The 57,671-nt window shown below is 40.0% G+C and carries 48 protein-coding genes and 1 tRNA gene (1 of these 49 running past the window's edge); 24 read left to right on the forward strand and 25 right to left on the reverse strand.

Annotated features, from left to right (window positions below; genetic code table 11):
* The 3 genes from JWR87_RS10900 to JWR87_RS10910 form a co-directional block, all read right to left on the reverse strand.
* A partial coding sequence (locus JWR87_RS10900) for a Gfo/Idh/MocA family oxidoreductase (RefSeq protein WP_297819627.1) occupies positions 1 to 536 on the reverse strand: 536 nt, incomplete at its 3' end.
* 372 nt (positions 537 to 908) lie between these two features.
* On the reverse strand, positions 909 to 1,742 hold the full coding sequence (locus tag JWR87_RS10905) for a sugar phosphate isomerase/epimerase family protein (RefSeq protein ID WP_297819630.1): 834 nt from the start codon (positions 1,740 to 1,742) through the stop codon (positions 909 to 911).
* On the reverse strand, positions 1,742 to 3,106 hold the full coding sequence (locus JWR87_RS10910) for a glycoside hydrolase family 88 protein (RefSeq protein WP_297819633.1): 1,365 nt from the start codon (positions 3,104 to 3,106) through the stop codon (positions 1,742 to 1,744). The genes JWR87_RS10905 and JWR87_RS10910 overlap by 1 nt, the downstream gene beginning before the upstream one ends.
* Positions 3,107 to 3,377: 271 nt before the next feature.
* Here JWR87_RS10910 and JWR87_RS10915 point away from each other — a divergent pair, with 271 nt between their 5' ends.
* Complete coding sequence (locus JWR87_RS10915) at positions 3,378 to 4,838, forward strand: M48 family metalloprotease (protein ID WP_297819637.1); 1,461 nt, start codon at positions 3,378 to 3,380, stop codon at positions 4,836 to 4,838.
* A gap of 102 nt (positions 4,839 to 4,940) precedes the next feature.
* Here JWR87_RS10915 and JWR87_RS10920 read toward each other — a convergent pair whose 3' ends face one another.
* A complete protein-coding gene (locus JWR87_RS10920; protein WP_297819640.1) occupies positions 4,941 to 5,633 on the reverse strand; it encodes a DUF1080 domain-containing protein in 693 nt (230 codons plus the stop codon).
* A 178-nt stretch (positions 5,634 to 5,811) separates the two neighbouring features.
* Here JWR87_RS10920 and uvsE point away from each other — a divergent pair, with 178 nt between their 5' ends.
* Together uvsE and polA are read left to right on the forward strand one after the other, a co-directional pair.
* The gene (gene uvsE / locus JWR87_RS10925) at positions 5,812 to 6,726 is read left to right on the forward strand and encodes a UV DNA damage repair endonuclease UvsE (RefSeq protein ID WP_297819643.1); all 915 of its coding nucleotides are present in this window, start codon (positions 5,812 to 5,814) and stop codon (positions 6,724 to 6,726) included.
* Positions 6,716 to 9,334, forward strand: coding sequence for a DNA polymerase I (gene polA / locus JWR87_RS10930; protein ID WP_297819646.1), 2,619 nt, complete (start codon positions 6,716 to 6,718; stop codon positions 9,332 to 9,334). The genes uvsE and polA overlap by 11 nt, the downstream gene beginning before the upstream one ends.
* Before the next feature lie 9 nt (positions 9,335 to 9,343).
* Here polA and JWR87_RS10935 read toward each other — a convergent pair whose 3' ends face one another.
* Complete coding sequence (locus JWR87_RS10935; RefSeq protein ID WP_297819649.1) at positions 9,344 to 10,090, reverse strand: endonuclease; 747 nt, start codon at positions 10,088 to 10,090, stop codon at positions 9,344 to 9,346.
* A gap of 133 nt (positions 10,091 to 10,223) precedes the next feature.
* On the reverse strand, positions 10,224 to 10,919 hold the full coding sequence (locus JWR87_RS10940) for a YMGG-like glycine zipper-containing protein (RefSeq protein WP_297819652.1): 696 nt from the start codon (positions 10,917 to 10,919) through the stop codon (positions 10,224 to 10,226).
* Between the two features lie 275 nt (positions 10,920 to 11,194).
* On the opposite strand from JWR87_RS10940, the gene JWR87_RS10945 reads away from it, so the two are divergent.
* A complete protein-coding gene (locus JWR87_RS10945; RefSeq protein ID WP_297819655.1) occupies positions 11,195 to 12,265 on the forward strand; it encodes a glycosyl hydrolase 53 family protein in 1,071 nt (356 codons plus the stop codon).
* Positions 12,266 to 12,326: 61 nt separating this feature from the next.
* Positions 12,327 to 12,968: a DUF1080 domain-containing protein gene (locus JWR87_RS10950; RefSeq protein WP_297819658.1), complete on the forward strand. Its 642-nt coding sequence runs from the start codon at positions 12,327 to 12,329 to the stop codon at positions 12,966 to 12,968.
* 122 nt (positions 12,969 to 13,090) lie between these two features.
* On the opposite strand, the gene JWR87_RS10955 is transcribed toward JWR87_RS10950, so the two are convergent.
* Positions 13,091 to 13,633: a ferritin-like domain-containing protein gene (locus tag JWR87_RS10955; RefSeq protein WP_297819661.1), complete on the reverse strand. Its 543-nt coding sequence runs from the start codon at positions 13,631 to 13,633 to the stop codon at positions 13,091 to 13,093.
* Positions 13,634 to 14,410: 777 nt separating this feature from the next.
* On the opposite strand from JWR87_RS10955, the gene JWR87_RS10960 reads away from it, so the two are divergent.
* The 3 genes from JWR87_RS10960 to JWR87_RS10970 all read left to right on the forward strand — a co-directional run bounded on the left by JWR87_RS10960 (position 14,411) and on the right by JWR87_RS10970 (position 18,065).
* The gene (locus tag JWR87_RS10960) at positions 14,411 to 15,343 is read left to right on the forward strand and encodes an RraA family protein (protein ID WP_297819663.1); all 933 of its coding nucleotides are present in this window, start codon (positions 14,411 to 14,413) and stop codon (positions 15,341 to 15,343) included.
* Between the two features lie 421 nt (positions 15,344 to 15,764).
* Complete coding sequence (locus tag JWR87_RS10965) at positions 15,765 to 16,694, forward strand: RraA family protein (RefSeq protein WP_297819666.1); 930 nt, start codon at positions 15,765 to 15,767, stop codon at positions 16,692 to 16,694.
* Positions 16,695 to 16,754: 60 nt separating this feature from the next.
* Positions 16,755 to 18,065: an MFS transporter gene (locus JWR87_RS10970; RefSeq protein ID WP_297819669.1), complete on the forward strand. Its 1,311-nt coding sequence runs from the start codon at positions 16,755 to 16,757 to the stop codon at positions 18,063 to 18,065.
* A 120-nt stretch (positions 18,066 to 18,185) separates the two neighbouring features.
* On the opposite strand, the gene JWR87_RS10975 is transcribed toward JWR87_RS10970, so the two are convergent.
* From JWR87_RS10975 to JWR87_RS11005, 7 genes are all read right to left on the reverse strand, one after another.
* Positions 18,186 to 18,419 (reverse strand): DUF3368 domain-containing protein, encoded by a 234-nt coding sequence (locus JWR87_RS10975; RefSeq protein WP_297819672.1) that lies wholly within the window; start codon positions 18,417 to 18,419, stop codon positions 18,186 to 18,188.
* A gap of 405 nt (positions 18,420 to 18,824) precedes the next feature.
* Positions 18,825 to 20,990 (reverse strand): galactose-1-epimerase, encoded by a 2,166-nt coding sequence (locus tag JWR87_RS10980; protein WP_297819675.1) that lies wholly within the window; start codon positions 20,988 to 20,990, stop codon positions 18,825 to 18,827.
* Positions 20,991 to 21,184: 194 nt separating this feature from the next.
* Complete coding sequence (locus JWR87_RS10985) at positions 21,185 to 21,607, reverse strand: response regulator (protein WP_297819678.1); 423 nt, start codon at positions 21,605 to 21,607, stop codon at positions 21,185 to 21,187.
* A 301-nt stretch (positions 21,608 to 21,908) separates the two neighbouring features.
* Positions 21,909 to 24,596, reverse strand: a complete 2,688-nt coding sequence (locus tag JWR87_RS10990; RefSeq protein ID WP_297819681.1) for a glucosidase — start codon at positions 24,594 to 24,596, stop codon at positions 21,909 to 21,911.
* Between the two features lie 12 nt (positions 24,597 to 24,608).
* Complete coding sequence (locus JWR87_RS10995; RefSeq protein ID WP_297819684.1) at positions 24,609 to 25,016, reverse strand: VOC family protein; 408 nt, start codon at positions 25,014 to 25,016, stop codon at positions 24,609 to 24,611.
* A gap of 271 nt (positions 25,017 to 25,287) precedes the next feature.
* Positions 25,288 to 25,524, reverse strand: a complete 237-nt coding sequence (locus JWR87_RS11000; RefSeq protein WP_297819687.1) for a hypothetical protein — start codon at positions 25,522 to 25,524, stop codon at positions 25,288 to 25,290.
* Positions 25,525 to 25,537: 13 nt separating this feature from the next.
* Positions 25,538 to 25,984 carry a DoxX family protein gene (locus JWR87_RS11005; RefSeq protein ID WP_297819690.1) on the reverse strand — a complete coding sequence of 149 codons (447 nt, stop codon included), beginning with the start codon at positions 25,982 to 25,984 and terminating at the stop codon, positions 25,538 to 25,540.
* A gap of 461 nt (positions 25,985 to 26,445) precedes the next feature.
* Here JWR87_RS11005 and JWR87_RS11010 point away from each other — a divergent pair, with 461 nt between their 5' ends.
* Positions 26,446 to 27,426 carry a helix-turn-helix domain-containing protein gene (locus tag JWR87_RS11010; protein ID WP_297819693.1) on the forward strand — a complete coding sequence of 327 codons (981 nt, stop codon included), beginning with the start codon at positions 26,446 to 26,448 and terminating at the stop codon, positions 27,424 to 27,426.
* An 83-nt stretch (positions 27,427 to 27,509) separates the two neighbouring features.
* Here JWR87_RS11010 and JWR87_RS11015 read toward each other — a convergent pair whose 3' ends face one another.
* Complete coding sequence (locus tag JWR87_RS11015; RefSeq protein ID WP_297819696.1) at positions 27,510 to 28,556, reverse strand: PmoA family protein; 1,047 nt, start codon at positions 28,554 to 28,556, stop codon at positions 27,510 to 27,512.
* A 224-nt stretch (positions 28,557 to 28,780) separates the two neighbouring features.
* Between JWR87_RS11015 and JWR87_RS11020 the strand changes: the two genes are divergently transcribed.
* The gene (locus JWR87_RS11020) at positions 28,781 to 29,776 is read left to right on the forward strand and encodes a 2-hydroxyacid dehydrogenase (protein ID WP_297819699.1); all 996 of its coding nucleotides are present in this window, start codon (positions 28,781 to 28,783) and stop codon (positions 29,774 to 29,776) included.
* 209 nt (positions 29,777 to 29,985) lie between these two features.
* On the forward strand, positions 29,986 to 31,179 hold the full coding sequence (locus JWR87_RS11025) for a hypothetical protein (RefSeq protein WP_297819702.1): 1,194 nt from the start codon (positions 29,986 to 29,988) through the stop codon (positions 31,177 to 31,179).
* A 479-nt stretch (positions 31,180 to 31,658) separates the two neighbouring features.
* Here the strand turns inward: JWR87_RS11025 and JWR87_RS11030 are convergent, their stop codons facing one another.
* The 6 genes from JWR87_RS11030 to JWR87_RS11055 form a co-directional block, all read right to left on the reverse strand.
* Complete coding sequence (locus tag JWR87_RS11030; protein WP_297819704.1) at positions 31,659 to 32,339, reverse strand: lipoprotein signal peptidase; 681 nt, start codon at positions 32,337 to 32,339, stop codon at positions 31,659 to 31,661.
* A 434-nt stretch (positions 32,340 to 32,773) separates the two neighbouring features.
* On the reverse strand, positions 32,774 to 33,037 hold the full coding sequence (locus tag JWR87_RS11035) for a hypothetical protein (RefSeq protein WP_297819707.1): 264 nt from the start codon (positions 33,035 to 33,037) through the stop codon (positions 32,774 to 32,776).
* A gap of 109 nt (positions 33,038 to 33,146) precedes the next feature.
* The gene (locus JWR87_RS11040) at positions 33,147 to 34,103 is read right to left on the reverse strand and encodes a Gfo/Idh/MocA family oxidoreductase (RefSeq protein WP_297819710.1); all 957 of its coding nucleotides are present in this window, start codon (positions 34,101 to 34,103) and stop codon (positions 33,147 to 33,149) included.
* Between the two features lie 236 nt (positions 34,104 to 34,339).
* Positions 34,340 to 36,196, reverse strand: a complete 1,857-nt coding sequence (locus JWR87_RS11045; RefSeq protein WP_297819713.1) for an ABC transporter ATP-binding protein — start codon at positions 36,194 to 36,196, stop codon at positions 34,340 to 34,342.
* Between the two features lie 273 nt (positions 36,197 to 36,469).
* Positions 36,470 to 36,691 (reverse strand): DUF433 domain-containing protein, encoded by a 222-nt coding sequence (locus JWR87_RS11050; RefSeq protein WP_297819716.1) that lies wholly within the window; start codon positions 36,689 to 36,691, stop codon positions 36,470 to 36,472.
* A 132-nt stretch (positions 36,692 to 36,823) separates the two neighbouring features.
* Positions 36,824 to 37,624 carry an NIPSNAP family protein gene (locus JWR87_RS11055; protein WP_297819719.1) on the reverse strand — a complete coding sequence of 267 codons (801 nt, stop codon included), beginning with the start codon at positions 37,622 to 37,624 and terminating at the stop codon, positions 36,824 to 36,826.
* 306 nt (positions 37,625 to 37,930) lie between these two features.
* Between JWR87_RS11055 and lepB the strand changes: the two genes are divergently transcribed.
* Together lepB and JWR87_RS11065 are read left to right on the forward strand one after the other, a co-directional pair.
* Positions 37,931 to 39,472 (forward strand): signal peptidase I, encoded by a 1,542-nt coding sequence (lepB, locus tag JWR87_RS11060; protein ID WP_297819722.1) that lies wholly within the window; start codon positions 37,931 to 37,933, stop codon positions 39,470 to 39,472.
* A gap of 247 nt (positions 39,473 to 39,719) precedes the next feature.
* On the forward strand, positions 39,720 to 40,478 hold the full coding sequence (locus JWR87_RS11065) for an MBL fold metallo-hydrolase (RefSeq protein WP_297819725.1): 759 nt from the start codon (positions 39,720 to 39,722) through the stop codon (positions 40,476 to 40,478).
* A gap of 293 nt (positions 40,479 to 40,771) precedes the next feature.
* Here JWR87_RS11065 and JWR87_RS11070 read toward each other — a convergent pair whose 3' ends face one another.
* Complete coding sequence (locus tag JWR87_RS11070) at positions 40,772 to 42,091, reverse strand: erythromycin esterase family protein (protein WP_297819728.1); 1,320 nt, start codon at positions 42,089 to 42,091, stop codon at positions 40,772 to 40,774.
* A gap of 266 nt (positions 42,092 to 42,357) precedes the next feature.
* On the opposite strand from JWR87_RS11070, the gene JWR87_RS11075 reads away from it, so the two are divergent.
* Entirely contained in the window at positions 42,358 to 43,212 is an 855-nt protein-coding gene (locus tag JWR87_RS11075; protein WP_297819731.1) for a polysaccharide deacetylase family protein, read from the forward strand.
* A 118-nt stretch (positions 43,213 to 43,330) separates the two neighbouring features.
* Here JWR87_RS11075 and tsaD read toward each other — a convergent pair whose 3' ends face one another.
* Together tsaD and JWR87_RS11085 are read right to left on the reverse strand one after the other, a co-directional pair.
* A complete protein-coding gene (gene tsaD, locus JWR87_RS11080; protein WP_297819734.1) occupies positions 43,331 to 44,365 on the reverse strand; it encodes a tRNA (adenosine(37)-N6)-threonylcarbamoyltransferase complex transferase subunit TsaD in 1,035 nt (344 codons plus the stop codon).
* Positions 44,366 to 44,409: 44 nt separating this feature from the next.
* Positions 44,410 to 45,660 carry an ABC transporter permease gene (locus JWR87_RS11085; protein ID WP_297819737.1) on the reverse strand — a complete coding sequence of 417 codons (1,251 nt, stop codon included), beginning with the start codon at positions 45,658 to 45,660 and terminating at the stop codon, positions 44,410 to 44,412.
* Between the two features lie 375 nt (positions 45,661 to 46,035).
* Between JWR87_RS11085 and JWR87_RS11090 the strand changes: the two genes are divergently transcribed.
* The 10 genes from JWR87_RS11090 (at position 46,036) to JWR87_RS11135 (ending at position 56,231) form a co-directional block, all read left to right on the forward strand.
* The gene (locus JWR87_RS11090) at positions 46,036 to 46,746 is read left to right on the forward strand and encodes a succinate dehydrogenase cytochrome b subunit (RefSeq protein ID WP_297819740.1); all 711 of its coding nucleotides are present in this window, start codon (positions 46,036 to 46,038) and stop codon (positions 46,744 to 46,746) included.
* Positions 46,747 to 46,802: 56 nt separating this feature from the next.
* On the forward strand, positions 46,803 to 48,776 hold the full coding sequence (locus tag JWR87_RS11095) for a fumarate reductase/succinate dehydrogenase flavoprotein subunit (protein ID WP_297819743.1): 1,974 nt from the start codon (positions 46,803 to 46,805) through the stop codon (positions 48,774 to 48,776).
* Between the two features lie 120 nt (positions 48,777 to 48,896).
* Positions 48,897 to 49,652 carry a succinate dehydrogenase/fumarate reductase iron-sulfur subunit gene (locus JWR87_RS11100; protein ID WP_297819746.1) on the forward strand — a complete coding sequence of 252 codons (756 nt, stop codon included), beginning with the start codon at positions 48,897 to 48,899 and terminating at the stop codon, positions 49,650 to 49,652.
* Between the two features lie 67 nt (positions 49,653 to 49,719).
* Positions 49,720 to 50,205: a VOC family protein gene (locus tag JWR87_RS11105; RefSeq protein WP_297819749.1), complete on the forward strand. Its 486-nt coding sequence runs from the start codon at positions 49,720 to 49,722 to the stop codon at positions 50,203 to 50,205.
* 227 nt (positions 50,206 to 50,432) lie between these two features.
* Complete coding sequence (locus JWR87_RS11110; protein ID WP_297819753.1) at positions 50,433 to 51,152, forward strand: methyltransferase; 720 nt, start codon at positions 50,433 to 50,435, stop codon at positions 51,150 to 51,152.
* A gap of 85 nt (positions 51,153 to 51,237) precedes the next feature.
* Positions 51,238 to 51,750 (forward strand): iron-sulfur cluster co-chaperone HscB C-terminal domain-containing protein, encoded by a 513-nt coding sequence (locus JWR87_RS11115; RefSeq protein ID WP_297819756.1) that lies wholly within the window; start codon positions 51,238 to 51,240, stop codon positions 51,748 to 51,750.
* Between the two features lie 26 nt (positions 51,751 to 51,776).
* Positions 51,777 to 51,860: transfer RNA gene (locus tag JWR87_RS11120), tRNA-Leu, on the forward strand.
* Between the two features lie 651 nt (positions 51,861 to 52,511).
* Positions 52,512 to 53,999: a glycoside hydrolase family 127 protein gene (locus tag JWR87_RS11125; protein WP_366090516.1), complete on the forward strand. Its 1,488-nt coding sequence runs from the start codon at positions 52,512 to 52,514 to the stop codon at positions 53,997 to 53,999.
* A gap of 57 nt (positions 54,000 to 54,056) precedes the next feature.
* Positions 54,057 to 54,869 (forward strand): DUF6805 domain-containing protein, encoded by an 813-nt coding sequence (locus JWR87_RS11130; protein ID WP_366090518.1) that lies wholly within the window; start codon positions 54,057 to 54,059, stop codon positions 54,867 to 54,869.
* A 795-nt stretch (positions 54,870 to 55,664) separates the two neighbouring features.
* On the forward strand, positions 55,665 to 56,231 hold the full coding sequence (locus tag JWR87_RS11135) for a hypothetical protein (RefSeq protein WP_297819759.1): 567 nt from the start codon (positions 55,665 to 55,667) through the stop codon (positions 56,229 to 56,231).
* 606 nt (positions 56,232 to 56,837) lie between these two features.
* On the opposite strand, the gene JWR87_RS11140 is transcribed toward JWR87_RS11135, so the two are convergent.
* Positions 56,838 to 57,671 carry the 3' portion of a DUF6625 family protein gene (locus JWR87_RS11140; RefSeq protein ID WP_297819762.1) on the reverse strand. It continues 102 nt past the right edge of the window, so the window shows 834 of its 936 coding nt (coding positions 103-936); its start codon lies beyond the right edge, outside the window; its stop codon occupies positions 56,838 to 56,840.

Consider the following 57,671-nt stretch of genomic DNA (forward strand, 5'->3'; position numbering starts at 1 on the left):
GAATCTCCTTCAAAAACCCAATATCCAAATTCCCCCCGTACAGAAAGTATTTTGCCAAAAAATCCCTGCTGAATAAGTCTCTTTAATTTTAAAATTCCCGGAAGCCAAAGTTTATCCTGCACCACACCGTTCTTTACTCCTGCGTCTTTACAAAGCTTGTATAATTCCAGTGCTTCTTTCGTATCGACCGCAATCGGTTTTTCGCAGTAAATATGCTTGCCCGCTTTTACTGCCTTTCTAACTCCTTCAGCACGCCTTCCGGTTGTTTGTGCATCGAAGTAAATGATGTTATAGGGATCAGCGAGCACGTCGTCAAGATTGGTGCTCATCTTATCGATCCCGGTAATCGAACAAAGCCTTTGTAATTTATTTTCATCACGTCCAACAAGTACCGGATCAGGCATGATCGTTTCACCGGCATTAATCTTTACACCGCCCTGTTTTATTATTTCTGCAATAGACCTCAATAAATGTTGGTTCGTGCCCATACGACCAGTAACCCCATTCATGATGATCCCAATCCTGTGTTCTTTCATTTGTATAAGTTTATTTTATGGCATTTCTTTTTTGTGAGCCGGGCGATAGAACTTTTGTGATGCTTTTGTTGCGTCGCACTCTTGTACTTGTAGCAATTTTATTGAGCGTTAAGTTGTCGGTAGTCGCGAGTTTAGATCGTTAATCGCAAGTATGGATCGTTAATCGCAAGTATGGATCGTTAATCGCAAGTTTAGATCGTTAATCGCAAGTTTAGATCGTTAATCGCAAGTATGGATCGTTAGTCGCAAGCTTAGTCCCCCATCTTTAAAGCTGTTGATTTTATCAACGGTCAACTATCACATTCCAGCACTGCCACTCTGTTCAAAACTCAAAACTCAAAACTCAAAACTCAAAACTCAAAACTCAAAACCTCACGAATACTCCTTGTATGCTCTAACAATCTTCCCCAAAAACTCCTTCTGATCTTCTTTCCAGTATTTGTTTGAAAAGATCTCCACTTCATTAAAACCGGTAAAGCCTGTAGCTTCCACCCATGACCTGATCTTTTTTACGGGAATACATCCTTCACCCATTAAACCCCGGTCATTTAAAAAATCTGTTGTTGGCACTTTCCAGTCGCAAATATGAAATGCTGCAAGATTGCCGTTTGCACCGCAGCGTTTTATCTCTTTCTCAAGTGATGGATCCCACCAGAGATGATAAACATCGACAGCAACACCGACAAATGGTGAATTGATTTCTTCAGCCATATCATTTGCCTGTGCAAGCGTGTTAATTGCTGATCGAGTATCTGCATACATCGGATGCAACGGCTCGATCGCCAGTTTTACTCCTGCAGCGGCTGCTTCCGGAAGTACCGCCTGGATTCCATCCCTTATTTGTTTTCTTGACTCTTCCAATGGTTGCAATGGATCTGCACCACAAACCAATACAATCATTGAAGTTCCTAATTCGTGTGCTTCTTCGATTGCCTTCCTGTTATCGTCAATTGCAGCCTCCCTTTTATTGCTATCTATTGAAGGGAAGAATCCGCCTCGACAAAGCGATACAACCGACAAATCATGATCCCTTAACATCTGGCCGGTTTGCCTGATACTTCTTCCTTTCAGGGTATCGCGCCAAACTGTAATGCCTTTAACGCCGGCAGCAGAAAAGTGCTTTGCAGCCTCTTCTATATTCCATGGTTTGGTTGTGATCGTATGAACACACAACCTGGAAGTATCGGTAAGATTGACTGGATTCATTAAATATTAAAGAAGGTGTAGTAAGTCTCGTTATTAATAACTCGTTGCAGGTAAAGAGCCACCTCGCGTGCGTGATAATCACCCCACATGCTCGATTCTCCATTTGGCACTTTGCTGCCTTCTGGTATATGGTCCCACCCATTAGGATGATGATAAACAGAATGCAGTAACAAGCCCTGGTGGTTTGGATCGGTACTTAGATAAGGTTCATCAAAAATGGTATTTAGTACAGTAAGTCCTGCCTGCCAGTAACGGTCTCCGTTTTCACTGTCACCATGTTGTTGTAAATACCTGCCCAGTCTTAATAGTCCCTGTGCGCCAATTGCTGCGGCCGAACTGTCAACAGGTTCAAAGTCATTATAAGGATTGGCAGGCTGATCTAAGTAATTACCAAGCTTATATAAATTAGGTGCACCAGTATCCCAATAAGGAACGCCATCAATAGGAGTGTGGTTGATATAAAAGTCGCACGTTGCTTTTGCCGCCTTGATCATCACAGGTATCAGCGTTTCTTTTCCTGCATAATCGTTGCCTTTTGAGTCAAACCATTCCAGTTCTTCTGCAAAGCCGCACATCGCCCATGCAAGTCCACGCGTCCATGTACTGAAACCGGTATATCCTTGCTGTGAATTAGGGCTACGATAATTCCCGTCTTTTACATTAAAAATGCATTCATGCGCGGTACGTCCCCATGTATCATACACGTCACGTCCTTCACCATAAAAGACAGAGTATTTAGCGGTGGCCTGCATGTGTTGAACAGCACGTTCCAGCAAACTGATCCGCTGGTCTCCTTCGGCCTGGAAGACATGCCCTAACTGGTGACTAACCATGAGCGCCCGGCATGAACGAATGGTATCAACAAAAAGTGAGTGCGGACCATTAAACGAATGAATGAACCCACCATCTTTTATTGTTGTCCACCTGCTTGCTTGGACAGCACCTGAAATTTTTAGCGCTAGTTGATAGAAGTTTTTCTCCCATTCATTAAAAGGTGTCTTCCCTTCATTCATCAGGCGAAGCAAATTGCCATACGTACTTACGTTATTGAAGCCATGATCATGTACACCGATGTGGCTGATATGAGGCGCCATCACTTCGACAACTTTTTGTCGCGTAGAGTCTAATAAGGAGTTGTCTCCCGTAATGTCATATTGTAAGATGCCTGAGCCATATTGAAAGCCTTGTGTCCATTCTGTCCATCCGCGTGTAGTATATTGGCCCTTTATTGTAAAGACCGGCGAACCTTTTGAACCATCATAATGCTTTTCGATCAAGTGGATTTTTTCACCGGATAGTTTCCAGAATCTTTGGAGTTTATTAGTAAGATCAGATGGTTGTAAGTCTGTATTAATCTTAATCATTAGTATTCATGTTGGCAGCTAATTCATAATGTCAGCTTATTGCTTAATTATTTGAACCTCATAAATATATCAACAAATGTTTGAACAAATAATCAATGGAATCAAACTTCAGTAATTTATTTAAAACTAAAAGATTTCTCATTGTAATCGTTAATACTCATGCAACTAACGGCAATCGTCCCTGCACGTTCAATAGCGGTACTATGTTTGCAAAGTCGTGTAATGTTTATGAGCTATCAAGCTTATTTCTTGTGTAAATAAAATTCTTATTATGAAAAATATCACGATTGCCGCAAGCTTTACAGTCTTAATGATAATATCTGGCTGTGCACGAAATCCCGTTACAGGAAAAAGGCAGGTAGTACTAATGTCTGAAGCACAGGAAATAGCTACGGGAAAAGAAGCGGATCCACAAATTGTACAACAGTTTGGCTTGTATCCCGACAGCGCTTTGCAACGATTTATTAATGAAAAAGGAAAGCAAATGGCTGCTATCTCTCACCGGCCTAACCTTGAGTATGAATTTAAAATCGTAGACTCCGATATCTTAAACGCGTTTGCAATACCTGGCGGCTATGTCTATTTTACCCGTGGCATTATGGGTCATTTCAACAATGAAGCAGAGTTTGCAGGTGTGCTGGGACACGAACTTGGGCACGTAACTGCACGACATTCGGTTAGTCAACAAAGCAAGGGTATGTTAGCGCAGCTTGGAGTTCTGGCGGGAGTTATCATAAACCCTGAGTTAGGAAGGTTTGCAGAAACGGCATCTCAAGGTCTTGGTTTATTGATGTTGAAGTTTGGAAGAGATGCCGAACGCGAAGCAGATAGACTTGGTGTGGAATATTCTTCAAAGATTGGTTATGATGCAAAACAAATGGCTCATTTTTTTACAACATTACAGCGTAAGCAAAGTGAGTCGGGCGCTAATGAAATTCCTCCTTTCCTATCTACACACCCTTCACCGGTTGATAGGGAAGCGACAGTTGGCCAATTAGCCCTTGAATGGCAACAGAAACTAAACTTAACAAATGCACAAGTAGAACGAAATAGTTACCTGAAAAGGATTGATGGTTTAATATATGGCGAAGACCCAAAGCAGGGATTTGTAGAAGGGGGTATTTTTTACCATCCTGTTTTAAAATTTCAGTTTCCTGTACCCACTGGCTGGTCATTTCAAAATAGTCCAACCCAGGTGCAAATGGCTTCTAAAGATGGAAGGGCTATACTAATTTTTACATCTGCGCAAGGAGCTTCGCTGCAAGAGGCTAGCAACAACGTTGTAAAACAATACAACCTGCAGCGGGCAGAAACAGAAAGTATTTCAGTAAATGGTATTCCGGCTATGAGAATAATTGCAGATCAACAACAACAGCAACAACAGCAACAACAACAGAGTGCCGCGGTGCTAAGAACGGTTTCTTACCTTATTCAATTTGGTGGAACGATCTATCACATGGTTGGTGTTTCAATGGCTACTGATTTCAATAACTATTACCAGACTTTTTTAAATGGTATGCAGAATTTTAGAGAGCTTAAAGACCAGGCTAAAATCAACAAAAAGCCGGAAAGGATTAGGATAAAAACTGCCCGTACAAATACTACATTGCAACAGGCTTTAAAACAACACAACACGCCGGATAAAAAGATGGAAGAGTTAGCAGTTTTAAACGGGATGAAGCTAACAGATAATGTGGCGGCAGGAACTTTTATAAAAGTGCTGGATCAGTAAGATTTCATAGGAACGTCCAGGGTCTAAAGTTCTTTGGAAAGGTTTAGACCCCGGACTATATTTCAAATGTGTAATGAAATAGAAAGTTCGTCAAATCGTTGTTTACAATCTTCTTACTTTGATGTTTTTTAACCAAACCTTCTGTCCATGATGCTGAAGCATAATTAGACCATCAGGCGATTTACCGTAGGCTGCATTTTTGCTAAACTTACTTTTTGCTAACAAGGTTGTCATGGCAGGAGAGTTCATTTCATACTGCACTACTTTTTTTCCGTTAAGCCAGTGTTCAACACGGTTGCCTTTTACAATCAGTCTTGCTGAGTTGTACTCACCCACAGGTTTTAATGTTTTATTCGTAGGAATGATTAAATCATATAAAGAGCCGGCAGACCGAATGGCTGCAGTATCGTTAAAATTGATATCATCCAATAATTGAAATTCAAAATTGTCTAACCAATTTGGGCTATTGCCATTGCCGGACTGGTGAGCAAGTGTTTCTTTCATATGAAAAAATACGCCACTGTTGCCTGCCTTCGATACTTTCCAATCAAAGACTAGTTCGAAGTTTTTATAAGCTTCTTTTGTAACGAGGTCAATATTCGGAACACCTGTTTGCGTAGCTAAAGCTCCGTCCTCCACTTTCCATGCATCATTTGGGAATGTCTGCATGTTATATCCCCTAAACTTATCGGTGGCGCTGCCATCAAACAAAATAGTCCATTTCCCCTTTTGGCCGTTAACTGAGCCAATAATTAAAACGAAGGATACGAATAAACAAAGAGATATTGTTTTCATATAAGCAATTGAAGATTTCGAAATAGTGATTAAAAAACAGTTAAAAAGCGCACCGCTAAGATCATCAATATTTTTAATAGTTGCTCTATTGTTTATAGTCTTTCTTACCCCCTCATTAACCCATTTTTTACAACAAAAAATATATTTACACGGGTACGATTTTTACCAGACCTACAATATGAAGTACGGATATGCTGCAATTAATTTAACCTTAGGCGCCGAAAAAATTCAGGTTAACCGCTCTATGGTTAAAAGAACTTTTGTGGAGAAAGGGATGGCTTATGCATCTACGCTTGCTTTGGCAAATGTTATTGATTTGGAGAAAGTGATCGACTGGAACATACAAAACAATTTGCTCTTTTATAGAATGAGTTCCGATATGTTTCCATGGATGAGCGAATATGAAATTGTGGACATGCCCGACTATGAAACTATTTCAGCTATTCTTGCCCGTTGTGGACAAAAAGCAAATGAGAGTGGACTGCGGCTTACATTTCATCCGGGGCCGTTTAATGTTTTAGCAACTAATACAGGAACGGTTTTGACTAACACGATCAAGGAGTTAAAACAACATGCAGAGATCATTGATCTTTTGCAACTTCCTCAGACTTGTTTCGCAAAAATTAATATTCATGTTGGCGGGGCTTTCGGAGATAAGGTTTCCGCCCTTTCAAGGTTTGCAGAAAGCTATATGAATTTGCCTGATAATACAAGAAAGAGACTAACTGTTGAGAACGATGACAAGGCAAATATGTTTAATGTAAAAGATCTTTTATGGCTTCATGAACAAACCAATATTCCCGTTGTTTTCGATTACTTCCATCACCAGTTTTGTACAGGTAATTTAAGCGAGCAGGAAGCATTTATGGCAGCAATAAGTACCTGGCCAGAAGACGTAATACCTGTGGTGCATTTTTCAAGTTCTAAAAAAAAGTATGAAGATCCTTCCTCACCACCTACAGCTCATGCTGATTACATCTACGATGAAGTGAAAACATACGGTCAAGTGGTAGATGTTATGCTCGAAGCAAAAGCCAAGGAAGCTGCAGTAATGGAATATCAGCAAATTTTAAAATACGTCTATGAAAAATAAAAAGCTTTTCCTGTTCGATGTAATGCCTCTATTGTACCGGGCACATTTTGCAACAATGGGGAAGCAATTCGGAACTACTACCGGCATTGACACCAGAACCACTTTGGTTTTTTACAATTATATCTTCCAGGTACTAACTGAGGCAAAACCTGGTGCTGTTGCCGCTGCACTAGACTCAAAGCCTAAAGGTAGAGTAGCAGTGTCCTCCACCTACAAAGCAAACCGCGAGAAAATGCCTTCCGAAATCTACCATGCATTTCCTTATGCAATGCGGTTATTGGACTCGTTGAAAATACCTGTTTTAAAAGAAGAAGGTTATGAAGCTGACGACGTGATTGCGTCACTTGCTAAGAAAGGTGAAGCAATGGGTTATGATGTTTTTATTGTAAGTCCGGATAAAGATTTTGCCCAACTTGTTTCAGATAATATTTTTCTTTTCAGGCCTGCTTACAAAGGTGCAGTGATGGAAACGCTTGACATTGAAGGCGTGAAAAATAAGTATGGAGTTGCACCAACTCAAATTGCTGATTACCTCGCTCTACGCGGTGATAGTGTCGACAACATTATTGGCGTTAAAGGAATAGGAGACAAAACGGCCGCCCAACTTTTAGCAGAATTTCAAAGCGTTGAAAAGCTGATTGAAGACGTTGAATTAATTAAGCAGCCGAAAGTGAGAGAGTCAATTATAGCATCAAAGGTTCAGTTAATAGAGAATAAGCAGTTGGCCGTTTTAACAGGTGATCTTGATGTAACATTTGAATGGGATAGTGTTCAAATACAAAAGCCTGATGAAAATCAACTGCTCCCGTTGCTGGATGAATTACAATTTGTAAAAATCAGGGAGCGATTAGAAAAGCAAGGATTTATTAAGATTGAAGATTCTGCTAACAGTAACATTGAAACAGCTCACGTTCGGGTTATTGAAGTGACTGTAGAGGAAGCCATAACAAAATTTAGTGAAGTCAAGATAGTTGCTGTTGGATTCTTAGAAAAATCGGCTGACCATCTCTTTATCATGGGAACTGGCACTACCGAAATTTTTAAAGTGCTTCTTACTGATAATACCAATTGGAATGGGTTGATTAGTTTTCTTGATAATGCGGAGATAACAAAAGTGGGCTGGCAGTTAAAGCCGTTATTAAAAAGGATAACCGCCGAAAATATCTATCTCCAAAGTAATTGGATTGATTTATCTCTTGCAGCCTATTTACTTGAACCTGACTCGAAAATTGAGTTGCCCTATATAAAAGATAAATACCAGTTGGCGGAGTATAAGCTGGCAGAGTTTGAGGGTGAGTTGAACTATTTGCCATCCATGATTTTAGCCCATAAAAACATTCTTGCTAAGATGGAAGAAATGGGATTGTCTAAGCTGTTTTTCGAAATCGAGCTGCCCCTGCAATCGGCTATAGCGGCAATGGAATTACACGGACTAAAAATAGATCAGCCAACCTTAAGCGAGATTGATAAAGTATTAACCCAACAACTAAACGTTCTTGAAATAAAATTGTACGGGGCCGCAGGTTCAAAGTTTAATATAAACTCTCCTTCTAAGACAGCAGAAATTCTTCAACAGGTTTGCGAAACATCTGAACTTAAAAAAACAAAGACAGGACAGATTTCAACTGCCGAACCTCATCTTGCAGATCTTGCTGACAAGTATCCTTTCATCGCTGACTTGCTTCTATATAGAAAGCTTAATAAGATCATTACTACTTATGTGTATTCGTTGCCTAAATATGTCAACCCATCAACCCACAAAATCCATCCAACGTTTTCGCAAATTGTTGCGGGTACAGGCAGGCTGAGTTGTACTGAACCTAATCTTCAAAATCTTCCCATAAGAAGTGAGGCAGGACGCGAAGTGCGAAAAGCCATCGTTCCATCGGGATCGAATTTTAGTATACTGAGTATAGATTATAACCAGGTTGAACTTCGGCTGCTTGCTGCTTTAAGCGGGGATAAGGTGATGATAGAAACTTTTAAGTCAGGAAAAGATATTCATACCACTACCGCAAGCCGGGTATTTAAGGTGGATGAAAAGGAGGTGACTAAAGACATGCGGGGCAAAGCAAAAGGGATAAATTTTGGTATTGCTTACGGTATCACCCCGTGGGGTTTGGCAACGCGGCTAAAAATATCGCAAAAAGATGCAAAGCAAATTATTGATGCATACTTCCAGGAGTTTTGTTCAGTAAAAGAATATCTCGAAAGATCCGTTACAGAGAGTCGTGAAAGGGGTTATACAAAAACCAGGTATGGCCGGATAAGGTATATTGAAGGGATTAACTCTGGTAATGGTACCACACGTAAGATAGCTGAACGCATGGCAGTAAATGCTCCGATACAAGGGTTGGCGGCTGACATCATTAAGGAAGCGATGGTGTCGATTCACAAGTTCATACTTCATCATAAATTACGAACCCGTCTGATTTTGCAGGTACACGATGAACTGGTTTTTGATGCAGCAGATGACGAGTTGCAAATGCTGGTTCCGGAAGTTGTACAAATAATGGAGACGAAGGCTGACTTTCTGGTTCCATTACAAGTAAATGTAACAGTAGGTAAGAACTGGCTCGACCAGGAGGAATATGTAGTACGTAAATAGTGTGAGTTGCTAAAAGTTATCAGGAATATATAGCTTCTGGCACTTATCACAGAAATAACAACTTCTGGCAGACTTTCCTATCTTCTCTTTCAGCAATGGCACACGGTCCCGCGGGCATTCTTTCTTTTTATACACCTCCCAATGGTCGTTGTCAGTGCCCTCGCGTTTCCAATCGAGGTACTCGAAGCTTAGTTTCACGCACTCTTCAATCAACGTTTGTAATTTCTCTACAGGTATTTCACCAACCAAACTTTCAGGATGTATTTGTCTTCTAAATAAAACCTCGTTCTTAATTTTATTTCCTACTCCTGCTAATATGTTTTGATCAAGTAGTGCTTCACAAATTAGTTGCCTAGGTTTCAACACCATCTTTTCAAGTGCCTTTTGGGGGTTAAAAGACTTATCTATCACGTCTATGGTCCAATCATACATCTTATCAAGCGGCTCTTTTATAAACCTACACTTGCAGGCGTAGAAGTTTACTTCTCCATTCTCAAATACAAGTCCTAACTGAAGAGCACGGTTTAAAGTAGAATCAATGGCATACTTACCAAACAACACGAGATGGATACGAATAGTAAAGTCAGGAAAGCAGAATAAAAGTTCTTTACCAAAAGTCTTCATATCAACTAACGCCTGTCCCTCTACCAGGTCATAAGGAATTCCTTTTTCGCGACCCTTTGCTTCTACAACTGTCTCCCCTACAAAATGAGATAATTGTTCCTTTAGGAAAACCATTTGCGGTCCTTCTGGCATACTAAGAGGTTTAGAGGTGTTTGTTGTTATAAATGATTTAGAGGAAAAAGCCTTTCGAAAGATCAGATCTGTTTAAAAACAAAAAAGGAGCACAAACCTAGTTATGCTCCTTTTCATTATAGACGATCAGCAATTATTGCTGTTCAACTTTTTTGTCTTGTTTCTTTCCAAAGATATAACCGCCCGCTGCTCCAACAATGCCGCCTATAACGGCTCCTTTCGTTTTATTCTTGCTGATTACCGCTCCAATTACAGCACCGGAGGCACCCCCTATTGCGCCACCTTTCGCTGCTTTGCTCCAGCCACCTTCTTTTTTAGCGGGTACTTCAGCCGGAGTAGAAGAGGTGCCGGCAATATCACCATTGCCTTCGTCTGACGAACTAGTTCCACTACCCGCTGTTCCCTCGGTACCGGTTGTTCCTGTTCCTCTGCCGTAAGGCTCTCGTTTTGTACCTGAATTTACAGGATTTGGTGTTTTAGCCACTCCTGCACTTTCTGATTCTGCCGGAGCTTTATAAACAGGGCGCTTTGCTGGTCTTGCAGCACGAGCTTGTTTTGCCGGCGCATCTCTGTAAATAATTATGGTTTTCGGTTTTTCTACTTCGGGTGCTGGTGCTGGCTCTGCTTCAGCCGGCATCTCTTCTACACCCGGACTTGTAAATGTTTGCTGAGATGCTACTTCCTGTTTTTCTTTCCATTCCTTGTAATCGCTTAAACCAATTGTATCGGTTGAAGAAACAGTTTTAGTAGTAGTTGTTTCTTGCGACGCTTTGTCGCTACATGAAGCAAATATTGCTGCTATAGCAATTGATAGTATAGTTTTTTTCATTGTAATAGTCTTTGAAAGATTGTTATTTATTGATGCACTAAATACAAACTAAGCGCCAATTTTAAGTAGTTAGGAAAGGTTTAACAAGTTGATTGTTAATACTAGTGTGTTGTAGAAAACGGGACGATTTAGGGGCGATACTAAGCCTAAAGTAGCAATCAGAAAGAACCAGGGAAGAGGCATTGGCTTTTTCAGGCTTTGCAAGTGACGGCGAAGCAGTCACCAGTTTACTTCGTGTAATGTTGTAAGTTTGAAGCCAAAAAAATATTTTTTATATGATCGGAAATTTTGCTACAGCCAGTAATAAAAAAGCTGCAATTCTTGCTTTTTTATTACTATCTATTACCCTGTTTTCTGCCTGCTCCTCAACAAAACCCGCGCAGCGAAAACAAAGCAAAGAATTTGCAAAAGGGGGTGACGTTAGTTGGCTACCGCAAATGGAAGCATCAGGTTTTAAGTTTTATAATGACCAGGGAGTAGAAGAGGATTGCTTAAAAATTTTGAAAGATCATGGCATAAATACAATCAGGTTAAGAACGTTTGTCAATCCTTCGAATGATAAAAGAAGCGGGCACTGCAGTAAGGAAGAAACAGTAGCCATGGCTGTACGTGCACAGAAAATGGGGATGAGAATTATGATTGATTTTCATTACAGCGATAGCTGGGCAGACCCAGGCAAGCAAAAGAAGCCGGCGGCTTGGCAGGGGCACACTTTTCCGCAATTACTGGATGACGTATACAACTATACCGCCGGTGTAATGACTGCCTTGAAAACAAGTGGGGTTTATCCGGAGTGGGTACAGGTTGGAAATGAAACGCCGGGGGGAATGATTTATCCCGAAGGCAAAACCTCTAACTGGAAGCAATTAGCGCAGTTAATCAATAAAGGTTACGATGCTATTAAAGCTACCAGTCCCCGCTCGAAAGTGATTCTGCACGTTGACCAGGGAAATAATAGCCCACGCTTTAAAAGCTGGTTTGATAGTGCAACAGTACACAAAGCAAAGTATGATGTAATAGGCTTATCGTATTATCCTTACTGGTTGAAAGGAAATCCTGATTATACCCTTTCGATTAATGATCTTGGAGATAATTTAAACGACATGGCGAGCCGTTATGGTAAGGAAGTAATGGTGGTAGAAGTGGGAGGCGAAGACACCAAACCTGATAATACATACGACATGTTAGTTGCAGTTCAACAAAAGGTAAGGGCGGTACCAAACGGAAAAGGTTTAGGTGTTATTTATTGGGAACCACAGGGGGCGAAGAGCTGGAGCGGTTATGGGCTAAGTGCATGGGGAAGTGACGGGAAACCGACTAAGGCACTAGACGCGTTTTTAAAATAGGAGTAAGTACAAGAGTTCTTGCGTAAAGTTTAGTTGGAATGTGCAGATAAAAACAACCCATATGAGAAGTATAACAACTGTTGCTGGCCTGGTTATCGTTTTTGCCATTACCGGTTTTATTGGTTTAAATCGTCAGAAGCACGTTGCCTTATTCGACGGCAAGACTTTTAAGGGATGGGAAGGTGATACCGTTAATACCTGGCGCATCGAAAATGGATCTATTGCCGCTGGTTCGCTCGATAAAGTCGCCCCGCACAATGACTTTATCGTTACCAAAAAAGAATATTCGAATTTTGTCTTACGCCTGAAATTTAAACTGGTTGGAAAGGAAGGTTTTGTAAACGCAGGAGTTCAATTCAATAGTCAGCGATTGAAAAACCCTCCCTATGAAATGACCGGGTACAAGGCTGACCTGGGTCCTAGATACTGGGGAAGTTTATATGACGAATCTCGCCGAAATAAAACGCTGGCGCAACCCGATTCCTTACTTATCGTCAGTTTGCTGAAACCGGACGAATGGAATGATTACGAGATACGATCGGGCAACGCCAGGATACAGATATTTTTGAATAAACAAAAGACTGTTGATTACACTGAAACCGACAAATCTATTCCTCAGTCCGGTCACATCGGTCTTCAAATACATGGGGGTGGAAAAACAATGGTGTATTATAAAGATCTCCAGTTAGAACAACTGCCATAGGAAATTCATCCGGTTTTGTTCCCCTAAGTACAACTGCGTTTTTAATCTTTACTTTAACCTGTTCCTTTGACCCCATAAAAAAGCCACCATAATAGGTGGCTTTTATTTAAAAAAGAAATTCATTACGCCTTCTCTTCCGATGCTTCATAATTCACATGATTCTCCGCGATTTTGGTCAACAAGACATCTGTTTGTTTTTCCTCTTCCAATGTAGTGTGCAGTAGTTGAGCAACTTCAGAAAGTCCCAAAGTTTCCGCCAGTTGTGCCAGTCCACCGTAAGTAGCGATTTCATAGTGCTCTACTTTTTGCGCAGCGAAAATGAGTCCTACGTCCCTTGTAGCAGTTTTTGAATCTGTATCGGCTATTATTCCTTCACCTTCTTTAATGATGCCTTCTATCGCCTCACAAGTTTTACCCTTTGCCTTTTCGCCTAATAATTCAAACACCTTTTCAAGTCTTTCTATCTGGTCTTCAGTCATAGTTACATGACTTTCAAAGGCCGCCTTTAACTCGTCTGACGTTGCTGCCTTTTTCATCTTAGGTAGCGTCTTTACGATTTGCTTTTCAGCGTAATAAATGTCTTTCAATTCATCTACAAAAAATTCTTTAAGTAGTGAATTTGCTGCTCCCGCACCAACGTGCTTTCCAATAACTGACTTTGCCATAAAATATGTTTTTACTACTGATATAAATTTTTGTACCAACAACTGGGGCATTATTAGTTTCAAAAGCTGTAAAAAGCCGGTTATATGGCCTTTGAAAATTTAAAAATTACCAGAAAGGTTTGTCAAAGCATCAGACTTGTTAATAGCCAGTAGGCGTAAACAAAACACTTTTTTGAAAGTTAATTACAGCTGTTTGACGGGCATTTTTTTACAGCAGCGATATTTGTATGAGAAACGTTAGAAATAGCCATTTCTTAAGTGGGGCAAAATGACGGCAGTTTAAATAGCTTTCCATTACTTTAAGAAGTGGCAGAGGCCATTAAGATCGCTTACACAAATACACTAACCTTTATACCTGCATTTGATTAATCGGCTTCTTTATAATATATTCGAAACGAATTTGCCTCAATTGTTTCGGTCCTCAAAAAGAGTAAAATATTACAGGATTCGAAATAATCCTGGTTGCTTTGGTTTTGTAAACACTATTAACGATGCTATATGAGATTTAATAAATCTAAATCCTCTCTGCTCTTAGCGTACAATCTTCGCTCCTTCTTTGCCTCAACTTTTAATAAAACTGCCAACTTTAGTTTCCGGACTTAAAATCATTTCTCCGACCGTTCCGTTTTTCGCAATTGGTGGCGCCTATCGTCCTCTTGGGTACAGTTGGAGCCTTTTAGTTAGAAAATGCCGGTTGCACCAAATTTCCTGTTTGTAACTAGAACCGATTTAATGAATATTTTAATAATAGAGGAATAACATAGTAAACCCTACAATATGAAGACAAAATTTTTTCTTGCTGCCTTTGTGCTATCATCCTTTTTTGCAAAAGCCCAACACGTCGGTTCAACGCCTGAATACGTGAAAATGTTAACTTCAAAATGGGACGGCGAACGATCGGCCGATGGACGGCCAAAGGTTTCCGACGGACTTTTGGAGCGCCTGAACAATTGCACACTCGAACAGATTTGGGGCTACCTTGGAAACAGGGGCTTTCGCAACCAGGTAGAAAAAAACTGGGTAATTCTAAAACCGGGGGAGACTATGGTAGGCCGTGTAGTAACTGCTCAATTTATGCCAATGCGGCCCGATTTGGACACCTTTGTAAGAGTACAAGGTAAAGCTGAAGGTCGGTCGCAGCATGGAGGCATCAACATTTGGCCGATAGATATTTTAGCCAAAAATGATATTTATGTCGCTGACGGATTTGGCAAAATTAAAGATGGTACACTCATCGGCTCAAGCCTTGGCAATGCTATTTATGGCAAGACAGGCAAGGGCGTTATTTTCTACGGTTCTATCCGCGACATGCAGGAGCTGAAGGAAACCAAAGGTTTCAACGCCTGGATTAAAGGAAGCGACCCGTCTTACATTAAGGATATGACTCCGACTTCTATCAACGCGCCAATTCGTGTGGGCGATGTAAGTGTGCTTCCGGGCGACGTAGTGTTTGCAAATGAATACGGAGTAGTGTTTATACCCGCTTACCTGATGGAAGGCCTTGTAACTGCTTCTGAAATGACTGGCCTTCGTGATGAATTTGAAAGGGCAATGCTGCAGTCAGGCAAATACCCTTCAGGAGAAGTACATGGCGACTGGGCAGATAAAATTAAAGATGAATTTAGGGCATGGTTTAAAAAATACCCAAAGAAGACTGCCATTACTTCGAAAGAGGTGGAAGCATATTTAAAGAAGGACGGGCGTAATTAAGTATTGAATTATTCTGCTGCTTTTATTCTTTTTCGCAGGCATTTGTAATATTATTAAACATCGTTGCCACGCTCGTTTCAAAGATAGTTTTTCATGGCAACCTGTTTAGTGCAACTATTTAGCTTAGCACTTGACGCTTTGCTGCTAAAAGAAAAAACAGTAGAAGTGTGCGACGCAACAATGCTTACAGAAAGGTTTTTAGTTGGACCAAAAAAGATTTCTTAATTGCACTTACTTTTTATTGAAAATAACCTGCCTATAAAGCAGGAAGCGTGGTGGCACATGCACATTCTTCTGTTAAAGGAAAAGGAACGAGGATGAGGTACGGCTTAAGACGCTAAGAATTAATTTTGATACTTCCACTTTCGGGGGGAAGTGTCTTTCTAAAACGAAATAACATCTTAAAATCAGAATCAAAATAATGAAATGTAAAGCTGCTTTTTTGTTCGCATTTGTTGGTAGCCTTTTTTTTATAGCCCCTTCGTTTGCACAAACCATTTCTAAGGACGAACTTATTTTTCTTACTTCGGATTGGAAAGGGGAACGGTTTGCAGACGGACGTCCAAAGATTTCTGATGACTTGCTGAAAAGGGCAAAAAGCATTGGGATTGACGACGCGTGGACGGTTTTAAAAAATGAAGGCTACACCAACCAGTTCGAAGGCAACTGGAAAATGGTAGAAAATAATGTGTCTGTTGTTGGCCGTGCTGTTACGGCGATGTTTATGCCTACCCGACCAGACATTGAAAAGAATATTAAGGCACGGGGTGTAACGGCAGGGAGAAAGGGTAACACCAATTCGTGGCCGATTGAAACGCTTACAAAAGGCGATGTGTATGTAGCAGATGGCTTTGGAAAAATTGCCGGAGGAACGCTTATGGGAGCAACTCTTGGTAATGCAATTTTTAGTAAAACCGGAAATGGGGTGGTTTTTAATGGAGCTGCAAGAGACATTGAAGGGCTGCAGGAAATAAAAGGTTTTAATGCTTTTGTGCGCGATTTTCATCCTTCGTTTTTAGAAGAGATGGTTTTAATGGGTCTGAATACACCTATTAGAATTGGAGGTGTAATGGTACTGCCGGGCGATTTAGTAATAGCACAAAGGGAAGGTGTTCTTTTTGTACCTGCTCATCTTGCAGAACAAGTGGTAAGTACTGCCGAGTTTGTAACACGTAAGGATCAGTTTGGATTTGAAATGGTAAAATCGGGTAAATACACAACAGGGCAGATAGACAGCCAGTGGACCGATGATATTAAAACGGCATTCCTAAAATGGCTTGAACAACATCCCGAGCTAGGGAAAATGACACGTGCGGAGTTAGATAAGGTGATGAGTAAAAGAACGTGGTAATCGTGCTTTACAAATTATTTTTTTAAAAATTGTGGGTTCATAATTAAACTTTTAAGTTCCATGTCAACTACGATTGCGATGCAGCGGTGGTACCGATTAATACCGATAGCATTTATAACTTATAGTCTAGCTTACCTCGACCGTGCAAATTTTGGTTTTGCTGCAGCCGGCGGAATGGCAAAAGACTTAAATATCACACCGTCAATTTCTTCATTATTAGGATCCCTGTTTTTTCTTGGCTATTTCTTTTTCCAAATTCCGGGTGCGCTATATGCTGCAAATAAAAGTGCGAAAAAGCTAATCTTCTGGTCCCTAATTCTTTGGGGTGGGCTTGCAATGGCCACTGGTATGATTAGCAATGTAAACATGCTGATCGTAATTCGTTTTATGCTAGGGGTAGTTGAGAGTGCAGTAATGCCGGCCATGTTAATTTTTCTAAGCAAGTGGTTTACCAAAGCCGAACGATCCCGCGCAAATACTTTTTTAATTCTTGGTAATCCTGCCACTATTCTGTGGATGTCTATTTTGTCTGGCTACCTTATAAAAGCCGTTGGCTGGCGATGGATGTTTATTTGGGAAGGGTTGCCGGCAATTATCTGGGCTTTCTTCTGGTGGAAACTTGTTGACGAAACGCCTAAAAATGCAAAATGGTTATCTGAACCTGATAAGCAAGCACTGGAGGACAAATTACAACAAGAGCAGGCTGGTATAAAACCGGTGAAGAACTACGCGGATGCATTTAAGTCGAAGACCGTTATTTTGTTATGCCTTCAGTATGCCCTGTGGAGTATTGGTGTGTACGGATTTGTGATGTGGCTTCCGTCCATTATTAATGCCGCGCCCAATATGAATATTGTAAAAACCGGGTGGCTTTCATCTGTTCCGTATGTATTTGCTATCATAGGTATGTTGAGTGCTTCTTATTTTTCTGATAAAACCTTAAAACGGAAAATTTTTGTCTGGCCCTTTCTGTTAATCGGCGCGCTGGCTTTTTATGGTTCGTACTTAACCGGTACAACTAATTTTTGGCTATCGTTTGTGTTGCTCGTAATTGCAGGTGCTGCTATGTACGCTCCCTACGGGCCATTCTTTGCTATCATTACTGAAATTTTGCCGCGAAATGTTGCTGGTGGCGCCATAGCGCTCATCAATAGTTTTGGAGCGCTAGGATCATTTGCCGGCTCTTATCTCGTAGGTTATTTAAATGGTAGCACAGGTGGCTTTGGTGCGTCTTATATCTTTATGTCAGGCGCGCTGTTTTTGTCGGCTATAATAACATTATGGGCTGTAAAAGGATCGAATGAAATTGCAGAGGATAAGGTAGAAGAAAAAAAGCTGCCGGGCGCATTCAGGGTATCACCGACCTCTTAATGTTTTTCTTGTACAGGAAGCGAATTAGAAAATTTTACAAGACGGTTGCTAAATTAACGACGTCCTGCAGAGCCACAGCGTAATAGAGAAACGACAGAACGTTGCTCTATTACGCCCCACTTACAGCAATACCCCTTTTTTGACGCAGGCACTACTCACCAGCTTTTGTAAAATTAAAAGTTCCGGTCGTTCTGTAAATCTGAAATTTGTTGTCCTCATTTTTGCAGGAATTGGTCCGACTGATGGAATTATACCTGTAAGCTTTGCGTCCACAATAATTCCAACAGTACCAATAATTGTCAATCCTAATTCATAAGCAAATTTTCTTCCTTTGCGGTCATCGATGATAAGCAAGCACTCATCTAACTCAATTGCTAATGCAATCGCACTGGCTTCACCTTTGTCAACGGAAGCTTCAATTATTGATTGATAATTTTTGTCTTTTGGTTAGACTTCATAATTTCCAAAAAGCTCCATAAACGTTCGTTTAGAGTAGCCAACTAAATCAGCAGCTTATCCGAGAGATAAAGAACCTCCTTCATACAACTTAGCAGCAAGAAGCATTTTTGCTGCTCTTTCATCTAGGATATCAGGTATTTGTACTGTCAAAGTTTTCATTGGTTAAATTTAATGAAAGTGTCAAAGCTTGAAGAGTATTGATTTTACCGCTGCTCGCGCCAACACGGTCTATTACTCAATTAAAAAGTCAGGCAAATCGCCTGACTTTTTAATTTGCAAAAAGCTGACATGGAAAGTATTCTACTTAGTTGGAATGAATTTAAAAACCGTAGATGTCTTATACGTTTTACCGGGAGCTAACACGGTTGAAGGAAATGAAGGTTGATTTGGAGAGTCGGGATAATGTTGTGTTTCCAGGCAAAAGGCTGATCTGTAATCGTCCTTGCCACCGCCCTTTAACGTGTACATGCCTTTGTTGAAGTTGGATGTATACAGTTGAACGCCGGGCTCGCTTGTATACATATTCATAACAATGCCTGATTTGTCGCCTGTAACTGTCGCTGCCAGTTGCAATCTTTCTATGCCCGATTTATCAATCACATAATTATGATCGTAACCACTGCCCTTTTTTATCTGATCGTGGTCACTATCTATTCTCGAGCCGATGGTAGCAGGGGAAGTAAAGTCTAATGGGGTACCGGCAACAGGTTCAATTTTGCCAATTGGAATTAACGTGGCGTCAACCGGAGTATAATGGCTGGCGTTCATTTGAAGCGTATGATCGGTAATTGTTCCGCTACCTTCTCCGTTTAAATTAAAATAAGAATGGTTGGTTAGGTTGACAACTGTTTTCTTATCTGTTACAGCCTCATAGTCTATTTTAAGTTCATTATTATCGTTTAACGTGTACGTTACTTTCACCTGCAGATTTCCCGGAAAGCCTTCTTCCATATCTTTTGCCGTATATCTCAGCTCTAAAGTTTTATCATTGATTTGCCTTGCATTCCAAACTACTTTTTGAAAACCAATTTTACCGCCGTGTATAGAATTTTTTCCATTGTTTGCTGCCAGGGTATATACCTTTCCGTCTAATGAAAATTTGGCGTTTGCTATTCGATTTCCATAACGGCCAATTAATGCGCCAAAGGCTCCACCTGCTGGTTGTTGATATTCGCTTATTGAAGCAAGTCCAAGTACAACATCAGTCAGCTTGCCTTTTTTATCAGGCACCCAAAGACCAACAATTCTTCCCCCATAATTGGTAATGGCAGCAGTGTAGTTATTTCTGTTTCTAAGCAAATATAAATTTGTGCTTTTCCCGTCAATAGTAGACTGAAAGGCTTTTTTGTCTAATGTAATGTCTGGTGCCACTTGTGAAGTATATTTTTTAATAAGTTCTGTTTCATCTTTGCGATATACGCTTCCATCTTTACGAAAAATATCATGAAACCATTCTTTAGGTTCATCTCCCGTAGGAATAGGGTCGTCCCAGGCATATATCGTATTCGACTTGCCGGCTACAAGCCCCCAATTGATTGCGCCCACATTGTATTTCTTTAACAGGGGAAATATATCTTTAAAAGTGCTTTTTCGCGTTCTGGCCATATACTCGGTGCAAAGTAGGGGCTTACCTGTTATTTTCAAAAGATCTATTACCCGGCTATGCAACGGCACTTCCTCGTAATCGTGGTAAGTAATTACATCAGAGTTAGCCGACTGGAAAGCGTTCAATTCGTAAAAATCCCACGCCCACAAACCAACACTTACAGGCTGTTCGGGATCAATATCTCTTGCCCACGAAAAAACTTTTCTTAACAATGGCATCGATGAGTCTCTCTTGTTATTATTACCCGGTTCATTATATAAGTCCCAAAGGAGGATTCTTTTATCGGTACTAAAACTTCTTAAAATACTTTTTACATACTTTTCAAGTCCCGGGTACACCGTGGTATCTTTTGAATACGGGTCTCCCGGGTCCTGCATCCATCCCGAATTATGAATACCCGGTTTAACCTGCGGTTGAGCTCCTGGTTTTGGTTCTTTATTCCAGCAATCGTCAAAGAAAACAAGAATCGTTTTAATGTTGTGCTTTGTCGAAATATCCAGGTACTGATTTATTCTTTGTTTGAAACCCGAAGAGTCCTGCTGCCACACAAGACTATGTAGAAATACCCGCATTGTATTAAAACCTATTCCTTCCGCATATCCTAATTCGCGGTCTATTGTTTCGGGATCAAAAGAATCCTCCTGCCACATCTCAAGCTGGTTGATAGCATTGCTAGGAATAAAATTGGCTCCTGTAATCCAGTTGTGTTCATTGTACCAGGCGTTGGCTTTTTCGGCTGACCAAACCTTAGATGTTGCCTGTACCTGTGGAGTTAGACGACCTGATTTTTTAGGGGTTTGAGCGCCGGCTGCATTTGCAAAAAGGAATAAATAAGAAACCAGACAGAGTTGAATTTTCATATAAGCAAGAGCGTTTTTTATAGAAGCAATGTTTCTTTTATAGAGTGTTTAATAACAGGTTCTATAAATTCCGATAATAGCTTTGATTTTTAATTAGAATTGAATAATTAAAAATCAAGGTTTTTGATCTAATTATTCATGAAGATATGGGTATGAAAGTATAACAGCAGAATTACAAGTGAAAATAAAAACTTTTATATTGATGGCGGATGGACCAGGTTTTTTAAAACGCCGGCAATGGTTTTATATTCATAAAAGCCACTAGGTTTTATGATTACCTGTGCTACACCTTCATCGTAAAAAAGCTTTCTATTAATTACAGACATAGAAGTAGTAAGTATTACTACGGGAATGTTCGAAAGTCTTGGAGTGCTTTTTATAAATTTCACAAATTCCAAACCGTTGACTGCCGGAAGATTAAAATCTGTAACAATTAATGAGGGCAGAGAGTCGTCATCAATTGAATTAAGATAGTCGAAAGCGGTTGCAGCATCAGTGTAAAAAAGAAGGTTTTTAAAGTCAATATCGTCGAATCCTTCTTTCAGGATGAAAATATCATCTTCATCATCTTCCACAAGTAAGATGGAAGGAGATTGCTGCTTATCAATTGTTTTCACAGATTCTTTGTTTAACAAAACAGAACTTGAATAAGTATCTAAACCAGGGGCAAGGATTGTGCCGATACCATTTTTAATATTCCTCTAATTTTCAGTAAGAAAGGGCCCTGAAAACTAATGTTGTACGCTCGTCATCGCATAAATATACTTGTAAACGAGCGTATATTTTTTGTTACAGGCAGTGGTAGTTTCATGTGCTCCGGTTGTGTCACTCCCTTGTACTTTATTTTTTTATGGCAACTTTTTTTAAAAAAAGTACAGTTTAGTAACAGCCGACTTAGGTTGAGATGTAGCAAAAGAGTTAAACCCCATTTGCATCAACCGTCTCGTCTTTAGTTATTTCCTTGTCCGCGCATAAAGTTACCGCATTCTTTTTTGGTTGCAGCAGATTAGCAACCAATGCTGTCCATCCTGTCTGATGAGATGCTCCTACGCCCCTGCCATCATCTCCATGAAAATGTTCGTAAAACAAGATATAGTTGCAAAAATCAGGGTCATGCTGCAGCTTATTATTGCTGCCATTAAAAGGGCGTCGGTCATTTTCATCTTTCAGAAAAAGCTTTAATAATCGTTTGGTAAGAAACGCTGCAACTTCGGCAAGAGACATATACTCGTTGCTTCCCCTAGGGCATTCAATTTTAAAATCGTCTCCATAGTAAGTGTGGAAGCGCTTGATACTTTCAATGATCAGGAAGTTAACCGGCAGCCAGACCGGCCCTCTCCAATTGCTGTTGCCGCCAAACATTCCTATTGGCGACTCCCCTGGAGCGTACCATATATTAAACCTGTTCCCTTTTAACTCAAATTCGTATGGATGTTTTTCATAGACTTTCGAAAGCGATCGAACACCATATTCGCTTAAAAATTCATTTTTGTCAAGAACACGTTCGAGTATCTTTTTCATCCGGTGTCCTCGTAACAAGCTCAACAAATGCTTTTCACCTTCGTTCTTGTCCTGCCAACGTGAAACAAGGTTGGCCAGGTTGGGCCGGTTACTCAAAAACCACTTTAAACGCTTCGCAAATTCCGGCGCTTCTTCTAATAGGCTGTCATCAATTACTTCTACAGCAAACAGCGGAATTAAACCAACCATGCTGCGCACCTTCAGCTTTACAGTTTGGTTATTTTTCATCTTCAACGTATCATAATAAAAGCCGTCTTCATCATCCCATAGGCCTGCACTTTTGTCTCCCATACTTGCCATTGCATTGGCTATATATAAAAAGTGCTCAAAGAATTTAGAAGCCATATCCTCATAAACAGGATTCGTTCGCGAAAGCTCTAAAGCAATCCGCATCATGTTAAGCGAATACATCGCCATCCAACTGGTGCCATCTGCCTGTTCAATAGTGCCGCCAGTAGGCAGGGCAGCACTCCTGTCAAAAACACCAATGTTATCAAGGCCCAAAAAACCTCCCTCGAAAATGTTATTGCCTTCTGCATCCTTACGGTTAACCCACCAGGTGAAGTTGATTAGCAACTTATGGTAAACGGACTCTAAAAAAGCAATATCGCCTTTTCCATTATTATACTTTTTATCATTCTTATACACCTGCCAGGTTGCCCAGGCGTGAACCGGAGGATTAACGTCGCTAAACAACCATTCATATGCAGGAAACTGGCCGTTAGGATGCATATACCAATCTTTAGTAAGCAACATTAATTGCTCTTTAGCAAAATGCGGATCAACAAGGGAAAACGGGATGCAGTGAAAAGCAAGGTCCCAGGCTGCATACCATGGGTACTCCCACTTATCAGGCATTGAAATAATGTCGGCATTATTCAAGTGAATCCATTCGTGGTTTCTTCCTTTTAACCGTGCTGCATCGGGACGTGGTTGGGCTGGGTCGCCTTTAAGCCACTCCTCTACGTCATAGTAATAAAACTGTTTACTCCACAACAAGCCTGCAAGCGCCTGGCGGTGAACCAGCTTTTCATCTTCAGATACAATATCCTGTTGCAATAATGCGTAAAACTCATCGGCCTCGTTAATCCTGGTTCTTAATATGCTTTCAAAATTTTTGAACGGTTGTTTACGATCGGTACATAATCGTAACCGTATCGTTGTAGATTCGTTGCCCTTTACTACCAGGTCATAGTTCGCTGTAACTTTAGTGGTATTTCCATTTGTGGCAATTGCTTTTTCATTTCCATGTACCAGGTATTCATTAACCCCATCTTTTACTAATGCGCTTTTGTTATCTATCCCATATAAGCTGCTGTTGTTGGTTTCATTCTCACAAAATAAAAGGGGCGGGTTGTTTTCAAGATATAACGTAAGATTACCGAGCGCTTCATGGTTAATATTGATATCTCCGCTAGGAGACGAATTAAGGTGCGGTTTGTAATTGTTATAGCCCCACGACCAGGTATCGCGAAACCAAAGTTGAGGCAACACGTTAAGCATTGCAGCTTCACTTCCGCGGTTATGTACTGTAATCTTTATAAGTATATCCTCTTCGCTTGCTTTTGCATATTCAACAAACACATCAAAATACTTGTCGTTGTCAAAGATGCCGGTATCTATTAGTTCGTATTCCGGTTGCATTTTATCCCGCTTCCGGTTTTCTTCAAGCAGCTTTACATAGGGAAATTCGCTCTGAGGATACTTATACAACATCTTCATGTAAGAGTGAGTGGGAGTGGAGTCGAGGTAATAGTACAGCTCCTTCACATCCTCTCCGTGGTTGCCTTCATTACCCCCCAATCCAAAAAGCCTTTCTTTAATGATCGGATCTTTTTTATTCCACAAACTCACCGAAAAGCATAGCAGCTGTTCGCTATCGCTTATGCCGGCAATACCATCTTCTCCCCACCTGTAGGCTTTGCTTCTGGCCATGTCGTGTGTAAGGTATTCCCACGGATTTCCTCCTGCACTATAATCTTCCCTCACTGTTCCCCATTGGCGGTCAGAAACATAAGGTCCCCATTTTTTCCATTTCTTTTTTCCCTCTGTTGATTCCTGCAAACGCAATTGTTCCTGGCTCATTTGATTGCTGTATTAATTCTGACTTCCTGAACCCTGGTCCATCCACATCACTTCCCAAAGGTGTCCATCCAGGTCCTGGTAACCATGACCATACATGAAGCCATGGTCTTGTGCTTCGTTGTATGTTTTTCCACCGGCTTCTATCGCTTTTCTGACCAACTCATCTACTTTTTCCCTGCTTTCGGCCGAAAGGCATATAATAGATTCTGTACTTTTTGTTGCGTCAGCAATTTCATTTGGTACAAAGGTTTTAAAAAATTCCTCTACCAGCAGCATTACAAAAATATCTTCGCCAATAATCATGCAGGTCGCCTTCTCATTAGTGAATTGTGGATTGAACGAATATCCAAGTTTGGTAAAAAAGACGATCGATTTATCAAGGTCTTTAACCGGTAAGTTCACAAAAATTTTAGTTGCCATGATGTGTGTTTTTTGATTGAAAAAAATAAAAGGTTTGGTTTTGTGACACTAATTCTGCAGTAAATGAAGTGCGCGATCCTCCTGCAAAAGGTCTTTCAAAACGTTTTTGGTTTATTGATTGTGATTTCCCGTTCAATGCCATATTCTTTTCTCGGAATAATGCAATAATTAAAACGATTGCAATAATGATTAAGAGAACAACCGGGATTTTTACTCATTTTCACTGTTGTTTCACGGGCGGGCGAAGACTTTTTTTATAAAGAAAACGCCATTACATTGTTATAACACTTTCATCAGGTAACACTTCTGCATCAAATCCAAGCTCTTTTAACAGGTTAATAAGCACAGCGGCTTCTACTTGTCCTGTCGAACTTTTTACCCGCAAAATCCTGTCACAATCCTCGAGGTCGAAGTTTGCTTTATACTCCCCGAAGTTTTGATGAATATGATAAACAAGCATGTTAGCATGATCATCCTCAATAACATTGGTTTTAAAAACTTCTACCATAATCAATGAATTTTTAAAAACTTGCTTCGTTTTGTAAGATGCTATTTTCTTTCGAGACGTAATAGCGCCGATCTTTTATTTTATGATAACAGATATACGAAACAACTAACAATGCCATAGTTATTAAAGGTGAAAAAGAACTTGAGACAGCACCGTCAATAGAAAGATGGGCAATAAGTGCAGAGATATAATCTATTCCAAGTGCTACGTATCCCCATTCTTTTATTCGTTTTCCTACTGGTAGTATCAGTATGAGGCCGCCAATAATGTGTCCTATATTTAATTCCCATCTAAACCATTCGGGAAGGCCCAGGTGTCTTATTCCGTCAATAGCCATTTGTGAATTCATAAAAAAAGATCCTGATAATGTAAATAGGGCTAACAGACCTGTTGCCATCCAATAAATAATTCTTGTGTTCTTTGACCTGTCGCCCGTAATTTTTTCTGAAGTTGTTGTCATTGTTTTTAATTTTTATCGTGATTCAATTTTTATCTTATTTCATTTTAGCGATCGGGCACGTTACTTTTTTAATAACGTTACCATGCTTTATGAGGGCACGCCTGTGTTTACAAACTTTTGTACAAGCCCCAACATGGTTGTGTCACTCACTTATACTGTATCGCTTCTTTCACCTGTTAACCGCGCTAACTTTATGACTTTACGAAAGGACAAGCTATAGCGGGGTGTGCCTCTCTTAAAGCACAGACGAAATATTGCCAGCAGGATCTTTAAACCAGGCGATAAAAAGTTGATTAGAAATTTGCAGGTACAAGTGAGTGACACAACGATGTTTAATAGCGGTACTTAGCGGGTCACCCATATTCTTATACAAACCTACTGTCTTTATTAATGTTTTAAAAGGTGTAACTACGGCAATCTAAGGGGTTGATTGCGACAAAGGCTTTACCTATTTTTGAGAGATGAAACATATATCTATCCTCGTTCCTAAAGGAGCCATATTAGGAAGCCTTGAAGGTTCACGCCAGTTATTTAGCCAGGTGAATGAATTTTTTAAAGCTAAGGGTACCGCACCTGTTTTTAAAGTGCAGTTGGTTGGACTTACAAAGGAAACACCACTTAGCGGCGGTTCGTTTACAGCAAACGCAGATGTATTGTTAGATGACGTAAAAAAGACGGACCTGATTATTATACCGGCATTGGACGGAGACCTGACAGTTGCTATAGAAAACAATAAAGATTTTGTCCCCTGGATAATACAACAATATAAAAGCGGGGCAGAGGTGGCAAGCCTTTGTTTAGGAGCCTTCCTGCTTGCCTCAACGGGTCTCTTAAAAGGAAGAAAATGTGCAACTCACTGGATGGCAGAAGCTGGTTTCAGGCAGCTATTTCCGGATGTAAACCTGGTAACTGAAAAGATTATTACTGATCAGCAAGGCATTTATTCAAGCGGTGGCGCTTTCTCTTATCTTAATCTGATTTTGTACCTTATTGAGAAGCATGCGGGCCGTGACATTGCTGTTTTGACTGCCAAAGTGTTTGCAATAGAAATAGAGCGGAAGGATCAATTGTCGTTTGTAATTTTTGAAGGACAAAAGAACCATGAAGATGAGCCGATAAAACAGGCACAGGAATTTATTGAAAAAAATTACCAGGATAAAATAAGCATTGAGCGGCTGACGTCTATGTTTGCTTTAAGCCGTAGAAATTTTGAGCGCAGGTTTAAAAAAGCGACGGCGAATACAGTGGCAGAATATATACAGCGCGTAAAAATTGAAGCTGCAAAAATGAGCCTTGAGTCAACGAGGGATAATGTGAACGATGCGATGTATAAAGTTGGTTATACTGATCCGAAAGCTTTCCGCCTGAGTTTTAGAAAGATCACGGGTTTGTCGCCGTTAGCGTACCGGAATAAATATAACCGTGAAATGTTGGTAGCGTAATTTTTAAATAACACGGCCTGCTTTTTTTAAAAGTAGGCCGTGTTATTTACTTTATGTTACTACGCAAGAAACTGAAACCTTTACTATCTTTTACTAAACTCAGCCGCCACCTTATTTAATTGTTCTGAAGAAGTTGATTGTTTTCCTTCTTCTATCAATACCCGGTATTTAAAAGTAACAGACTCTCCTGGTTTAAGTGTTAAGTTTTTTGCTGATTTGTTATTTGTAAAAATTTTCTCTCCTAACGGATTTGCTGCAAATAAGCCATAACCCCTTGCGTGCCAAAAAGTAGGGTAATTGGGATTCGAAGGATGGTCGATGATGCTGATACTTACTGAGTCGTTACCCATTTTGCCGTAAACCTTACACCAAACGGCCCTTGTACTCCAAACATCATTGCCTTGTTTGCCTTCGCTGGTTACGTAATTACCGTTGGGTAATTTATCTGTTCCTGCTTTTACAATAGTTACAATGCCTTTGTCATCTGTAAATTTCTGATCTTCCTTAGAGGGTATTTCAAGTGCATGGGCAACCCTTAAACCCAACAGGCCATCTTTTGCGTCTTTGAAGACTACTTGCGTATTTGCTTTTAACACTGTGGTTCTGTCTATGATTCGTTGGTTTCCTTTTCCTGTAAACTCAAAGCTTGTTGTTTCTTCCAACAGCACCTCGTTTTTCTGGTTGGTCCAGTTTGCATGGTATGCCAACACCCCCTTATCCCCGCTGGATGTCTTCAGAATTTTATCGGTTTTTATCCAACCGTATAAATGTTTTTTATCTTGTGCAATAGCGAAAGAATTATTCCAAAAGTCTAAGCCGTTTACGTTTTCAAAGTTGAGCCAAAGGCCAAGGTGATGAGGGTGATCGGTTGGGTCGCCGGTTTTAGTACGCAAAGGAAAACCCCGTGTTACTTCGGTTCCTGCGGACGAATGAATCGGGTATAAGACAGGCTTTTCTATAGCGCCAGGATATAAAAAGCTAGTAAAAAGCTTACCGCCAATTGTTATGTCAAATTTGTTTTCCTTAGGATCTTTTACAATTCTAACCGGCTCATTTTTTTGAGCAAATGTTTTAGAAATAAAGACATGTAAGAGCAAACAGGCGGTAAAAGCATAAAGGTTTCTTTTCATCTATCAAGGTTTATCTTATTACCCGCGCTAATGGGGCAATCGTGTTTATAAATTTTTGAACAATTTAAATATAAAATTGAATACTGGAATTTGTTTTTCGAACCATACACCGTTAGATGACCTTTGCTTTTGCTGTGGAAGATTTACGATAGTCAGACGTTGCGAGCACTTTGTTCGTTCCAGGTTTTAATCGGTTCAGTCAGGCTATTTACTATTTTTGACCGATGAAAATCACTTTCTTTTCTACCCAGCCTTACGATAAAGATTTTTTTAATAAACATAACGACGGCCTGGGCTTTACGTTTGAATTTTTGGAAGCCGGATTAGATGAAAAAACAGTAGACCTGGTTAAAAAAAGTGTAGCAGTTTGTGTGTTTGTAAATGATAAAGTTAACAGGAAGGTAATTGAATGCCTGGCACTGAATGGGGTAAAAGTAATAGCCCTAAGGTGTGCCGGTTTTAATAATGTTGACCTTGCTGCTGCCAAGGAAAATAATATAAGTGTTTGCCGCGTTCCTGCTTATTCTCCGCAGGCAGTGGCTGAACATGCTGTAGCCATGATCTTGACTCTTAACCGCAAAACTCATAAAGCTTATAACCGCATTCGCGAACAAAATTTTTCTTTGAATGGTTTACTCGGTTTTGATTTGCATGGAAAAACTGTTGGTGTAATTGGTACCGGCAATATTGGTCGGGCGTTTTGTAAAATTATGATTGGGTTTGGCTGTAACGTAGTTGCCTTTGACCTGATTGCAAATAGGGAAGTTGAAGCTTTGGGTGTCCGTTATATGCCTTTGATGGACGTGTTAGCGGCAAGCCATATTATTTCCCTTCACTCACCATTAAACGATCAAACACATAACCTGGTGAATGTTGACACAATCGCTATGATGAAAACAGGGGTGATGCTAATAAATACCAGCCGCGGAGGTTTGGTAGATACAAAGGCGGTTATTGACGGATTGAAATCAGGTAAATTGGGCTATGTAGGGATAGACGTATATGAACAGGAAGAGAAGCTGTTTTTTAGAGATTTGTCAGCCGGCATTATACTGGATGATGTCATATCCCGCCTGATCAGTTTTCCCAATGTGCTGATTACTTCACACCAGGGATTTTTTACCGATGAGGCCCTCACAAAAATTGCAGTAGTAACGCTATCAAATATTGATGCGATTTTGAAAAATCAAGATATTGAAATGGCTAACTCACTTGCTTAAATTGGGTATAAGTGTATGCACACAAGACAGATTTTTGATGAGGCAGTCATAAGTTGGAAAATTTTATTGTGTTATAAAACGTATGGAAAAGTTAAAATAACGACGAACCATATCTTTTAAACTACGATCTGCGTTAGAAGCAATGTTATTGGTGTAAAAAAGGTGGTGGAGTAAAAAAATCTTTCAGCAAAAAACTTTTTCTTTGTTTCATGAAAATATTAAAGTATTTATCAATCGTGTTGGCCGGCCTCATTTTTTTTGTCGCCTGCCAAAAAGAGTTGAGCGTGGATAGCGGGTTTGCTGGAAAGACAGCTACAGGCTCGTTGCTAGACTCGGTCGGCAACTGTAAAGATATTGCTGTTAATGGTTCTTTTATTGTAGATAGTACGTTAAGCATCGATACCTATGTAACTGTACAAGTTAATTTTGCAACAGGTGGCGCCTATAGAATTTTTTCAGACACTCAAAATGGCTTTTCTTTCCAGGACTCAGGGTATTCAGCTCCCGGGCTACAAACCATAAGATTGAAGGCAACAGGCAGACCTTTGGCTGCAAGGCAAACTACTTTTAATGTAGCATTTGATACTACTTTTTGCTCTTTTACCGTAACGGTTATCAGCAAAACTCCCGCTACTTATTCTCTTGCCGGTACTCCCGGTAGTTGTACAACTGCTAACGTGCAAGGTGTATATTCTACCGGCATCGCACTTACCTCTGCAAACAAAGTAGCCCTTCAGGTAAATGTTACTACGTTAGGAAGCTATACAGTTAGCACAATAGCAACAGGGGGTATGACTTTTAGCGGAACCGGAACTTTTACAGCGTTAGGACCTCAAACTATTACATTACAAGGAAGCGGTACACCGACGGTGGCAGGTACTAATTCTATTCCGGTTACGGCGGGCAGCAGTACTTGTAGTTTCTCTGTAAATGTTACTGGAGGAACGCCTGGTAGTGTAGTCCCGGAAAATGACCGCGACTCGGCCTGGAGCTTTAACGGAGGAACAAGCTTTTTTCATGGTCCTTTTTATGATGTTTTCGACACTACTATAAATAATATTTACGGTTTTATTTTCCTGGGCTATACTCCTACAACGGGGGATACAACCATTCAGTTTGGTGTCTTTTCTGCTACAGGAAAAATCGCCGCAGGCTCTACCTATAATAGCACAAATTCACTTGCCGCTTTCTATTATACTGATTACAGTGATACTTCAAAGATTAATAAGATTTATACGGCAGATTTCAATACTCCTTCGGCTAGTACAACCATCTCGATTTCAGCTTATGACTCAACGAGCCGAATAGTGACAGGGACATTTACAGGATCAGCAGTGAATGCATCAGGGGCTGTTGCTCCGATTACTAATGGTAAGTTTAGGGCAAAGGTTAGGAAAACTTAAAGTGATTTTTTTGATGATAGAAGGAAGGGGTTGTCTTAAAAAGGTAACCCCTTCCTTTTTTTAAAATGGTTAAGAAGGTAGAGAAGGTAAGCGTGAGGCGGTCATAAACCTCCTAATCCTGTCCATACCTTAAACTCTATTTTTTGTTTACTTCCGGACGGACGTTCTCCCGTAAAATTCTAGGGGCTTTTTGATTAGTATAGCACCATCAAGTGGATGGAATCGGAAGTAGAACTATTACAACGTTTACATTTTTCTTAGCCAAAAATAAATTTGTTGTACCCCTTGATGGTGCCTATTGCTAACCATACTTGTGGGGCTTGTATGAAAGGGCTGTTCAGATTTTACCTTTGCCAGTAAGTTTAATCCTCTTTCTTTTTCGACAATCGGGTAGTAATAAAAGACCAGTTGCACAAATAAAAAGAGCAGGGCTTTGGTCCCCGCTCTTTTTATTTTAAATTTTTCTATTTGTAAAACTGTTATTCTACTACCTGCACTTTATCGTCAATTTCTATTTCCCTGTTAACGGGTTGCAATTGCTCTTCGTGCTTTTTAAAAAATTTGTTTTGAAAAATAAGAATAGCAATTACACCTATGGAAATTGAAGCATCAGCGATATTGAAGACGGGTCTAAAAAACTCAAATTCTTCACCACCCCAAAATGGAAACCAGGAGGGATAATGCATATTTGTAATAAGGGGGAAGTAAAGCATATCAACCACTTTGCCATGTAAGAAGCTTGCATATCCTCCTGCTTTCGGCAAGAAGTAAGCGACATTCTGCATGTATGGATCACTCTCATTAAAAAGAATACCGTAAAACATACTGTCTATAAGATTTCCTAATGCGCCTGCAAAGATGAGAGCGCTGCAATAGATAAAACCGGCGTGATACTTTTTTCTAATAAAATCGCGGATGATAAAGACGCCTGCTATCACAGCCACCAGGCGAAATAGTGTTAGGGCTACCTTGCCCCATTCGCCGCCCATTTTCCAACCCCAGGCCATTCCTTCATTCTCTACAAAATGCAGTCGAAACCAGTTCAATCCAAGTACTTTCACTTCGTGACCAATAAAAAAATGAGTTTTAATATAAAACTTAAAAGCCTGGTCAATGAAAAGAATAAACAGAATTAAAAGGATAACGTTCCGGGACTTCACTTTAAAAAATTTGGGCAAATATAAGGAAACAGGTACGATGACGGAATGAATTATAACGGTTATAACAGATTTTAATAATAGAAAAAAAAGGCTTAATACCTTGCACGAGCCCATGCAAAATTAGCCAGCGTCGTGGACGAAAAACGCCTCCTTTTAGCACAACTCATTTTTCTAGGCCGCGTACTGTGCTGCTGCTTTTGGCTTTAATTTTCGTTGCCCGTTACATTGTTGATATCGGATTTCGGGCGAAAACGTTGTTCTTAGTCCGCCTGATTATTATTAGAGTAAATGGATTGAGTGACACACCGGACGAAGAAAGAGATAAAAGTACCAGTGAGTGACACAACAATGCTGAACAAAGAACAATTGCCTGCCACAAAAAACACTTCTTTATTGTGAACTTATATCATTGAAGAGATTGCTAAAGCGTTGGTCTATACTTTCGGCAACTTATAACCATTGTGGTATTCCTTCGTCAGGTACTTGTTGTTTATGTTTTTATCTGTGAACTTATTTTTTGCAGAATTCCACTGTAATTTTTGGCCACTACGGTAAGCGGTATTTCCCATTTGAGCTACGGTAGCTATGTGTGCTCCTGCCTGTATAGAGCAATGCAGGTCTTCCATTTTGCGGGACTTAATTACGTTAATAAAGTTAACCATGTGCTTATCGAGCCCATTGTCAGAAGGCTTTACCAAAGGTTTACTTACCTTGTTTTTGCCTTGCCGTTCTTCTATGACTTCCCAGCCCTCGCGATTTAAGATGAGCGTACCGTTGTTGCCAATGTATGCAATACCGTGTTCACGGTTATGGCCCGTTATTTATTCCAAGCGCAGAGTCCCAAATCATATTAAAGCCATCAAACTCGTAGGTGGTAGAGAGCGTATCTGGAGTTTCCTCAAAAAGGTCGGGATAAGCGAAACGACCACCTAAAGCTGAAACGGAACGGGGTAGCGAGGCTTTCATCGCCAGTAAGCCATAGTCTAATAAATGCACTCCCCAGTCGGTCATTAAGCCTCCTGCATAATCCCAAAACCAACGAAAATTAAAGTGAAAGCGGTTTGCATTAAACGGTCGGGTAGGAGCCGGACCAAGCCAACGGGCATAATCTACACCTGCAGGTGGAGCACTGTCAGCAATTACTGGTGCAGGCCTTGCCCAATCAAGGTAACACCACACTTTCACCGTTCGGATATTACCGAGTTGCCCGCTTTGCACAAAATCTACTGCATCTTTAAAATGCTGCTGGCTACGTTGCCATTGCCCCGCCTGAACCACTTTATTATATCGCTGTTGTGCAGCAACCATTGCCTGGCATTCTCCAATCGAATTTCCTACCGGCTTTTCAACATATACATCTTTCCCCGCTTCGCATGCATGCATCATAATTAGTGCATGCCAATGGTCAGGTGTGCCTACAATGACTGCATCAATATCTTTCTGATCTAATAAACTTCTGTAATCACTATAGATTTTCACTTTTGAGGCATCTACTTTCATTTTCGTCAAATCCGCCATTCTTTTATCTATCACATTTTTGTCGACATCGCACACTGCCACCAAATTAACTCCCGGTACTTTTAAGGCGGCCAAAACATCGGCCCAACCCATTCCATTAATGCCTATCGCACCTATGTTGATTTGATCAGAAGGCATTACCCGGTTGTTGAAAATGGCAAAAGCATCGTTATGGATTGCCGATGCTAATAAAGATCCGCCAACCATAGTGGCAGATTTCTGCAAAAAATTTCTACGATTTGTCATTCATCATATTTTGATTGTGCAAGCAGAAAGGAAGTTACGTCAATCTTTAATGCTTCGATATACAGGCTTCATTCTGCAGCAAACGTTCCTACACGAACGTCAACATGACAAACTTTTTCCTTCCTCTGCCTGCAAATGTCCCTACAGCACATCAGAGAAAAATATGTTCACCAGCACTTGTACTATCAAATCCTCCGCAGCAGTATAAAAGCATCTTGTTCGCCCTGGGCGAAGGATTACTGGTAACCCATTGCCTGCAGTCTAAACAGCTCTGCATATCGTCCTTCTTTTTCCAGCAATTCTTCGTGGCTGCCAATCTCTATTAACTGGCCTTTTTCCAAGACAACTATCCTGTCGGCCATTCTGACTGTAGAGAAGCGGTGCGATATTAATACGGCTGATTTTCCTTTGGTTAATTCAGAAAATCGTTGAAATACTTCATACTCAGCCCTTGCGTCTAAGGCTGCAGTTGGCTCATCCAATATCAGCAATTGAGCATCTTTCATATAAGCTCTTGCCAGTGCAATCTTTTGCCATTCGCCTCCCGAAAGGTCAATTCCGTTATTAAAACGTCTACCCAACATTTGCTCGTATTTGTTGGGCAACCTCTCAATCAGGGGGTGCGCCATGCTTTGTTCTGATGAACTTTGGATAAGTTGAGCGTTGCCAACTTCTGCTATATTTCCAACTGCAATGTTTTGGTTCACACTCATCTGGTACCGGATAAAATCCTGGAAGATGACGCCTATTTGAATCCTCAATTCATCCAGGTCGTATTCACGCAAATCAATTCCATCCAGCAAAATCCGTCCTTCGGTAGGATCGTATAAGCGTGCAAGTAATTTTACGAGCGTTGTTTTACCTGCACCATTTTCACCCACCAGGGCAATTTTTTCGCCGGGGCGGAGTGTAAAGCTCAAATGGCGGTTTGCCCAGCGCTCAGCATTAGAATACTTGAAGCCAACGTTGTCAAAAGTAAATCCGTGTTTAATTGGTTTGGGAAAGGGTAAAGGGTTTGCTGATAAAACAATTTTAGGTCGAATCTCAAAAAACTCGAAAAAGTCTTGCAAGTAGACTGCTCCCTGCGACACGCTGGTAAAGCGAATTAGTATTCCTTCCAGTAAGCTTCTTAACTGCCTGAAAGAACCCGCGAGAAAAGTGAGCGATCCAATTGTTATTTTCCCCTGGGTTGCTTCAGCAATCATAAAAATATAAGCTCCGTAGTAACCTGCACTTCCCAACATGGTAAAGAGTGTTCCCCAAACCGTCCGTCTCACGGCCAACACCTTGTTGTCTTTATAAAACTGGCTTGACAACTGCCTGAAACGATTAATAATGAAACCCGATAAATTGAAAATCTTGATTTCCTTAGCCGTTTCATCGCTGGCACCTAAAAAACGTACATAGTCTAATTCCCTTCTTTCAGGTGTTTGTCTTCTGCTTAACGCATATGTTTTATCGTTAAAATAAGCTTCGCCTAAAAAGGCTGGTATAATTGCAACCAGCAGTAGAATGATCAGCCACGGATTGAATGCTAGTAGTCCGGCCGCAAGAAAAGCCATGGTGATTAAATCCTGCACCTGGCTCAGGACTTGCGAAAGTAGAATTGTACGCCCAACGGTTTGTTGCCTCGCCCGTTCCAACTTATCATAAAAAGCAGAATTTTCAAACTGATCAAGATCGAGTGTAGCAGCATGGCTCATGATCTTGATAGAGGTATGATTAGAAAACTTATCTCCCAACAAACTATCCATCAAAGTGATTGCTCTGCTTAAACTGTCGGAAAGGATAGCAAGGCCAAATTCTATTGCAACGAGTGTCCACAGATAAGAAGAAAGATTCGACTTATCTTGACTCATTAAAAGTACCTGGTCAATAATGAGTTTGCCAACGTATAAAATGGCGAGGGGAGTGGCTGATTTAATAATGCGTAGAAGTGCATTAATGATGGTCATCCATTTACTGGTCTCCCAAACCAGTTTAAAAAACCTTGGAAGGTTACGAAGTGCAGAAAGTCTTTCTTTTAGGGTTAATTGCTTCGTAGTTGTTTTACTGGTTTTCTCTTTACTAAACAAGCTCTTCCAAAAAGTCATTTGTAAAAGTAAGGGAGTTCAAGCTTCTGCTTTATTCAATAAGAGGGAGTAAAGCAAAAGAACTAAAAATTAACTAAAGAAATAGGAACAAAATGATAGCGTGCACACACGAGTTGTAGAGGTATCTTAATCCATTTTCTAATTCTCAATTTCTTTTTATTCAAAACCAAAAAAGCATTTACTAACTCTTTTGAATGCTTTTCTAACGCGGTCAATACTTACCGGACCGTTATTGTTGCATCAGTACTTTCATCTACAACTATTAGTGGAAAGTTATTCGACATCTATCAGTGTTTCATTCCTTACCAAAGCAGCACCCCAAGAAATGCAAGCTAAAATAGCTTTTCGGGTAAGAAAAGCGTAGGCAATTAACAGTTCTTCAATTGTCTCTCCGGCTCCTGTATTTCTTAAAATTAGATCGACACCAATCCTGGTGCCTTTTATTGTTGCTTTCCCTCCCAAAACACCAGGCCTTTGCTCTACAAATTCATTCACTATAAAAATGCTTTCATTAAAATTGCGAATAGGTTTTTTGCTTCATGATCTTCTTAGCTTGCACAGATAGCTGCAAAAAAAAAGCTGTTAGTTTAACACCAACAGCTTTTATCAAACTTATTATTTCTTTTCTTAAACCTGCGAGAAACTGGTAGGAACCAAAAATGTACGTGTTATACGACTTACTATTTTGGCATCTTCATATCCCGGAATTGCTTTTATTCTCGCCCACTCAGGATCTGATCCGAATGCTTTCCAGCTTCTGTCGTGTTCTGCCATGTCATCGAACGTGAGCATATAAGTTAGGTTGGGACGCATTTCGCCAATAATCGTTTCGCCAAAAAATACAGGCGTTAGTCCGACCCTTTTGAATATAGCTATTTCACCCACATTGTCGAACATATCAATTTTCTTCTTGCCAGCGGCTTCACTTGCGCTTTCATAACGGCGTAATTCAAATATTCTGCTCTTGTTTTCTGGTACCTGAATTTTAGGCATTCCTGCAAAAGCCTTTAAAAACGAGCTTTGTATTCTGTCGTAGGCCGGCTCTTTTGCAGGGGCATTCAAATATTCTGTACCTGCTTGTTGGTAAGCTGCATCAGTGGAAAGTTTATCAGTTACCTCCATAAAGTCCTTTATTGACTTATAGGGAATAACTGCATATAACTTCGATTGTCCGTCTGGTTTTAGCTCTGTAAAAACTCCTATATTTTTACTACCCAGCCTGTTCAAAGCCGGGATAGCAGCATTTTTAAAATAGTCCTCGACCAGCTTTTGTTGAGTTGCATTTTTTAGGGTGTAGACCCGCAACTCATAAAATTCAGGAGAGGTTTTGGCAAAAAAATCTTTTTCGGAAGCTTTGGCTACCATAGCAGATAGGCCCGTTAAAGATCCTGTGAGCATTGATGCCTTTACAAACGATCGTCTTTTCATTATTTAATTTTAGGCGAAATTATTGAAATTGTTTAAGTGTTGATAAATCTGGTGAGCGCAGATTTTACTTTGCGTTAGTCCGCAGTTTCTGAATCGTTAGTCGCAAGTTTTTTCAGATGGTTAATAGCAAGTTGTTAGTGCTACTTGAGGGCGAAACCTAAAGTCTGTTACTAACGCACCGGCAGGTTTATACTTCTTACCTGGTAGAAATCATTGATCTGCCGACAATCAAACTTTGCAAAAGTTTCACATCAGCTACTTGTAATCGTTCCGGCTTTTGCCAAGCTTTATAGAAAAAATAAGCCTATGCCTCTTCAACATCTACTCACCATTTGCCTCATTTCTTTACTTCTGTTCTTGTTGCCCTCTTTTGGCCTTGCAAAAATGTTTCAAAAAGCAGGTATTCCGGCATGGAAGGCATTCGTGCCTTTTTATAATACATGGATGATGGTGACGATTGGTAAGCGTTCGCGACACTGGGTTCTTTGGCAAGCAATGCCAATTGTGGGTTGGTTCATTACGATAAGCATTTACATAGAATTTGTAAAGCTTTTTGGGAAGTTTAGTCTTGGTCAACATATCCTCGTTACTTTTTTTTCTCCTGTTTATTTCCTCTATCTCGGGTATTCGCCACACATTTATTATCGGCGGGTAGCAGATGTACAACGCTACCAAAAATCTACATGGCGCGAATGGGTAGATGCCGCTGTCTTTGCAACTATTGCTGCAACCATAATCAGGTCTTTTATTTTTGAAGCTTATGCCATTCCCACGGGTTCAATGGAAAAGACTTTATTGATTAATGATTATCTGTTCGTTAATAAAGTTAGCTATGGACCCCGCATTCCAAACTCGCCACTTGCCATTCCTTTCATACACAATTATATCCCCGGAACTACTTTGAAGTCTTATACCAGTCTTTTTCAACTTGGTTATGTCAGGTGGTTTGCATCACCTGTAAGAAGAGGAGATGTTGTAGTGTTTAATATGCCTGCAGGAGATACTGTGATTAATAAAGAAGACTTTCAAACTGCAAGGCCGTATTATGATATAAAAAGAGCAGCGGCACTCGGAGATGAAAATGCACAAAGTATTCTATCAAATCCGAAGGAATACCCACTGGCTGTACATGCTTTTGATAAGACGGATAATTATGTGAAACGTTGTACAGGAGTGGCGGGAGATAGTTTGTCAATCAGGAAGGGATATGTTTATATCAATGGAATTAAGCAGCAAATGCCTTCGCAGTCTCAAATGCTTTACCAGGTATTTACGCGCGGTCAGCAACTGGATGAAGATGTAATGAAAGAGGAGTATGCTATAGATGTATCTGATCCGGCGCAGGTTACGGCAACAGGCGAAAATGCTTTTGCAATGTTGCTAACTGCCGAGGCTGCTGAAAAGATGGAGAATAGCAGGTTGGCGGAAGAAGTGAAACTGCTAACCGATATACGAGGAGCCTCGCAGTATAAGGGAATACTGTTTCCGTATGATTCTATTCACCAGTGGAGTTTAGATGATTATGGGCCTGTGTGGATTCCGAAAAAGGGCGCTACCCTTAGCATTACAAAAGAAAATTATCCGATTTATGAAAGGGTGATCAGGGTGTACGAACAAAATCAATTGGAGAACAAAAACAACCGCTTTTATCTAAACGGAAAAGAGGCTGCTTTCTACACTTTTAAAATGGACTACTACTGGATGATGGGCGACAACAGGCACAACTCGCAGGACTCGCGCTTTTGGGGATTTGTTCCGGAAGATAGAATTGTAGGCAAACCTTCTCTTATTTGGTTTAGTAGCGACAACGGTCCAAGATGGAACAGGATATTTAAGACCATTAAGTAGTAATTGAGGAAAGGCGTTCTGCAAATGCTTCCCGAACCTAGTCAACAACAATTTTTGGTTGCTATTTTATTGTTGCCGGTTGCTTCGCTTTTTCGTTTTGTGTGTTTTAAACTTTTAACACCATATCTAATCTTAGTTTTTAAGAACAAGGAATTACAGGATGTAGTACCCTTGCACCTAAATTATTAAAACAAAACTGTAAGTTGTTTGTATAAGAATGACATCTATTTTCATTTAAAATAAAATTATGAGACTAAAAATTGCAGTGGTTTTCTGTTTTTCGCTGGCAACGTTGTTTGCGCAATCACAATTACCACAAGCTGACGTAGAAAAGGTGAGAGGTGGCAACCTCACTATTCAACCGATTACCCACGCCACACTTGTTTTAAGCTACCAAAAAAAGAACATTTATGTTGACCCAACGGGTGGGGCTGAAGCCTTTAAAGGTCTTGCTGCTCCCGACATTATTTTAGTCACTGATATTCATGGGGATCATTTTGATCCTAAAACTATTCAAGCCATCAATACTACGAAAGCAACGCTGGTTGTGCCGCAGGCGGTAGCAGATAAATTGCCACCAGAAATGGATAAGCAAAAAGTGGTGATTTTGAAAAATGGGGATAATAAAAATGTTGAGGGAATTTCTATTACAGCTATTCCCATGTATAATTTGCCTGAAGTTGCTGACGCTTTTCATGCCAAGGGAAGAGGGAACGGTTATGTATTGAACATTGGAGGTAAGAACATTTATATCTCAGGTGATACCGAAGACATACCAGAGATGAGGTCGCTAAAAAGTATAGACATTGCTTTTGTTTGTATGAACCTTCCCTACACAATGGATGTAAACCAGGCAGCGGAAGGCGTACTTGCTTTTAAGCCAAAAACAATTTACCCTTACCATTTTCGTGGACAAGATGTAAACACATTTAAAACGCTGGTAAATGCAGGGGATAAAAATATAGACGTACGGGTACGTAACTGGTATGCCGCAGCAGCCAAATAGGAAAGATTTGTATGCAATAAAATTTTTGAAGAGAGCCTTTAGTGGCTCTTTTTCTTTTTTACCTATAAACTGTTTTAAGCCTTGTTGGGATAAGAAGCAAATGGCTCGATTACTTTATTTTTTTTGTTGAAGCGGGCAGTAAAACTTAAAACTTCCGGTTGTTTTTTCTTTGTTGAATTAAAAATGCCAGTACAAGGGTGTGACACAACGATGTTGAGAAATGTAATGATGCCTGGTACATTAATGCCTTTAAAAGATTTTTAAACCGATTTTCAAAATCCCTAAAGTTCTCTTTACGTGCCGAATGGATAGGTTTCGGCAACGGTAAGCTTATTAGGATGTATATGTAATGGATGAAGCGCTTGTGTTTTGTCAAGATAAATGAAAGCGTCATATCGGGCCGGTAGAACAGATGGAACGTAATTTCCGTAACGTTCGTGCTCGGGCCGGTACACCACGCCAATGGCGCGATGATCGATGCGGTTTTCACTAAGAACAGTGTTGGTCAATTTATCCATCAACACTAGTTTGTTGTTGCCGCCCGCCTTGTGCAAAAGGTATTCCCAGCTACCCTGTCGGCCATCTGGCACAAGCATGGGCTGCATCTTGGCGCCCCAACTGTTGCCGGCGATGACACTTCCATTATACGAGCCAAAACCCACTAAAAAAGTTTGGCCCGAAAAAGCTTTTCTTGCCAGTTCACCTATGTTGTATGTTCCCTCATCTGCCATGTCTGTTGCACTGGCATCGCCCACATGTGTGTTGTGCGCCCATACAATAGCCTTGGAGTTCTTGCCATGAAAGTCTAACAATCTTTCCAACGTTTCCTGCATATGACTATCCCTTATGTTCCATGAATCTTCGTTGCTCCTGATCATCGCTCTATAGTATTTTTCAGCATTTACCGCTATCACAGCATTTTGCTCAGTACTAAAAATCAGCTCGTCTTTTAGCTGGTACTGTGGAAGGCGTGCTTGAATCTCCTGCAATAGCTCTAAAACTTTATCCTCACACAATTCAGGAACAATCCGGCTGGCGTAGGCATAGGAAGTTTCGTCTCCTTTATAAGGTTCGAAGCACCGAAAAGTCTCGGTTGCTTTTTTAAGTGACTCAGGTTCATTTTTTTCTAAATATTTACGAATAGCCTCAAGAGATTCCCAAAGGCTGTAGACGTCAAGACCATAAAACCCAACTTTCTGCACCTTGTTGTCATTGTATTTAAACAGCCAATCCGACAAGGCCGCTATTTCCCAGTTAGCCCACATCCAGGTGGGCCAGCGGTCAAAGCTTTTTAAAACTTGCTGTATTTGTGTTCCAGGTTCACATTGCCCTTTTACAAACTTGTTGATATTGTAACAGTCAGGCCAATCTCCTTCAACCGCAATGAAATTAAAATTCTTTTCGCTGATCAGCTTCTTAGTAATATAACTTCTCCAGGTATAATATTCATGTGTTCCGTGCGAAGCCTCGCCTAGCATTACAATGCGCGCATCACCTATTCTTTCAAACAATGCATCAAGTGCAGTTTTATCGTCAATAATTATCGCATTTTCTTTTATTAACTCAATTACTTCCTTTTCGTTTACGCGGCTCTTAGCATTAAAAGTTCCCATTTCTCAGTGTTTTCAAAAAATATTTACACACAAATTATGCTAGTGTTTCTGTGGTAATAAGTGCAACAATAAAGTTCGGCCGCTCGTTACTATTTGCTTATACAGTAAGATGAATTGTTATATCAAGCATTTTTCCACAGCAATTAGTCGTCTGTTTAAATATTTGACCAAATTGAAGACTTTGCTTTTATTTTCGCAATTCTTACAAATTCGATATTAAATAAATCAATCTTCTATTTTAAATATTACTGTTTACTCAAGAACCTATGAAAAAATTATTTCTTCCACTTGTCGTATTTCTATTTACTTGCTCAATTGCTTGTAATCCATCTCCGGCTACTACTAAGGAAACCCCAAAAGACAGTACAGTTTCAGACAATGCACCGGCAAAAGCTTCGGGGCCAAAAGTGATGGCAGACGCGGCCACCATTATAGCGAGAAAAGAAGTGCCTATTCTCTGTTATCATCAAATACGTGATTGGGTAGGAAGCGACTCTAAAGGTGCAAGAGATTATATAAGACCGGTTGATGCATTTAAAGCTGATTTGAAACTGCTGGCAGATAGTGGTTATCATACTGTTTTACCTGATCAATTGTACGATTATCTTGCTTATGGAACGCCCTTACCACCTAAGCCTGTTATGCTCAGCTATGATGATACCGATGATGACCAATTTACCATTGCAGCGCCCGAAATGAAGAAGTACGGTTTTAAAGGTGTTTTCTTCATTATGACCGTATCGATAAATCGCCCTAAATACATGACTAAGGAGCAGATAAGACAACTAACCGATGAAGGACATGTAGTTACTTCACACACCTGGGATCACCATAGTGTAAAAGGCTATAAGACAGAGCAAGATTGGCTAACGCAAATTGAAAAGCCTAAAAAAACAATTGAAGACCTTACCGGCAAAAAAGCGATTGATTTTGCCTACCCCTTCGGACTTTGGAATAGGGAGGCAATACCAGAACTGAAGAAAAGAGGCGTTAGATCTGCTTATATTTTAAGCACAAAAAGAGATCCCGATGATCCGTTATATACCATTAGAAGAATTATTGCAAGTGGCTATTGGAGTGCTTCAACATTGCACAAAAGCATGATCGAATCTTTTCATTAGGTTGCCGGCAGAAGCCCGGATAGCAGCAATGGTTGCGTCGCATTACGTTCATCCGTATATCGCTGTGAAGCTGTTGTCTTAATTGCAATAGGTTCAATTTGGCATGCGAGTAGCATTTTTACCACTCAGCTCTTGCAGTCGGACTAACGGTTATTTCTGCAAACTCGTTTCGCAGGTATTTGTAATAGGCGGTTATAGCAATCATAGCAGCATTATCGGTGCAATACTCAAATTTTGGAATAAAAGTATTCCAGCCTAGTTTGTTGCCTAATTCGGTTAAGCCGTTCCTTAAGCCGCTGTTAGCACTTACGCCCCCTGCTATACAGATGTTTTTGATGCCGGTATCCTTTGCAGCTTTTTGCAGCTTGTTTAATAATATCGAAACAATACGTTGTTGAATGGAGGCGCAGATATCGAGTAGGTTTTCTTCGATAAAATGGTTGTTCTTATTTTTTTCGGCTTGTAGAAAATACAGGATAGAAGTCTTTAAACCACTAAAGCTAAAGTTGAGACCAGGTATATTGGGCTCAGGAAACGCAAAGCGTTTTCGATCGCCTTCTTTGGCATATTTATCAATTAATGGTCCGCCGGGATACGGCAGGCCTAGCAGCTTTGCACTTTTGTCAAAAGCTTCGCCAGCAGCATCGTCAATAGTTTCGCCAATCACTTTCATTTCATAAGGGCTATCACACAATACAATTTGAGTATGGCCTCCGCTCACTGTTAAGCATAAAAACGGGAAAGACGGACGTGGCTCGTCAATCATATTTGCAAGCACATGCGCTTGCATATGATGCACAGTTATTAATGGCTTTTGCAGAGACAACGCAAGCGATTTTGCAAACTGTGCACCCACCAGCAAACTTCCAATTAACCCCGGAGCTTGCGTAAATGCTACGGCATCTACCTGGGCCAATTTTATATCTGCTTTTTGTAAAGCCACATCTACTACAGGTACAATATTTTGCATGTGGGCCCTGCTTGCCAGCTCAGGAACTACGCCTCCATATTGTTCATGTATTTTTTGAGAAGCAATGATGTTCGATAGAATCTCACCATCCGCACAAATTGCTGCGCTGGTATCGTCGCAGGAGGATTCGATGGCTAAAATAAGCCCCCTGCCCCTAAAGGGGTTTGTTGTAACATCGTTCATTTTGCAAAAGTAAAAATTCTTTAACTCCCTTTAGGGTTGGGGCTTTATTTCATTCTTATAGCAACAACGGGGTTCATTTTTGCTGCAATGGAAGCAGGGATTATTCCGGCAAGAACACCCACTACCATGCAAATAGATATAGCAAGTGTGAGAGTGTTTAACGAGATGTTTATCGGAAAAGGCATAACGGTGCTTAGTAGTTTGGTTAAAATGAAGACCAATACCAATCCTATTAAGCCACCTAATAAACATAGAAACGCGCTTTCAAGTAAAAATTCTGTCATTATCGTTGAGCTCTTGGCGCCAATGGCTTTTTTTAATCCGATCTGCCCGGTTCTTTCGCGCACGGTTACAAACATTATATTGGCTACACCAAATGCACCAACAATAAGCGATAAACCTGCAATTGCCCAACCCCCCAAATTTATTGAACCGAAAATAGAATTTGTTTGCTCTGTAAACATGTTGATGTCATTTAAAGAAAAATCATCCTCCTGCATGGGACTAAGCCTGTGAATGGAACGCATAATGCCTCTTAATTCATCTAACAAAGCAGCAGTAGAGATGTTTTCTCGCCCCTTTACCATTATCGTTGGGCGCGAATTTTCTACTATAAACATCGCAGACATTTGCTTGTACGGCATTATGATACAATCATCAAACTGCCATGCATCTACCATGCTCTTTCCCTGTTTTTTTATAACCCCAACCACCCTTAAATTTCTTCCCTGGAATTTAACTTCCTGGCCCAATGCCCGTTCGGCCGCGCCAAAAAGATTTTCCGCATTGGCGTACCCAATTAGTAGTACAGGGGCAGATTGTCTAAATTCCGACTCGCTTATATACCTGCCATAATCAATGTTAATGGTAAGCACTTTGTTATATTCTTCTGTTACACCATACGAACTTATGCCGTTCAAAACATTGTCACTATACTCAAGGTTACCATTAGCTCTAATGGTGTAGCAGATAGCTGACGAAAGTGAAGATCTTGCCTTAATGGCCTGCATTTCGTGGTACTTTACATAAGGCCTTTTCAAAAACTTCCACCAGGGAAAATCCGGACCATGATTGGCGTAAGAATATTTGTCGATGTAGATAGTGTTGGTGCCCAGGCTCTTTAAATCGCCCTGCACTTTAGTTTGCAGGCTTTCTACTGTTGCTAATACGCCAATAATGCAAAAAATACCTATCGTGATTCCGAACAACGACAAAAAGGTACGCAGTTTATTGTTTTTCAATTCCTGCAATGCCATTTTAAAGCTGTTCCATACTATAGATATTACTTTAAGCATTATTCAAATGTAAGTAGAGTTTAAAAAGGTTTTGTAAATATTATTTAAAGCCGCAGCCTCTTTTTTTATAAGGTTAATGATGCCTAAAATTTAGTTGTTCTTCGTTGTTTTCCAGCAGTTTAAATGCTCCTCAACATCGTTGTGTCACTCACTTTTACAGCAAATACCTTTTCATCTTTTCTTTTTGCGAGGGCCATTTTTTTCCTTGCTGTCGTACCCCGCTGCGATTCTTTCTTGACTCATTAACTGAAAACGTATATCATGCTATTCCTTTATTTTTAGCCGTATACAGCTTAAAATATTTTAAGATAAAAAAGTTTTACTTCTGTTCGTACGCTATTTTTGCATCGCATTTCTCAAATTAAAATTGCTACGATGACCTGGAAGCAGATGTTCACTTCTTCGATTGGCCAGAAACTTACAATGGCTCTTACCGGACTTTTTCTTATCACTTTTTTAATAGTTCATGTTGGTTTAAACGCTTGCATTTGGGCTAATGACGGTGGCCAAATGTTTAATACAGGTGCAAACTTTATGGGTTCAATGCTTGTTATAAGAATAATGGAAATTGGGCTTTTCGCAGGCATAATTATACATTCCATACAAGGTCTAGTGTTAAATGCTGCTAATAATTCAAAAAGAAAGGTTGGTTATGCGGTAGAGTATGGCGAGCGTGGAAGCAAGTGGTATAGCCGAAGCATGGGTTTATTAGGTACGCTGCTCTTATTGTTCCTGATTATGCATATTTATCATTTCTGGGTTCCCTCGCGTTTAGGAGGTATGTGGAGTGTGAGACCGCTGCAGGAAGTAGATTATACAAACGGCCTCGGAAAGCAATATCATAATTTATATGCGGAGATGATCGGTGTTTTTCAAAACCCTATTGTCGTTATTTTATATGTGCTCGGTTGTATATCTCTTGCTTATCACCTGATGCATGGTTTCGAGAGTGCATTTAGAACCATCGGTGTTCACAATAACCGCTATCTTAAAATGCTGAGATATTTGGGCCGTGGATATTCTATACTCATCAGTATTGCTTTCGCAATGATGCCCATAAGCATGTATTTTGGTTGGGTTAGTTAGGTTGTAAATTTTCCAACCTAAAAATTATTGAATTAGCAAATTTTCAAATTGCATATATGTTAGATGCGAAAATACCGGAAGGAACTTTGGATCACGTGTGGACAGATTACAAAGGCCATTGCAAATTGGTTAATCCAGCCAATAAGCGCAAGATGGAAATTATTATTATTGGTACAGGTCTCGCTGGTGCTTCAGCGGCTGCTTCTTTAGGTGAACTTGGGTATAAAGTAAAAGCTTTTTGTTACCAGGATAGTCCACGACGGGCTCATAGTATCGCAGCACAGGGAGGGATAAATGCAGCAAAGAATTATCAAAATGATGGAGACAGCGTTTTCCGTCTTTTTTATGATACTATTAAAGGGGGAGATTATCGTGCAAGGGAAGGCAATGTGCATCGCCTTGCAGAAGTGAGTGTAAGTATAATTGATCAGTGTGTAGCACAAGGCGTTCCTTTTGCCCGTGAGTATGGTGGGTTACTTAGCAACAGAAGCTTTGGCGGTACACAGGTGCAGAGAACGTTTTATGCAGCAGGACAAACAGGTCAGCAATTATTAATTGGCGCATACCAGGCATTGGAAAGACAAATAGCTCTAGGTAATGTAAAAATGTATAACAGGCATGAAATGCTTGAGCTCGTCACCATAGATGGAAAAGCTAAAGGAATTATAGCACGTAATCTTGTAAGTGGCGAATTAGAAAGACATTCCGGTTACGCTGTATTGCTTTGCTCTGGTGGTTATGGTAACGTATTTTATTTATCAACCAATGCAATGGGTAGTAATGTAACTGCTGCCTGGAAAACACACAAGAAAGGTGCTTACTTCGCTAACCCTTGTTATACACAAATTCACCCTACCTGCATACCCGTAAGCGGTGATCATCAAAGTAAGCTAACCTTGATGAGCGAGAGTTTACGTAATGATGGTCGTATATGGGTTCCTAAAAAGCAGAATGATACACGTAAGGCAAGCGAAATTCCCGAGGAAGAAAGAGATTATTACCTCGAGAGAAGATATCCTGCCTTTGGTAACCTGGTGCCTCGTGACGTTGCATCAAGAGCGGCTAAAGAAAGATGTGATGCCGGTTTCGGTGTAGGTACTTCACGTCAAGCCGTTTACCTTGACTACGGAAACGCTATAGAGCGTTACGGACAAATTGAAGCAGGCAAAAAGGGCATAGCAGATGCTTCTGCCGAGAACATTATTTCAATGGGTAGGGAAGTCGTTAAAGAGAAATACGGCAATCTTTTCGATATGTATGAAAAGATCACCGGTGAAAATCCGTATGAAATACCAATGCGTATTTATCCTGCTGTTCACTACACCATGGGAGGTATGTGGGTTGATTACGAATTACAGACAACAGTACCAGGTTTATATTCTTTAGGAGAGGCAAACTTTAGCGATCATGGTGCAAACCGTTTGGGCGCTTCTGCGTTAATGCAAGGTCTTGCTGACGGTTACTTCGTTATTCCATACACAATAGGAAATTTCCTTGCCGATGAGATCCGCAATCCTCCTACTTCTGTTGACCACCCTGCGTTTATCGCAGCACAAAAAGATGTGGAAGACAGGATAAACACGCTGATGAATATCAAAGGCAAAACTTCTGTCGAAAGTTTCCATAAACGCCTTGGAAAGATTATGTGGGACAAATGCGGAATGGCCCGCAATGCACAAGGATTGCAGGAAGCGATTACAGAAATTCGTCGCCTGAAAGAAGAATTTTGGAGCGATGTGAGAATTCCCGGAGCAGTAAATGAAATGAACTTCGAATTGGATAAAGCAGGCCGTGTAGCTGACTTTATAGAATTGGGTGAATTGATGTGTATAGACGCACTGCAACGCGAAGAAAGTTGCGGCGGACACTTTAGAGAAGAACACCAGACTGAAGAAGGTGAAGCATTACGCGACGATGAAAACTTTATGTATGTAGCAGCTTGGGAATATAGAGCGGATCATGATTGGCAACTGCACAAAGAAGAGTTGAAGTACGAGGTGGTGAAGCCTACGGCGAGAAGTTATAAATAGTTTGTAAACCTATCGGAATCATCAGTAGCACTAAAAATTTGCCTGGTTCCCATTGTTTTCAATAAATAATTATCAAATTTTTCAAATTGACTAATTAAGTCTTTTATGGAACACTACAATATGAATCTGACCTTGAAAATTTGGCGTCAGAAAGATGCGAAGGCGAAGGGAGGTTTTGAAACTTACCAGGTAAAAAATATTTCTTCGGAAATGTCTTTCCTCGAAATGATTGACGTGCTGAACGAAGAGCTGATAACAGAAGGAAAAGACCCGATAGCTTTTGACCACGACTGCCGCGAAGGTATTTGTGGCTCATGCTCTATGTATATTAACGGCAAGCCCCATGGACCATGGAAAGCTACTACTGTTTGCCAGTTGCATATGCGGGCGTTTAAAGATGGAGAAACGGTCGTAGTAGAGCCATGGAGAGCAAATGCTTTTCCGGTTGTTAAAGACCTTGTGGTTGACCGTTCTGCATTCGACCGTATTGTTCAGGCAGGTGGGTATATCAGCGTAAATACCGGCAATGCAGTAGATGGTAATGCTATACCTGTAGATAAAGATAAAGCTGACAAGTCTTTCGCTGCCGCGGCATGCATCGCTTGTGGAGCTTGTGTTGCTGCCTGCAAAAATTCTTCGGCTATGCTGTTTGTGTCTGCAAAAGTCTCGCACCTTGCGTTACTTCCCCAGGGACAACCAGAAAGAAAATCGCGGGCAATTAACATGGTAGCGCAAATGGATAAAGAGGGTTTTGGCTCTTGTACCAACATTGGTGCCTGCGAAGCTACCTGCCCTAAAGAAATTCGGTTGACCAATATTGCCAGGCTAAATGCCGAATATTTGTCTGCTGCGCTTACTATCGACCGGGAGAATTAATAGAAAACTTTATATTGCAAGAGCCATCTTTTACAGGATGGCTTTTTCTTTTTTAAAAACAATTTATATGTCTTATGTAGTTCCCGCTAACACAAGAATAGGTCACATTCACCTAAAGGTTTCAGACCTTGATAAGGCCCTTGCTTTTTATCACAATTTGCTGGGTTTCCAAATCATGCAGTATTATGGAAAGTCTGCAGTTTTTATATCTGCCGGCGGATATCACCATCATATTGGCTTAAACACCTGGCATAGTAAAAATGCAGCCCCAGCCCCTGTAAATACTTGTGGATTGTATCACACTGCCATTCTTTATCCTGAAAGAAAAGATCTGGCTGTAATTTTTAAAAGGCTTACAGTAGCAAATTATCCCCTTTCCGGAGCCGCTGATCACGGCGTTTCCGAAGCGCTTTATTTAAACGATCCTGATGGTAATGGAGTAGAGTTGTATTGGGATAAGCCAAAGGAGCAGTGGCCTGTTGATGGTGATGGCAATCTGCAGATGGTGACAGAGGCGCTCGACTTTGATTCGTTGTTAAGAGAAATTGAGTAGTTTTTGGTACAAACAGTCGTTCAATGATTACGCATCGTTGCGACGCATTTCGTTCATCTTTATCTCTTTGGGGAACAAGCAGACTAGAGTTATATAGTATAACATGAGCTCTATAGCGCTTGCAATTTGCTACTTTCTTTGCTTATTTCTTAAACTCTCGTCAACATTGCCTTCTCTCCCAAGTTTAATCACACTTTCTTTCAACTGTCATCCGTCATCTGTAAACCATGTCCAATTCATATTTCCAGTTTAAACAGTTCAAGATCCATCAGCAAAAATCGGCCATGAAAGTTTGTACTGATGCCTGCTTATTTGGAGCGTGGGTAGCTGACAAAATGGAGGGAAGAAAAATAAAAAATGTACTCGATATAGGTACCGGAACAGGGCTATTATCTCTTATGATAGCGCAGAAGATTGATGCAGAAATTGATGCAGTTGAAATAGATGAAGCCGCCGCAGAGCAAGCAAAAGAGAATTTTAAACAGTCGCCTTATGCTGACGTCGGACGGCTTAATATAGTCAAGGGAGATGTTAGAAAGCTACAAACCAATACTGATTATGACCTCATCGTTTCAAATCCACCCTTTTATAACAACGATCTAAAAAGTGTAGACCAACAACGTAATCTCGCTTTACATAGTATATCATTAAGTTTTGAAGAATTAGTATTTCAGGTAGTCAAATATTTAAAACCCAACGGTTTCTTTGCAGTTCTTTTGCCCTTTGCACGGTCTGAAAATTTTATTTCAACGGCAGAAAGACGGAATCTATTTTTGTTTGAGCAGATGCTTGTAAAGCAAACGGAGGAACATCAATGTTTCCGGTCAATGCTTCTATTTTCAAAGTCTTTTTCAATGCAAAAAACATCTGAGATTTCTATAAAGAAAGGGGATAAATATTCAGCACCGTTTGTCTCGCTTTTAAAAGATTACTACTTGTACTTATAAACCCCTTAACTGCTTTTTCACTTATAAAAATCTGTCCACGTTCTTTACCAGAACTTTTTTCTGCACCTAAGGCAAAATTAAAATTATGAACCACTTTGAATTGTTTAAAATACCAATTACGCTTACTCCCAATATGGGGCAACTAAAACCAAAATTTTATGAATTGAGCAGGAAATTTCATCCTGACTTTTTCACTAACGAAACAGAGGGCGAACAGTCCGAAGCGTTGGAGGTGTCGTCGCAAATAAACAAAGCATTTAAGGTTTTTCAAAATAAGGACGAAACAATTAAATACGTTCTACAATTAAAAGGGTTACTCGAAGAAGAGGAGAAATACAATTTACAGCCCGATTTTTTGATGGAGATGATGGATTTGAATGAGCAAATGATGGAGGCCACGATGCAGGGAGACGAGGAAGCGACAGGGAAATTAAAAACAACTGTTGCAGAGGCGGAAGCAGAAATATACGAGCCAGTTAAGGAGATTATAGAAGAATATGAAGAAGGTAAAACAACCACAGAAGAACTATTAAGAGTGAAGGAATACTACTACAAAAAAAAATATCTCAACAGGATTTTGGCCACAATGCAACGATGACTTAATATTGCAGCCCAACGAAAAACGCCCGGGTGGCGGAATTGGTAGACGCAGCAGACTCAAAATCTGCCGTTCGCAAGGATGTGCTGGTTCGATTCCAGTCCCGGGCACTTGGTAACCCTTGTATTTCATTAGCTACTATTGATTTACAAGGGTTTAATATTTCAAATCGTTACTTTTTTTCTTTTCCCCACTTCTTATTTGTTTTTTGATACCAGATTGGTCCATACTTTTCTATATTGTGCGACTATAAACATAATTAAGAAGGTATCAAGCGATAACAAAAAAGTGTAGTATTTCTTTAATGTAAAGTTTACCGGACAAAGAAGATCAAGCGGCATAATTACATGGCTAAAGCCAAAAAATCAGGTAGAGAAAAACCATAACAAACAAGCCCTTAATATTCGTTACGATCTCAAATCGTACTTACGGTCAGGGCAATCAACATCGCCTACACACCTCAACATAAACTTTCGAAGCTAATTTTAGACTACTACTCTAAATACATTATATTAAATCGGAAAGCTGAAAATCGACATCTAGAAACAAACCTTATTGCCTTCAAAAACTATCTTACAAAAAATTCAATTTGCCGATAGATACTACCGAAAATTATGCGAAGCTTTTGTGACTATCGGTGTAACATTACGAAAGTTTTGCCGAGGGCCCCACTACAAGTACAAGTGAGTGACACAACCATGTTACATAGAGAGCGAATGCCGGTAACATAAAAATTACTAATAAGATAAACAACGACGTAAATGAAATTTTTTCTTTTAAATGCAGTATTATTTTTTATGCCTGCGATAGCCTTTAATCAAACTAGGGCATTAAAAGCTTTTCCTTTATCGAGTGTTCGATTGTTGAACAGTCCTTTCAGGCAAGCACAGGAAACGGATTTGAAATACATGCTTTCGCTTGATGCAGACAGGTTGCTAGCACCTTTTTTAAGAGAAGCAGGTATTGAGCCAAAGGCAAAGAGTTACCCTAACTGGGAAAATACAGGTTTGGATGGTCATATAGGGGGACATTATATTTCGGCTTTGTCAAACATGTATGCTGCAACAGGCGATACGCGAATATTAGAAAGGCTGCGTTACATGATTGACTGGTTAGATAAATGCCAGCGAAAAGATACGGACGGGTATGTAGGCGGAATACCGGGCGGTAAGAAGATATGGGGGGACATTGCAGCGGGAAACATTAAAGCTGCGAGCTTTTCGTTAAACGATAAATGGGTGCCGTTATATAACATCCACAAATTGTTTGCAGGGCTGGTAGATGCATATAACATCGCCGGCAGTACTAAAGCAAAAGAAGTGTTGGTGAAGCTGTCGGATTGGTTTGTTAATATAACATTGAAGTTAACTGATGAACAAATACAAACAATGTTACGTAGTGAACATGGTGGAATGAATGAAGCGTTTGCAGATGTTGCTGTTATTGCAGGAGATAAAAAATACCTTGAATTAGCCAGAAGGTTGTCACACCGCGTCATACTTAATCCGTTGCTTCAACAAAGGGATGCATTGAATGGCTTGCATGCTAACACACAGATACCAAAAGTGATAGGGTATATGCGCATAGCCCAGGTAGCCAACGATACTGCATGGGCGAATGCTGCCAACTTTTTCTGGAATACAGTAACAAAGAACAGGACGATATCGATAGGCGGAAATAGTGTAAGGGAACACTTTCACCCTGCTAACAATTTTTCATCGATGATTGAGACAAAAGAAGGTCCCGAGACTTGTAACAGCTATAACATGTTGAAGCTATCGAAGCAATTATTTCTTTCAAATGCGTCGGCTAATTATATGGATTATTACGAGAGAACTGTGTACAATCACATTCTTTCATCGCAGCATCCTGCAGGCGGCTTTGTTTATTTTACCCCAATACGTCCGCGTCATTACCGTGTTTATTCGCAGCCACAACAAAGCTTCTGGTGTTGTGTTGGGTCGGGGTTGGAGAACCATGGTAAGTATGGAGAAATAATTTATGGGCATAATGATAAAGACATTTTTATAAACCTTTTTATTCCATCTGTACTTGAGTGGAAACAAAAAGGAATTTCGCTGGAACAACAAACAAGCTTTCCAAACACTGAAAGAACACAGATAAAGCTTACGCTGAAAAAGCCACAGCAATTTGCGGTTTTCTTCAGGTATCCTTCGTGGGTAAGGGATGGTATGCTAAAAGCACGGGTTAATAATAAAGACGTTGTTGTAAAGCGCAATCCTAATTGATATATATCCATCAATCGAATATGGAAATCAGGCGACGTACTTTCTATTTACCTGCCGATGGAAACTAAGGCGGAGTTTCTGCCAGACAGTTCCCAGTGGATGAGCTTTGTTCGTGGACCTATCGTATTAGCCGCTGCTACTGATACAACCGATTTAGTTGGATTGACAGCCGATGATAGCCGGATGGGCCATATAGCAAACGGGTTGTTGTACCCTATAGATGAAGCTCCGATGATTGTATCGGCGAGTAGAAATTTTACAACTGCACTTCAACCTGTGCAGCATAAACCTTTTACATACACAGCTTCAAACGTTATTTATCCCGTTAAGTACAAGAATTTGCAATTAGTTCCTTTTTATACCATTCATGATGCACGTTATATGTTATACTGGAGATATGCAACACCACATCAACTTGAAGGTATTAAAGAAGGACTACGCAAAAGCGAAGAAGCAAAGCTGGCACTGCAGGCAATTACAGTAGACCAGGTTGCACCAGGTGAACAACAACCTGAATCTGACCACAATTTTAAGGGAGAAAGAACCGAAACAGGAGTACATCTTGACAGGCATTGGAGAAGTGCGAGTGGATGGTTCAGCTACGACTTAAGAAATCTGAACAAAGAAGCCCGTAAACTACGGATCACTTACTCCGGACAGGATAGAAGCCGGTCTTTTTACATTTATGTAAATAATGTTTTATTAAAAGCGGTTGAATTGAAAGGAAGCGAAGGGGATAAGTTTTTTGATGTTGAGTATGAGCTGCCTGCTGAAATTGTGAATACGCCGTCGGCGTTGCTTACAGTAAAATTTGTAGCACATGAAGGATCGATAGCCGGGGGAGTTTACTATGCGAGGCTGCTGAAATAAGGAACGGGGGTACTGTTTTTACCAGTAACAGGTTAGGCAAAGTGGGCTTTAATACCTGTCTATACAATTCATTAAGTTGGTAAGAGCATTTCGGTTGATTGAAACATTATAAATAGCGAGTTTAATACTTTAAAGAAAAAATGTAAGAATGTTGCAATTGGGGTGATAATAGGTAGCCTTTTTTTGAATTATTCCTCCTGGCTAACCTCGTTTTCGTAAGATCTAGAAAAACAGCAACCGGCATTAAAACAACGCCGAAAACAGATATCAACTTTAGTTGCATACTATTAGATTTATATAGGTAACAAGACGATTAAGCAATAAGGCACGGTTGCAACATGATAAAGGTTGGTAACGATTAGAAAACCCTTTCGATCTCCGTTCCTATATTACTAACACACTATAAATCTTCTCCTTTAAATTTTGGCTTTAAATGCCCGCAAGTTTCACCGGAAACATTTTAAAATGAGGGTAAATAGGAGAAATCTACTCCCCCGGTAATCACACTTCCAGAATCCGTTAGGCAGTTCGTCCGGGTAGCATATTTGCCTTTAGTTAATTAAACTCGCTGGTTATGTAAAACTACAGGTTGTCTATATGTTAATAAAGGCGCTTTTGCTATTATTTATCAACAAAGTTTACATACGATGCATCGAAAATAACTAAAAAAATATCTTTCATATATGTCTTTTAATGTTTTGAACGCCTTAATCTCACCGTCAGAATTTGAGCGCTATTCGGTATATTGAAAAGACTTGAAATTCAATTGTTCGGAATTTTTTTTAATCTAAATAAATGAAAACACCTCTACTTAATCACTTGAAAAACCAATTTTCGGAGCAACTCCCATATGAAGGTTTTGAATTGCCTGAAACTATCAGACAGTGTGTTGAAGAAACGATTGCAGCAAATGTTGCAACTTGTTTAGACCCCCTAAAAGCAAAAGGTCATTGCCTTAGAATGAGTGACCTTTTGATGTTAAATTTAGCAGAAGCAGGAAAAAAGCCTTTTGTAGATTGTAAAATAATTCACACCAAAAAGCCTCACCCTCATTTTTGGCTATATGTAGATGGTTGGCACATTGATCTAACAGCAAAGCAATTTAATCCTGATGCGCCATGTCCGAAAATTTGGAAGGATGAAGATTGTAATTTAAGCAGCCTCTATGCAGTTGAAAGAGGAAAAGGGACAGTTCTTTTTAAATTAGTGCCTTTTAAAGAAAAGAGTGTTCCTGCATATTCAACTGCAGTTATAAGCCGAATTTGGAAGCGAACTTTAAAAAAGCATTATAATGATCTGAAAAATACAGTAATAGATTTTATAAGTAACCGGGTTAAACAAGAGAATTCAATTTTGGGTTAATTAAACAGAATTTTGATTTTACCATAATTAGCCTGCTATTGAATAGATTTAGGGCATAGTAGTATTATGCTATAAAAAAGTTTACCGACACTTATTTCACCACAGCCTTCTTGATGATGCAAGAGTGGCTAAAGAATAATTAGATTTAGTGACATATAGGAATATTTGGTTTCCAAATTTCGTATTGTCTCCATTTTTGATTTCGCGAAAGTATTAGCTATTATGGGGAAGGACCATACATTAAATATTTATAAAGGGCTTAAACGTCTAAAGGTTCAAGCCGTCTATCAAGGCTAAATGGTTTTAAATGAGATTACTCTTAATGATAATATTGGTGCTAATACTTCTTTTAATGAGACCATTCATTTCAAAACTATTTGACGAAGATTTTGAATAGTTCACTGTCTCAATGAAGTCTCTTTCTAATTTTCAGGTAATAAGAATTGTAACCTGTACCTACGATCGCTTATCATAAAAGCGTTCGTCAAATAAATTCGAATTGTTCTGCTTTTAGTTCAATCGGTAGGTATTTTTATTTCTACTTTTCTTGTAGCTTTCTGCGAGGAATTACGTACAGCTATGCTGCAATTCACCCATCCTCCACTACTATCTTCGGGTTTTTAGTTTCCGCAGGTTTATCTTAATCTTATTTCTAATTGCATTAATCATATTGACAGAAAAAAGTGACTTTATTAAAGTCGGCTTTTTGTTAAAGGTGCCTAAACTATTTATATAATAGGGAAAAGGGAATGGGGAATTATGCGTGTAGAAGTAGTAGGTGGTTTTGAAGTAGATAAAATGAACTAGTAAGTACTCTTTTTCCAGATAAAATATTCCTTCCTTATCAATAGTAACTGGTATTGATCCTTTTGGCTCTAAAATATAATTGGTAAAAGCAATTCTTAACCCTTCTTTTTGTGCCAGGAGTACAATCTCTGTAAAGCTTTGTATAGGTGTGTTCAATTTAAAAATAGACTCACCTGCTTGCAATCTAGTAAAAAAATTTCCCCCGCATTCATCGAAACCCAAAACTCTTTTATTTGTAAAAACATGCTGCCAGTCTCTGCTCTTTTTAAACAAAGTCTTACAATAAGTATTGTTGCGCATAAAAAACATAGAGCCAGAAACATAACTGGTAATACCGCTAAAGAAGTCTATTTTATTAAGATACTCCTGGGTAATGAAATGTGAGAAGTTGCCCATTATAGTGTCAACATCGAGGGTGCCCCAAAAATCATAATTGCTGATATAACTTTCAAAAATGAAGCCGTACGCGGGCTTGAAGTCAATTAACTTGTAGGGCCGTTCAACTGCCACACTTATATCAAGCCTTTTTTCAAATAGGGTCTTTATTTCTGTTGTTGACATTAAATTCCACAACACATTTTCGGGTACAACATTAGGTTTAGCAATGTCAGTAAAGAAAATTACATCAAACGG

The sequence above is a fragment of the Segetibacter sp. genome (assembly GCF_025963695.1).
In the GTDB taxonomy this organism is placed as follows: Bacteria; Bacteroidota; Bacteroidia; order Chitinophagales; family Chitinophagaceae; genus Segetibacter.

Excerpts from the sequence above, each read along its gene's own strand:
- JWR87_RS11100 (WP_297819746.1), top strand. The coding sequence starts at position 48,897 with ATGAATCTGACCTTGAAAATTTGGCGTCAGAAAGATGCGAAGGCGAAG.
- JWR87_RS10965 (WP_297819666.1), top strand. The coding sequence starts at position 15,765 with ATGAAATGTAAAGCTGCTTTTTTGTTCGCATTTGTTGGTAGCCTTTTT.
- tsaD (WP_297819734.1), bottom strand. The coding sequence starts at position 44,365 with ATGAACGATGTTACAACAAACCCCTTTAGGGGCAGGGGGCTTATTTTA.
- JWR87_RS11010 (WP_297819693.1), top strand. The coding sequence starts at position 26,446 with ATGAAACATATATCTATCCTCGTTCCTAAAGGAGCCATATTAGGAAGC.
- JWR87_RS10960 (WP_297819663.1), top strand. The coding sequence starts at position 14,411 with ATGAAGACAAAATTTTTTCTTGCTGCCTTTGTGCTATCATCCTTTTTT.
- JWR87_RS10920 (WP_297819640.1), bottom strand. The coding sequence starts at position 5,633 with ATGAAAACAATATCTCTTTGTTTATTCGTATCCTTCGTTTTAATTATT.
- JWR87_RS10955 (WP_297819661.1), bottom strand. The coding sequence starts at position 13,633 with ATGGCAAAGTCAGTTATTGGAAAGCACGTTGGTGCGGGAGCAGCAAAT.
- JWR87_RS11065 (WP_297819725.1), top strand. The coding sequence starts at position 39,720 with ATGAGACTAAAAATTGCAGTGGTTTTCTGTTTTTCGCTGGCAACGTTG.
- JWR87_RS11025 (WP_297819702.1), top strand. The coding sequence starts at position 29,986 with ATGAAAATATTAAAGTATTTATCAATCGTGTTGGCCGGCCTCATTTTT.
- JWR87_RS11015 (WP_297819696.1), bottom strand. The coding sequence starts at position 28,556 with ATGAAAAGAAACCTTTATGCTTTTACCGCCTGTTTGCTCTTACATGTC.
- JWR87_RS10940 (WP_297819652.1), bottom strand. The coding sequence starts at position 10,919 with ATGAAAAAAACTATACTATCAATTGCTATAGCAGCAATATTTGCTTCA.
- JWR87_RS11055 (WP_297819719.1), bottom strand. The coding sequence starts at position 37,624 with ATGAAAAGACGATCGTTTGTAAAGGCATCAATGCTCACAGGATCTTTA.
- uvsE (WP_297819643.1), top strand. The coding sequence starts at position 5,812 with ATGAAGTACGGATATGCTGCAATTAATTTAACCTTAGGCGCCGAAAAA.
- JWR87_RS11070 (WP_297819728.1), bottom strand. The coding sequence starts at position 42,091 with ATGGGAACTTTTAATGCTAAGAGCCGCGTAAACGAAAAGGAAGTAATT.
- JWR87_RS11115 (WP_297819756.1), top strand. The coding sequence starts at position 51,238 with ATGAACCACTTTGAATTGTTTAAAATACCAATTACGCTTACTCCCAAT.
- JWR87_RS11075 (WP_297819731.1), top strand. The coding sequence starts at position 42,358 with ATGAAAAAATTATTTCTTCCACTTGTCGTATTTCTATTTACTTGCTCA.
- JWR87_RS10980 (WP_297819675.1), bottom strand. The coding sequence starts at position 20,990 with ATGAAAATTCAACTCTGTCTGGTTTCTTATTTATTCCTTTTTGCAAAT.
- JWR87_RS11090 (WP_297819740.1), top strand. The coding sequence starts at position 46,036 with ATGACCTGGAAGCAGATGTTCACTTCTTCGATTGGCCAGAAACTTACA.
- lepB (WP_297819722.1), top strand. The coding sequence starts at position 37,931 with ATGCCTCTTCAACATCTACTCACCATTTGCCTCATTTCTTTACTTCTG.
- JWR87_RS11130 (WP_366090518.1), top strand. The coding sequence starts at position 54,057 with ATGGAAACTAAGGCGGAGTTTCTGCCAGACAGTTCCCAGTGGATGAGC.
- JWR87_RS11105 (WP_297819749.1), top strand. The coding sequence starts at position 49,720 with ATGTCTTATGTAGTTCCCGCTAACACAAGAATAGGTCACATTCACCTA.
- JWR87_RS10910 (WP_297819633.1), bottom strand. The coding sequence starts at position 3,106 with ATGATTAAGATTAATACAGACTTACAACCATCTGATCTTACTAATAAA.
- JWR87_RS11110 (WP_297819753.1), top strand. The coding sequence starts at position 50,433 with ATGTCCAATTCATATTTCCAGTTTAAACAGTTCAAGATCCATCAGCAA.
- JWR87_RS11045 (WP_297819713.1), bottom strand. The coding sequence starts at position 36,196 with ATGACTTTTTGGAAGAGCTTGTTTAGTAAAGAGAAAACCAGTAAAACA.
- JWR87_RS11125 (WP_366090516.1), top strand. The coding sequence starts at position 52,512 with ATGAAATTTTTTCTTTTAAATGCAGTATTATTTTTTATGCCTGCGATA.
- JWR87_RS10950 (WP_297819658.1), top strand. The coding sequence starts at position 12,327 with ATGAGAAGTATAACAACTGTTGCTGGCCTGGTTATCGTTTTTGCCATT.
- JWR87_RS10995 (WP_297819684.1), bottom strand. The coding sequence starts at position 25,016 with ATGGCAACTAAAATTTTTGTGAACTTACCGGTTAAAGACCTTGATAAA.
- JWR87_RS10990 (WP_297819681.1), bottom strand. The coding sequence starts at position 24,596 with ATGAGCCAGGAACAATTGCGTTTGCAGGAATCAACAGAGGGAAAAAAG.
- JWR87_RS11000 (WP_297819687.1), bottom strand. The coding sequence starts at position 25,524 with ATGGTAGAAGTTTTTAAAACCAATGTTATTGAGGATGATCATGCTAAC.
- JWR87_RS10945 (WP_297819655.1), top strand. The coding sequence starts at position 11,195 with ATGATCGGAAATTTTGCTACAGCCAGTAATAAAAAAGCTGCAATTCTT.
- JWR87_RS10970 (WP_297819669.1), top strand. The coding sequence starts at position 16,755 with ATGTCAACTACGATTGCGATGCAGCGGTGGTACCGATTAATACCGATA.
- JWR87_RS11135 (WP_297819759.1), top strand. The coding sequence starts at position 55,665 with ATGAAAACACCTCTACTTAATCACTTGAAAAACCAATTTTCGGAGCAA.
- JWR87_RS10915 (WP_297819637.1), top strand. The coding sequence starts at position 3,378 with ATGAAAAATATCACGATTGCCGCAAGCTTTACAGTCTTAATGATAATA.
- JWR87_RS11085 (WP_297819737.1), bottom strand. The coding sequence starts at position 45,660 with ATGCTTAAAGTAATATCTATAGTATGGAACAGCTTTAAAATGGCATTG.
- JWR87_RS11095 (WP_297819743.1), top strand. The coding sequence starts at position 46,803 with ATGTTAGATGCGAAAATACCGGAAGGAACTTTGGATCACGTGTGGACA.
- JWR87_RS11005 (WP_297819690.1), bottom strand. The coding sequence starts at position 25,984 with ATGACAACAACTTCAGAAAAAATTACGGGCGACAGGTCAAAGAACACA.
- JWR87_RS10905 (WP_297819630.1), bottom strand. The coding sequence starts at position 1,742 with ATGAATCCAGTCAATCTTACCGATACTTCCAGGTTGTGTGTTCATACG.
- JWR87_RS10935 (WP_297819649.1), bottom strand. The coding sequence starts at position 10,090 with ATGCCAGAAGGACCGCAAATGGTTTTCCTAAAGGAACAATTATCTCAT.
- JWR87_RS11020 (WP_297819699.1), top strand. The coding sequence starts at position 28,781 with ATGAAAATCACTTTCTTTTCTACCCAGCCTTACGATAAAGATTTTTTT.
- polA (WP_297819646.1), top strand. The coding sequence starts at position 6,716 with ATGAAAAATAAAAAGCTTTTCCTGTTCGATGTAATGCCTCTATTGTAC.
- JWR87_RS11040 (WP_297819710.1), bottom strand. The coding sequence starts at position 34,103 with ATGACAAATCGTAGAAATTTTTTGCAGAAATCTGCCACTATGGTTGGC.